Here is a 55,887-nt window from a genome sequence, read left to right as displayed (position 1 = left end):
CTTGGTCACCTTGCGGTGCAGCATGATCGTCTCGGTGATCTGCCGGCCGATCTTTTGGATCGGACCGAGCGAGGACATCGGCTCCTGAAAGATCATCGCGATGTCCTGGCCGCGGATCTCGCGCAGCTGACGCGAACCGGGCCGCGCCGTGGCGAGATCGACGCTCCCGCCATGGGCATTGCGATAGAGGATCGAGCCCTCGACGATCCGCCCCGGCGCATCGACGATGCGCAGGATCGAGCGCGCCATGATCGACTTGCCGCAGCCCGACTCTCCAAGGATGCAGAGCGTGCGGTTGGCATGGATGTCGAGATCGACGCCGTCGACCGCCTTGACCACACCGTCATCGGTGAAGAAGTGGGTCTGCAGGTCGCGGATCTGGATCAGCGGGTCAGTGGGCATGGGGGTCTGCGGCATCACGAAGTCCGTCTCCCAGGAAGTTGAGGGCCAGCACCGCCACGACGATCACCGATCCCGGGGCAATCAGCAGCCAGGGGGCCTGAATGATTGTGCGAATGTTCTGAGCTTCCTTCAGCAGCGTGCCCCAGGACACGATCGGCGGCTGAAGGCCGATGCCGAGGAACGACAGAGAGGTCTCGGCGAGGATCATCAGCGGCACGGCCAATGTCAGCGAGGCGATGATATGGCTGGCAAAGCTCGGTACCATGTGCAGGCGGATCACCTGCCAGTCCGACAGACCGTCGAGCCGGGCCGCGGTGATGAAATCCTCACCCCGCAGCGACAGGAACTTGCCGCGCACTTCGCGGGCGAGACTGGTCCAGCCGATCATCGAGACGATCATGGTCACCACGAAGTAGGTCCGCAGCGGCGGCCAGTCGAGCGGGATGGCGGCGGCCAGCCCCATCCACAGCGGGATGGTCGGGATCGAGCGCAGGAACTCGATCAGCCGCTGGATCGCATTGTCCACCCAGCCGCCGTAGTAGCCCGAGAGCCCACCCAGCGAGACGCCGATCACCAGCGACAGCGCCACGCCGACCAGGCCGATGGACATGGAAATCCGCGTGCCCATGACGATCCGGCTGAAGATATCGCGGCCGAGCCGGTCGGCCCCCCAGAAATACACCCGGTCCTTCGGGTTCACCGGGCCAAAGAAATGCCGGTTGGTCGGGATCAGCCCCAGCAGGTGATAGTCGAAGCCCTTGACGAAGAAGCCCAGCGGAATGACCTTTTCCGGGTCCTCGACAAAGGTGCGGCGGCGGTCGACCGGGTCGAGCGTCAGCTTCAGCCCCTTGGCATGCAGCAGGACCTGCCGGCTGCCGTCCTCGGTCTCGTTGAAGAGATGCACGCTCATCGGCGGCGCAAAGGGCGCCCGGCGGTTGGTTTCCTGGATGTCGGTGGTGGCGAGGAACTCGCCAAAGAGCGCCATGGCATAGATGAAGCCCACCACCCAGAGGCTCAGGTAAGCCACCCGGTGACGGCGGAACTTGCGCCACATCAGCGCCCAAGGGCCCAGCAGCACGGGCATGGTGTCAGGCTCTGCGGCAGGCGGCGCCACGGCGGACAGGTCGGTTGTCTGATCGGTCATTGGTATCTGATCCTCGGGTCGATCCAGGCCAGCAGCAGGTCGGATATCAGGGTGCCCAGCACGGTCAGCAGGCTGACGATCAGGATGAGCGAGCCCGCCAGGTACATGTCCTGCACCAGAAGCGCGCGCAGCAGCATCGGGCCTGTGGTTGGCAGGTTCATCACGACCGCCACGATGATCTCTCCCGAGACCAACGTCGGCAGGATCCACCCGATGGTGGAGATGAAGGGGTTGAGCGCAACACGCACCGGGTAACGCAGCAGCAGCTGGAATTCGGACATGCCCTTGGCGCGGGCGGTGACGACGTAGGGCCGGTAAAGCTCGTCCAGCAGGTTGGCGCGCATGATGCGGATCAGCGCGGCGGCGCCCGAGGTGCCCACCACGAAGATCGGCATCCAGATGTGTTGCAGCAGGTCGACCAGCTTCTCCCAGCTCCAGGGCTGGTCGAGGTACTCGGGGCTGACAAGCCCGCCGACCGACTGGCCGAAGTACTTGAAGGCCACGTACATCATTACCAGCGCCAGCAGGAAGTTCGGCACGGCAAGGCCGATGAAGCCGAAGAACGTCGCGGCGTAGTCGCCGAAGGAATACTTGCGCACCGCCGAGTAGATGCCGATCGGCAGAGCCACCGCCCAGATGAACAGGAGCGTCAGCAGCGAGATCGCAAAGGTCCAGCCAAGCCGGTCCCAGATCAGATCGCCCACCGGCAGGTTCTTTTCGAACGAGAGGCCGAAGTCGCCGTGAAAGACGATGCCGGAAATCCATTTCCAGTATTGCACGAAGAAGGGCTGGCCGAGACCATAGCGTTCGCGGAGCGCCTCCATGGTGCCGGCGTCGAGACCGCCACTGTCGGAAAGTTCCGCCGCCAGGGTGTCGAGGTAGTCACCGGGGGGCAGCTGGATGATGAGGAAGGTGACGACCGACACCAACACGACGGTCGGAATCATGTAGAGCAGCCGTCTGTAGACAAAGCCGAGCATTGCATAACTTTCTGTCGAAGATTGGGGGGATCGCCCTGCGGCGATCCCACGGGGGCCGGCCCGAAGCGGGAGGAGGCTTCAGGCCGGCCGTGCGGCACCCCTATGGCAGGGATTTGCCGCCTTCGTAGAACATCTGGCTGACGTAGGGCGACGGGTACCAGAGCTGCCCCGAGATCGGCAGCGGATCGGGCACGTTCTTCACGTTGTTGCGCGCCACGCCGAAGGCCGGATCGCTCTGCACCAGGCCCACGGTCAGGAAGGCCTCCTTGGACAGGTCGAGCAGCTTCTCCATCTCGGACTTGCGCGTCTCGGAAGTGGGGGCCGCCTTGACCATGTCGTACTGGGTGAAGAGCGCCTTGATGCTTTCCGGCGGCTCGATGCCGGTGGCAGGATCGACGCCCCACTTGGCCCATTCAGGCGCCCAGTAGACCGCAGTGCCGAAGGGCAGATAGCATTCGGGCGAGGTATAGGCGTCGGACTGGCCGCCGGCGCAGTTCCAGATATAGGCGTCATGCTGCGCCGAGGAAGCCAGCTCCTGCAGCCGCGCCCGGTCGCTCATGCGGATCTGGAAATCCAGCCCCACGTCGGCGGCATAGATCGCCACCAGCTCCATCACGTCGGGGAACTGCGCGCCAAAGACATCGGCCACCATGAAGACCAGCGAGAAGCGCTTGCCATCGGGGCCGAGGCGGAAGCCCTCGTCGTCCTTTTCCGGCAGCACCTTGTCGAGGTATTCGTTCGCGAGGTCGGGATCGAATTCGGTGAACTGCGTCGCCATTTCCTCGTCATAGAGCGGCGAGACCGGCTGCGGCGCGGTCTGCGCGGCGCGGCCCGAGCCGAGGTAGATCAGGTCGATGATCTCCTGCCGGTTGACCGCATGGCTCAGACCGATGCGGAAGTCCTTGTTGTTGACCACCTCGTTCTTGACCGGATCGGGGTTGTTGAGGTTCAGCATCAGGATCGCGCCGTTCGACGGCAGGTCATTGGTGTCGAAGAAGCGGTATTTGCCGCGCTCGGCGTTGTCGGTCAGGATCGCCCGGTTTGCGGGCCGTCCCAGGTGGCGGTTCATGTAGTCGATCTCGCCGTTGAACGCCTTGAGCAGGATGGTCTCGGGGTCTTCGACCTGGTCCCAGGTGATGGCGTCGAAATAGGGCAGCTGGTTGCCCTCGGCATCGACCTTCCAGAAGTAGGGGTTGCGCTCGGCCACCAGCCGGTCGGCGGCGCCATAGGCGTTCTTCAGCTTCCAGGGGTGCAGCGTCGGCCGGTCCGGGTTCTGCCAGAAGGCCGGCGTATGCATGTGCCCGGCCTTCAGCGTGAAGAGCGAGATCCAGTCGGTGGCCGCCGGTTCCGCCGCGACCAGCGCCTCGATGCCGTCGGGGTTGTAGTCGGCGTGGAACTGCGTGAGGTAATGCTTGGGATAGTTCACCGGGTAGTAGCCGAACCCATAGGCCATGTTCGGGATGAACAGCCCGTTGGGCGAGGCGAACTTGAACTCGACGGTGGTCTCGTCAAGCTTGGTGACGGTGACCGGACCTTCGGGGCCGACGTAGATCGGGTGTTTCGACGGCGTCAGGCGCGGGTCGGAAAAGACCTCGTACCAGAACATGATGTCATCGGCGGTAAACGGCGCGCCGTCAGACCATTTCATGCCCTCGCGCAGCTTGAAGGTAAAGGTGGTGGCATCGTCCGAGACCTCCCAGCTCTCGGCGATGTTGGGCTTGATCTCGGTCCAGTCGACGCTCCAGCGCACCAGGTTCTCGTGACCGATCACCCGCACGATATTGTGCTGGTCACCGCCGCCGAGGATGGCACGACGCAGGGTGCCGCCATATTCGCCGATCTCGGACACCGTCTCGAAGACCAACGGGTTGGCCGGCAGACGTGCCTCCAGCGGTGGCAGGGTGCCGTCGGCGACCAGCGGGTCGAACATCGGCGCCTGGTCATAGCCGTTGGCGAGTGTGGCGGTGGCTGACAGGGCCATCAGCCCCAGCGCCGCGGCGCCTCCCATCAGTGTCTGTCGTGTCTGTCTCATGTGACCCATGGTCTCCTCCTCTGGGTTCGTTCTGTCACCAGTTGGTGACGGATCCGTCAGGCTTGGTCAGATGCGGGCATTCCACATGCTCGGGCTGGCTGGCCCGGATCGCCTGTTCGTTCACTTCCACGCCCAGCCCCGGCGCGTCGGGCACGCGGTAGACCGGCCCTTCGAGCTCGACCTGGACCGGGAAAAGCGCCTTGTCGTGGAAACCGAGGCTCTCGACCGGCGATTGCCGGGTCTCCAGCCACGAGAAATTCGGCACCGCCGCCGACATGTGCACGCTGGCGGCGGTGCAGATCGGCCCCAGCGGGTTGTGCGGCATCAGGTCAACATAATGACGCTCGCTCCAGCCGGCGATCTTCATCGCCTCGGTAAAGCCGCCGATGTTGCAGATATCGAGCCGCATGTACTGGGTGAGCCCCTGTTCGATGAAGGGCGCGGCCTGCCATTTCGAGGCAAACTCCTCGCCCACGGCAAAGGGGATGTTGGTCATCTGGCGGAGCATGGCATAGGCCTCGGGGCTTTCCGAGCGGATCGGCTCCTCGAGGAAATCCAGCGTGCCCGGCGGCAGCATGTTACAGAAGCTGGCGATCTCGGCCGGGGAATAGCGGTGATGCAGGTCGATGCCGAGGCAGAGGTCGCGGCCAAAGGCCTCGCGCAGGGCAACCAACGTCTCGACCGTGCGGCCCAGAGAGGCGCGCGGGTCGAAGACCGAGTTGCCGTCGAAGCCGTCGGGATAGATCCGCACGCAGTCCCAGCCGGCATCGACAAGGGTCTGCGTGTCGGCCAGCGACTGCTCGATCGAGGACGACAGGAAACTGGCGAAGGTTGGCACCACGTCACGCTGCTTTCCGCCCAGAAGCTGGTGGACCGGCACGCCGAGGCGTTTGCCCAACAGGTCGTAGAGCGCGATGTCGATGGCCGAGATCGCGGCGGTCAGCACCCGCCCGCCTTCGAAATACTGGCTGCGATAGGCCTGTTGCCAGATCCGGCCGATCTGGCGCGAGTCCCGGCCGACCAGGAAGCCGGCGAAATCGTTGATCACCGCGGTGACTGCGGCTTCCCGCGAGGACAGGCCGGATTCACCCCAGCCGACCAGCCCGTCGCCGGTCTCGACCCTGACGAGCAGCTGGTTGCGGCCACCGACCCGCGCCGGGATGGCCTCGATCGCTGCAATCGCCACGTCGGGCGACACGCGCCGCAGCGGCTGGACATCTGCCGGGCTGGCCATTGCGCTGGATGGGTTTGCGGGCACGTCGGCACCTCCAAATAGAATCGTCTTTCATTTACGGTACATGAAATTACCGGATCGTACATTATTTTATTGGAGTAATGTTTGATTTATGAAGCTTCCCAGCGGGAGCGCCCAGCTAACCAGCTGATTTCAATCGAAGTATCTATGAGTCACAAAAATCGCCGGCGCACAGCGCCCCGCACCGAGAACAGAGCCGAACCGCCGGAAGCCATCGCCCCCCGTCATTCCATCTGCCGGAAAGTTCCGCCCTCAGGGCACGCCAAGAGCCCCCGCGCCGCGCGCAGGGTCCAAGGTCATTCCGTCGGATCAGTTCTTGCGCTGTCGCGAGGACCGGGTCAGCTCGATCCGCAGCTGGTCGACCACATGGCGGCCGGCGTCACCGATATGCTGGTTCAGCACCTTGATCGCCCGGCCCACGTCCTGCGCCTTGATCGCGTCGATCAGCGCGCGGTGTTCGCGCAGGATCGCCTCTTGCCGGCCGATGGCAATCGGGATGCGGCTGCTGATCGAGCCGAGGATCTCGCGGTGCTGCTTCCAGACGCCAAAGGCCACCCGGTTGTAATGCCGCTCGTACATCGTCTCGTGGAAGGCGTGGTTGAGGTCGGTGTGGCGCGCCTTGTCCTCGAAGTTCAGCGCTTCGATCTCGTCCTGGATGCGCTCCAGCTCGGCGATGTCCTCGGCGCTGGCAGTCTCGACAAAGAGCTTCAGCAGATACGGCTCGAGCTGATAGCCCACCTCGGCCACGTCGCGCACGAACTCGGTGTCGATCGGGCGGACCCGCGCGCCCTGGTTCGGGGTGAACAGCACCAGCCCCTCGCCGCGCAGCTGCTGCAGCGCCTCGCGCACCGGATTGGTCGAGGTCTTGTGACGTTTCGCCAGCTCGGAAATCTTCAGCCGGGCATTGGCCTCGAGCGCGCCGGACAGGATGTCGTGGCGGATCGCGTCATAGATCGACGAAGACGAGGAGTCGGCAGGCTCCTTGTCGGCGGCAAGGGAGATGGGGCCATGTGTGCTCATAGTTACAAATTCACCCATGCGTTGCAGTCGTCAAGACTTTTCGCCAATTCATCCATGATGTACATCATATCATACATTATTTCCAGAGGAGATCGATATGGATTCGCCCCGTTGCGTTGATGCCGCCAAAGCCGGCTGTGGTGAAGGGCTGTTGTGGGATCCTGGTCGCGGGCGGCTGTGGTGGGTCGATATCTCCGGCGAGGCGCTGCATGGCCATGACCCGGTGACGGGCGCGGCCAGCCGCACCGCCCTGCCCTGTCTGATCAGCGCTCTGGCGCTGGACCGCGACGGCCAGCTGTTGATCGCCACGGCGCGGGGTCTTGGCATCGTGACGCCGGAGACCGGCGAGATCAAGGTCCTGCATGACCCCGAGCCCGAGATCGCCGGCAACCGGCTCAACGACATGATCGCAGCACCGGACGGCGCGCTCTGGGTCGGCACCATGTCCGAGGGCGCCAAGGGCCCGACCGGCGCGCTCTATCGCTATGACCGCGAGGGGCCGCAGGTGATGATGCGCGGCACCACGATCTCCAATGGCCTCGCCTGGAGCCCAGACGGCAGCCGGCTCTACTTCATCGACAGCGTACCGGGCGTGCTGCATCTGCGCGAACACGGCACCTGGCGCGCGCTGCGCCACTTTGACGAGAGCACCGGCAAGCCGGACGGTCTGACGGTCGATGCCGAAGGCACGCTCTGGGTGGCGATCTGCGATCGCGGCCGGGTGCTGGGGATGTCGCCGGAGGGCGAAGTCGTGGCGCAGATCGACCTGCCCTGCGAGATCGTCACCAATTGCTGCTTCGGCGGCGCGGACCTCAAAACGCTCTACATCACCACCGGCACCTTCAGCATGACCGAAGCGGAAAAGGCCGCCAACCCGCTGGCCGGCGGCCTTTTTGCCGTCGAGATGGAGGTGCCGGGCCTGCCGCCCTACGCCGCCGAGCTGTAGCTTAAACGGCCCCCGGCGCTTGCAACGTCGGGGGCCTTTACTTCAGCGGATACGCTGGCCGCTCGCAGCGTCGAACAGCAGCGCCGAAGCGGGATCAAAGCCCACCGCCAAGCGGCCGCCCTCGCTGGGCCGCGACTTTCCGCGCATCTCGACGATCACCGGGTGGTCGTCCTCTTCGCTTGAGGAATAGGCGTAGGACACGCCGCCGAGGTTCTCGATCACGTCGATGGTCAGCTCGGCGCGAATGCTGCCTTCGGGCTCGAAATGCTCGGGCCGAAGGCCGAGTTTCACCGCGGTCCCCATCACCGGCGCATCCGCCAGCGCCACCGGCACCTCGACATTGCCCAGCCGCGGCAGGGTCACCACCGCGCCCCCGGCCTCGACCCGGGTCACCGTGCCGGAAAAGAAGTTCATCCGCGGCGAGCCGATGAAACCGGCGACAAAGAGGTTGTCGGGGTCCTCGTAGAGCGTCACCGGTGCGCCGGCCTGCTCGATCCGGCCATCGCGCAGAACCACGATCTTGTCGGCCATGGTCATGGCTTCCACCTGGTCATGGGTAACGTAGACCATGGTGGCGCCCAACTGCTTGTGCAGCTTGGCAATCTCGACCCGCATCTCGACGCGCAGCTCGGCGTCGAGGTTCGACAGCGGCTCGTCGAACAGGAAGACATCCGGCTGGCGCACGATGGCACGGCCGATGGCGACGCGCTGGCGCTGACCGCCAGAGAGCGCCTTGGGCTTGCGGTCCATGTAATCCTGCAGCTTGAGGATCTGCGCCGCGGCATCGACCTTGCGGGTGATCTCGGCCTTGTCGGTGCCGCCGATCTTGAGGCCGAAGCTCATGTTCTCGCGCACGGTCATATGCGGATAGAGCGCGTAGGTCTGGAACACCATGGCAACGCCGCGCTTGGCCGGGTCGGCATGGGTCACGTCGCGGCCGCCGATGGTCATCCGCCCGTCCGACGTTTCCTCCAGCCCGGCAATCATCCGCAGAAGCGTGGACTTGCCGCAGCCGGACGGTCCCACGAAGACGCAGAAATCGCCGTCGTCGACCTGCAAATCCACGCCATGGATGACCTGTGTCGCGCCGTAGCGCTTGATCGCATTGTTGAGCGCCAGTTCGGCCATCTCACGTCCTCCTCATATCAAAAACATCCAGGAGCGCCGACATCCCCCGGTCGGCCATCACCTCGGATCCGTTCATCGCAGACCCGGCATCAGACAGCAGGAACACCGCCAGCGCGCCGATCTCGTCGACCGTGGTGACCGTGCCCTCGGGGTTGTAGGCCTGCACCCGCGCCGCGATGGCCGGGTCCTGCATTGCGGTGTCGACGATCTCGGTGCGCACCAGCGCCGGGCAGATTGCGTTGACGCGAACGCCGTAACGCCCCAGCGACCAGGCCATCGCGCGGGTCATCGCGGCAATGGCGGCCTTGGTCGCGGCATAGGCCTCGTGACCGGGGTTGGTGGCCCGGGCGTGGACCGAGGACAGATTGACGATGGCGCCCTGCCCGGCCTCTTTCATGATCCGCCCCGCCGCCTGGCAGCCTACCAGCACCGAGCGTTGGTTGACGGTCCAGAGCGTCTCCATCTGATCGCGGGTCATCTCGAGGAACGGCACCTTGATGGTGACGCCGGCATTGTTGACCATGCCGTCGAGCCGACCTGCACGCTGATGCGCCGCGGCAATCGCCGCCTCGAAACCGTCAAGGTCGGTGACATCGACCTGCTTGAGCCGCGCGCCGATCTCTTCGAGCTTGTCCGCGCCGTCGGTCTTCCAGTCAAAGCCGGTCACCTCGGCCCCGGCGGCGCGGCAGGCCCGGGCAATGCCCAGCCCGATGCCTGCGCCTGCGCCGGTGACGATGATATGCTTGCCGTCCAGCTTCATTTCACCGCCCCCGCCGTGGCCCCGGCCATGATCTTGCGTTGGAAGACCGCGAACATCAGGAGCAGCGGCAACGATCCCAGAACGGCGGCCGGGAACAGCTTGGTCGGGTCTATGCCGGTGTTGCCGACGAACTTGTAGACCGCGATCATTACCGTCAGCTTGTCCTTGTCGGTCAGAAGCAGCAGCGGATAGATGAAGTCGTTCCACACCATGATCATGACAAACAGTGACAGCGTGGCGGTCACCGGTGCCAGCAGCGGCCGGATCACGTGCCAGAAGATCTGCCAGTTGTTGCAATTGTCCAGCCGCGCGGCCTCTTCCAGCTCGATCGGGATCGCCGCGATGAAGCTGGTGTAGAAGAACACCGCCAGCGGCAGTTTCAGCGCCGCAAAGGCCAGGACAATGCCAAGGTAGCTGTCGAGCAGGCCGAGATCGCGGAAGATCACGTAGATCGGAGTGATGGTGACGAAGTTCGGCGTCGCCAGCCCCAGCGCCATGACCATGACGATCACCCGGCTCACCCGGTTCTGCAGCCGCGCCAGCGGATAGGCCGCCATGGCGCCTGCAAAGACCACCACGACGATCACCGAGATGGTAATGCCCATCGAGTTCAGCACCGAGCGGACATAGCCCATCGACGACAGCGCCGCCATGTAGTTGCCCCAGTAGAGACTGTCGGGCAGGCCCAGCGGATCCTGCGCGATCTCGGTCGGGGTCTTGAAGGACATCATCACCATGTAGACCAGCGGCAGCAGCATGATGGCGACCAGCGCCAGCACGATGCCATGCACCAGGATCGACTTGCCGCGGCGGCGGATCAGGTCCCAGTCGGGGCTGGCGGCGGTGCGGGGCGTGGCGGTGTCGGAGAGGCTCATCATGTGGACTCCCGGTCGCGAAGGACCTTGTTCTGGATAAAGGCAACCCCCAGCACGATCACCAGCATCACGATCGACAGCGCGCTGGCAAAGCCGAACTTGTACTGGCCAAACAGGTTGTCGATGATGTCGATGGACAGCAGGCGCGTGGCGCCGTCGGGCCCGCCCTTGGTCAGGATGAAGGGCAGCTCGAAGGTCTTGAGCGTGCCGATGGTGGTCAGCATGACCGAAACGGTGATCGACGGGCCCAGGAGCGGCAGTTCGAGATAGCGGAAGCGCTGCCAGGAGGTGGCGCCTTCCAGCCGCCCGGCCTCGCCGATTTCCTCGGGGATGCCGGCGAACCCGGCAAGGAAGATGGCGCAGGTGAACCCGGTGAACATCCAGATCTGGGTGAAGGCCACGGAATAAAGCGCGATCGAGGGATCGCCCAGCCAGTTCTGCTCCCATGCGCCAAGACCCATATCGCGCAGGGCCACGTTGATGCCGCCGTTGAGCGGCGAATAGAGGAATTGCCAGATATAGCCGACGACGACAAAGGACATCATCGCGGGGGTATAAAGCGCGGCGCGGCTGAAATTGCGGATCAGCGGCAGCCGGTGCAGCATCGCGGCAAAGAACAGCCCCGTCACCGTCAGCGCCGAGACCACGATCACCGTGTACCACAGCGTCAGCCAGATTTCCTGCAGGTAACGGTCACGGGTAAAGATGCGCTCGTAGTTGCGCCAGCCGACGTCCTTGGCCTCGCCGATGCCTGCGAAATTGGTCAGGCTCATGTTCCAGGTCAGGATGATCGGATGGATGAAGAACAACCCGATCACCAGCAGCGCCGGCACCGTGAACCAGTAAAGTGAAAGTCTCGCGCGCATGGTCTCCCCCGTCGAGTGTGGCTGCATGGCAGGGCCCGGCGCATCAGGCGCCGGGCCGCGCGGGTTTACATGTTGTCTTCCACCGTATCATCCCAACGCTGCAGCGTGTCCTCGTTGGGCTTGTCGATGTTGAGCAGGAAGCCGGTAATGCTGTCTTCCCATTCCGATTGCAGGGCCTTCGGGAACTCCAGCGTCGAGAACGGCCAGAGGATCAGGCTGCCCGCCTCGCGCGCCTGGGTATAGGGTGCTGCCAGGTCCGGCATGGTCGAGACACCGCCGGTATAGGGGCTGTAGGCGCCTTCGGCCTTGAGGAAGATGTTGAGGTTCTCTTCTTCGGCGAAGAAGTCGACCCATTTGCGCGCGGCCTCGGCATGTTCCGCATCCCGTGGGATCGCCCAGCCGGGACCGACCAGATCGAGCGCCAGGCCCTTGTCGGTATAGCGCGAGGGCATCGGCGCGAACTGGAAGTTCAGATCGGCGACGGCGGAGAAATTGCCGATATTCCAGGCGCCCTGCGGCAGGATCGCGACATTGCCCGACCGGAACTCCTGCGGCGCGGTGGCCCAGGGGTCGAGGCCGGCCTGAAGCTCGGGATCGAAGCACTCTGCCGCCACAAGATCGCGCACGCCATCGAGCGCGGCGTTGAAGTTCTCGTCGTCCACGAAGCTGCGGTCGCCCGAGCCATACTCCGCCGGGGACACGCCGTTCGGATCGATGCCATTTGCCCCGACAAAGAGCATTGCCGGGAAGCCGCCGGCAAAGATCATCGGCGCGATGCCCTCGGCCGAGAGCGCCTGGCAGGCGGCCTTCAGTTCGTCGAGGGTGACCGGCGCCTTGTCGATCCCGGCCTTGGCCAGCAGGTCCATGTTGACGAAGTTACCCATGCCGATGACTTCCAGCGGGAAGACCCGGATTTCGCCTTCGGTGGTCATCACCTCGCGCACCGCAGGCACCATCTTGTCATACCAGGCGCTGTCGGTGCCCAGATCGCTCAGGAACCCGGCGCCGCCCCAGAGATCGACCAGCGAGCTGTCGACCATGGTGACGTCGGGCGGATTGCCGCCTTGCAGGCGCGGCGGGATCACCTTGTCGACGTCCTTGCGCGCCACATAGGTCAGGTCCACGTCGATGTCGGGGTTCGCGGCTTCGAATTTCTCGATCAGCTCGGGCAGACCGGCTGGCTCGGCTTCATTGCCTTTCCAGGCCACGACGTCGAGCACGGTCTGTGCCCCGGCGGTCGAAGCCAGAAGAATGGCGGTAGCGGTGACTACAGGCAGGTTTCGAATCATTTTCAGGATGCTCCTCTCTTCCCTCAAAAATCGTACATTATTCTTTTCTTATTGTACATCCTGTATCTGCCCGGCATAGTTTACCGGAGACCGACATCCACGATTCCGAACAGTGAAAGGGGCTCCGAATGCGCCAGAAACCCAATATCATCCTGATTTCGACCGATCAGCAGCGCGGCGACTGTATCGGCCCCGAGGGCCGTGGCGTGCGTACGCCGCATATCGACAGCATCGGCGCCAATGGCGTGCGCTTCTCGAAATGCGTCAGCCCCCATCCGATGTGCCAGCCGGCGCGCGCCTCGATCCTGACCGGCAAGCTGCCCTACAGCCACGGCGTGCGCGACAATGGGCGCGATCTCGACGAGACCCTGGCCGAGGCGGGTCTGGGCGGCACCTTCAGCCGCGCCGGCTATGATACCCATTTCATCGGCAAGGCGCATCTGTCGAGCCAGCAGACCTTCGAGCCGACCGGCCGCCCGGAATGTTACAAGAGCGCCAAGGACTTCGCGCCGGATTGGTCGGGCGCCTACATGGGCTTTGACAACGTGCAGATGATGCTGCGCCCCCACCACCACACACAGTGGTACGCGCCGCCGGAAGCGCTGCATTACGAGTACTGGCTCGACCAGGACGGTAAGGGACAGGCGCGCTGGGACAAGGCCAAGGAGCGACTGTCGCCCGACACCGCGCATTTCCAGGCATGGCGCTCGGGGCTCGACGCCGAGTGGCATTCCTCGCCCTGGATCGGCGACCGCGCGGTCGAGATGATCGAGGCCAAGGGTGACAAACCGCTGATGGCCTGGGTCTCCTTCCCCGACCCGCATCCGCCGTTCCTGTCGCCGGAACCCTGGTGCGACATGTATGCCCCCGACGAGGTGACCATCGCGCCGCACCCGGAGCTCGACCTCGACAACCGGCCCTGGTGGCACAAGGCTTTCGTCGAGGACCGCGCCAAGCCGATCAAGCAGGGATCGGAGCACAATGCCGGTGGTATCGACTGGGGCCAGAAGGGCGAGCTGACCGAGGCGGCGCTGCGCGACATCACCCGGATCTACTTTGGCATGATCTCTTCCGTCGACCAGCAGGTCGGTCGCATCCTCGAGGCGCTGCGCGCCAAGGGCGAGCTGGAGAACACCTATGTGATCTTCATTTCGGATCACGGCGAATGGCTGGGCGACCATGGCCTGCTTCTCAAGGGCCCGATGCTCTATGATGGTCTGCTGCGGGTGCCCTGCCTGATCCAGGGGCCGGAGGTACCGGCGGGCCGGGTGATCGACGATCCCGTGGGTACGGTCGACGTGCTGGCCACCGCCGCCGACATGGCGGGGCTTGCCGCGCCAGAGGGCCATGGCCGGTCGTGGCGGGGGCTTTGGGACGGCAGCGAAAGCCGCGATTTCGCGCTGTCGGAATACGAGGTGGACAGCCTGCGCTCGGCCGTCGACATGGACCTGGTGACGGTTCGCAGCGCGCGCTACCGGATGTCGACCGACCTGCGCACCGACACAGGCGAGCTCTATGATCTGCAGGAGGACCCGGACGAAATGGTCAACCTCTTCGACGATCCCGGTTACCACAGCATCCGCAAGGAGCATTCCGAGATGATCCGCTCGCGGCCCGACGACATGATCCCGGTGTCGCCGCGGGTCGGCTGGCACTGAAAACGGAACAGGCCGCCGTGTTGCGCGGCGGCCTGTATTCTTAAGCATGTGACGCGGGGCGGTCAGCTGACGCTCTCGATGCAAGTCGGCCAGAGGGCCGCCGCCGCCGCAGCCAGCCCGGCACGCACCGCCTCATCGGCGTCGAGCCGGCGGACGGTGCAGCCGGCGATTTCCAGCGCTCGGGTGTAGCGGTCAGCCAAGAGGCCCGAGGCGATCAGGGTGACCGCCTCCTCGCCAACCGGCGCCCCGGCGATTTCCTGACCGATCAGCAGGCCCGAGAGCCGCGCGCCCACGTCGGCCGCCTCGATCAGCTCCAGCAACGGACCGGCCCGCAGGTGGAAGAGCTGGCGCAATACCGTCTCGGGCTGCGCCAGGGCGGCGCGAACACCGGCCGCGAAGGCGCCCTCGTCGAACTCCGTACCGACAAAACCCGACAGGGTGGACTGCCGCGACAGCAGGGCAAAGGCCTCGCCGGTCATCGCCGTCTCGAAGCGGGTGAGCACGCCCTGCGTGACCTGCGCCCATTTCGAATGGGTCCCCGGCATGCAGATCGTGCCCTCGACACCACAGCGCAGCGCCGCGCCCAGAAGCATGGTCTCTTCGCCGCGCATCACGTCGGGGCGCTCTGCGTCGCGCCGCGCCACACCGGGCAGGATGCGGATGTCGCGGGCCACACCCGGCACCCGGATCGCCGCCCCGGCAAGGTCACCCAGCGGCAACGGCAGGTCGAGGTAACGCGCCTCGTGCCAGCCGGTGCGCGCGCCGGCCATGCCGCAAATCAGCACCGGCACCTCCGGCCCGACGCCAAGCGCCGCCAGATGCGCCTCGAGCACCGGGCCGTACTCTGCCGGGGTCAGCGTCGACATGCCCTGCCCGCCCTTGCGTTCGCCCAGGAGCTGACCCTCGTTGCCGATCGCCCAGAGACGAAAGCTCGAAGTGCCCCAGTCGACACCGATGTAGCGGATCATCCGGCTCAGCCCTCGATCTCGTAGGCCTTGATGAACTCGCGGTCCGGCTCCACCCCCAGCCCCGGTCCAGTGGGAATGGCGATCAGCCCGTCGTTGCGCTTGACCTGCCCCTGGATGTCCAGCGGCTCGGCCAGAAGATTGTCGCGGAAGCGGTTCTCGGTGGTGTCGAACTCGAGCCAGGGCTCGCGCGGGAACAGCCCGCCGGGCATCGGCGGCATGGCGGCCAGCAGCTGAAGGTTGGTGGCCACCGCGATGGCCGAGCCCCAGACGTGGTTGAAGACCGGGGTGAAATGCGCATGGCAGAGCGCCAGCACCCGCAGGTATTCGGTGATCCCGCCCAAGGCGCAGACCTCTGGCTGGGCGATATCGAGGCCCCGGCTCTCCAGCAGCGCCCGCCAGCCCCAGCGGTTGAACTCGGCCTCGCCGCCGGAGATGTTGACCTTGAGCCCGGCGCGCAGCTCGCGGTAGCCGTCAAGGTCCTCTGGCGCGATCGGTTCCTCGAACCAGTATGCGCCCAGTTCGTCGAGCGCGCGGCCGACGTAGAAGGCATCCGAGGTGTTGTAGGCGTGGTTGGCGTCAGCCATGAAGTCGAAGTCGTCGCCCACGCCCCGCCGCACCGCCTCGGCCAGCTTGACGTCATCCTTCGCCCCAAGGCCGATCTTCATTTTGGTGGCGGCGAAGCCCATGTCGCGGATCGCCGCTGCCTCATCGACAAAGCGCGCCACGTGGTCCTCGACGCTCTCGCGCTTGAGCATCATGCCGTAACCATAGGACCCGACGTGGCTGCGATGCGCGCCGCCGATCAGCTTGTGGATCGGCTGGCCGGTAACCTTGCCGGCGATGTCCCAGAGCGCGATGTCGACGCCCGAGAGCGATTGCAGCGGCATGCCCTTCTGGCCGTGATCGCGCAGCAGGTTGTAGACCTTGTGCCAGATCACGTCGCGGTTCATGGCGTCCATGCCCAGCACCAGCGGCTGGATCACCTTTTCCACGACGGCCTTGTTGGCAAGCGCCACATTGCCCGGCCCGAAACATTCGCCCCATCCGGTGATCCCCTGATCGGTCTCGACCTCGACGATATGGGCGGTACGTTTCGAGTAGTATTGCTGCGAATAACCCAGCTCCTCGGGCATGTCGCATTGCAGCACGTGGCTGGTGATCTTGGTGATCTTCAGCGTGCTGGTGATCGGTTCGAGTTTCATGAAATCCTCCATCAGGTCAGCCCCCGGCTGATGCGCTTGACCACGAGATAGTCGTTTAGGGCCAGGCGAGAGCAGTCATGCCCGATGCCGGATTGCCCGAGGCCGCCATGCGGCAGGTAGATGTCGTATTTGACGCCGTTGATCTGCACCTCGCCGTAGCGCAGGCGCTTGGCCACCGCCTCGGCCAGCCCCAGATCGGCGGAGAAGATATAGGAGGCAAGCCCGCCCTCTTCGCCATCATTGGCACGGTCGAGCACGGTCTCGCGGTCGTCGAAGGGGATCAGGCTGACGACGGGGCCAAAGATCTCGTTTTGGTAAATCTGCATCTCGGGCGTGACACCATCGAGCACCGTGGGGGCCATGAAGTGCCCCTTGGTCAGCCCCTCCGGCCGTTCGCCGCCGGCGAGCAGCGTTGCGCCCCTCTCGACCGCGTCGTCGATCAGCCCCTTGACCCGCGTCCAGGCCTGGCCGTCGATCATCGGGCCGGTCAGGATATCGGCGCTCTTGTCGAACCCCACCTTGGCCGCCTTGGCCCGCGCCACCACCTTCTCGCGGAAGGCGTCGTAAACGTCGCGCTCGACAAAGACCCGGTTGGGGGTCACGCAGATCTGCCCGGCGTTGTTGAACTTGACCGTGCTGACGATATCCGCCGCCAGGTCGAGATCGGCGTCGCGGTAGACCAGGACCGGCGCATTGCCGCCCAGCTCCATCGAGAACTTCTTGATCGAGGTGGCGCCGACCTTCATCAGATGCTTGCCGGTGTTGGTCGAGCCGATCAGCGTGATCAGGTTGGGGATGGTCGAGGCCGCCAGCGCGTCCGAGGGATCATAGCCGTCGGTGGTCAGGATGTTGACCACGCCCGCCGGCAGGCCGATCTGCGCACACAATTCGCCCACAGCATAGGCCGAGACCGGCGTTGCCGCCGAGGGCCGCAGGATGATCGGGCAGCCCGCCGCCATCGCCGGGGCGATCTTGTAGGCGAGGTTCAGAAGCGGGAAGTTCCACGCCAGATAGGCCACCGCAACGCCCACCGGCTCATAGACGATCCGGTGTTCATGTGTTCCGTCGAGATCGCGCAATGTCTCGTCATGGACGCGCTGGATCTCCTCGGCATAGAATTTCAGCGACCGTTCCAGCAGGTCGAAATCCTCCTGCGTGCCGCCCCAAGGCTTGCCCATCTCCTGATGGATGCAGTCGCGCAGCATCTCTTCGTTGGCAATCACCGCGTCGCGCAGCTTGAGCATCCAGCGCTGGCGCTCGGCCACCGGCGTCGCGGCCCAGCCGGGGGCCGCGGCCTTGGCCGCGCTCAGGGCCTTTTCGACATCCTCGAGCCCGGCGGCGGCGACGGTGGCCACGCAATCCTCGGTCGCCGGGTTGATGACGTCGAGGCTGGCCTGCCCCTCCACCAGAGCGCCGCCGATATACATCTTCTTGTGCAGGACCATGTTTCTATGCAGCACCCCGTGCCTCCGCAGGTAAAAGTACATTAATATTATGTTTAACATTTGCCGAGGCGAGAGTCGAGACCCAAGCCGCGCCCCGGCCGCTGTCACCTGTTCAGCTTGCCCTTCATCTCGGAGAGCAGCGCATCACTGCCCCGCGCCAAAAGCCCGGTGTCGGTGCCACAGGCCACGAAGGTGAAGCCCTCGCCCAGCAACTCGGCCGCCAGCGTGGTGTCGGAGACCAGCGTGCCCACCGGCATGCCCTTGGCCATCAACCGTCGCGCCACCGGGCGGATCTTCTCCCAGACCTCGCGCGCCGTGGGCTGGCCCAGCATCCCCATGTCGGCGGCAATATCCGCCGGTCCAAAGAAGATGCCGGTCACGCCCTCGACTTCGGCAATCGCCTCGGCGCGCTCCAGAGCGGCTTGGGTCTCAATCTGCAGAAGCACCGCCGTTTCGTCTTCGATCCGCGCGGTGTAATCCTTGATCCGGCCGAATTTCGTTGCCCGGGTCGAGCCCGAAACGCCGCGGATGCCATGCGGCGGATAGCGGGTGGCGGCGACGGCGGCGCGGGCCTCCTCGACCGTCTGGATCATCGGAAACAGCAGCCCCGGCGCGCCAAGATCAAGCAGTCGCTTGACCGCCACCGCGTCGTTCCACTCCACCCGCACGATCGGCACGGTGTCATAGGCGGCAAAGGCCTGCAGCTGGCCCAGCACGCTGGCATAGTCGTTGTGGCTGTGCTCCATGTCGATCAGCGCCCAGTCGAAACCGGCGGGTGCCACAACCTCCGCGGCGAAATTGCTGCAGAGCGTGACCCAGAGCCCGACCTGCCGATTGCCGGAGGCCAGGGCGCGGGTAAAGGGGTTCTCGGAGAGGTTCATCGGCGAGTCATCTTTCTGCTGTCAGTGAGGGTCATCGGGAGAAGGAGTGGAATACCGGGGCGGCTGCGGCGCCGGCGGGCTTGGATTGTGCCGGCCCTGCGCTTACACAGGGGGCGATCTTCACTGCCGGGTACCGCGCGAGTTTCATGGAACAACAGACCTTCGTCACCGACGCCGAGAGCGCCTACGCCACGCTGCGGCAGGCCATTGTCACCGGCGCCCTGAAGCCTGACCGGAAGCTCAAGATCGCCGAGCTGCGCAGCGAGTTCGGCTTTGGCGCCGCGCCGCTGCGTGAGGCCCTGTCGCGGCTGATCGGCGAGCGGGCGGTGGTGCAGCAGTCGAACCGCGGCTTCTACGTGCGCAGCGCCACGGCGGCCGAGGTCGAGGATCTGGGCCGGGTGCGCATCCTGCTGGAGACCGAAGCCCTGCGCGACAGTCTGGCCCGCGGCGATGACGCCTGGGAGGCGCAACTGGTCGCCGCCTATCACTCCCTGCGGCTTGCCGAAGATCGTGCCACCAGTGCGCAGGAGATCGAGACCCGAAACCGGGCGTTCCACGATGCGCTGGTCTCGGCGGCGACTTCGGACTGGCTCTTGGACCTGCGCGGGCAGATCTATGCCCATCACGAGCGCTATCGTCACCTGTCGCGCAGCCTCGGGCCCAGCGGCCGCGATACGCCAGCCGAACACGCGGCGATCTACGAGGCGGCGATTGCGCGGGACGTCGAGGCAACCTGTGCGCTGACGGCCCAGCATATCGAGCTGACGACGGTGACGGCCGTGAAGGCCATGCAGGGGTGAAAGTGTTCCCGCTTGCCTTGCGCCAGGCGCGTTGACAGCGGCCGCAGGCCGCCGCGCATTATGCCAGAGGCATGCCTTCGGCAAGATGCTCCTCCAAAACTCAAGGGTCGCAGAGCACGCCACCGTCTGATCACCGCCACGCGCGTTAACAGCGGCTGCAAGCCGCCGCGCATCATGCCGGAGGCATGCCTGCGGCATGACGGGCCGCCCCTCGGCACTGCGATTTGGCTGACACCAGCGCGTCGATCTGATCTTCTCCGGATCTGGCGAGGATAAAGCGCTGCCGAACCAGACGGGGATCGCCGCACCGCGGCCCGACGATGCGCGGCTCTCCCCGACGATTGGCTGCAGGACCGGCGCGCGAACATGGACCAAAGCCCTTTCCACGTCATGCCATTGGCCTGCCTTGAGGCCACCCGCCCCGAGGCCCGCCAATGCGCTTGTGCGTGGGGCAAGGTCAGGCATAGCTCGTCGCCCCGTCGGGCTTGGTCATCAGCGGCCGTGACCAATGGGTGTATTCGTCAGTCTGCAGCGCCTCCTCGATGATCTCGACCCCCCAGCCGGGCCGATCCGGGCGCAGTTCGAGGTAGCCGTCGACCGGGATGTAGGGATCGGCGATCCAGGGCACATCGCGGTGCACCTTGTACTCGAGGATCTTGAAGTTCGTGCAGACGGCCGAAAAATGCACATTGTGAGCGGTCGCCAGCGGCCCCATCGGATTGTGCGGCGCCACCGGCACTGAATGGGCATCCGCGACCTCGGCGATCCGCCGCATCTCGGTCAGCCCGCCGACCACGGCGATGTCCGGTTGCACGATGTCCGCCCCGCCGGCATTCAGCAGTGCGAGGAACTGGTGCCGGTTGTAAAGCGCCTCGCCGGTGGCCAGCGGGATGTTCATCTTGGCCTTCATCTGCTCCCAGGCGGGCATGTGCTCGGGCCGCAGCGGCTCTTCGAGGAAATAGGGATCGTAAGGCTCGATGGCACGCGCCAAACGCACCGCGTCGATCCCCTCCATCAGCACCGAATGGGCGTCAAAGGCGATCTCGAAATGCGAGGGCAGCCCCTCACGCAGCCCCCGGAAATAGTCCGCCGTCGCCTCGCAGACCGCGCCCCAGCGATGCTCGAAAGGGTGCTTGCGATATGGCGACAGCTTGAAGGCGGTGAAGCCGAACTCCTCGTGCAGGTCCGAGAGCACCTCGACGCCATTGTCAGGCGCGCCGATGGCGGTGCAATAGACCCGCACCCGGTCGCGCATGTGACCGCCCAGCATCTGGTAGACCGGCACGCCAAGCGCCTTGGCCGCGATGTCCCAGAGCGCGTGGTCAACGGCAGAAAACGCCGCCAGCCCCAGCGCGCCCGGCGGGAAGCGCGCGACATGCATCAGCTTTTCGTGCAGATAGGTCACCCGCCGCGGATCCTCGCCCAGCAGATGCGTGGCGAAATAGTCGAGGATCGGCGCCACGGCGCGCTCCGGCCCATGAGCATAGGTCTCGCCCCAGCCGGTGAGGCCGGCGTCGGTCTTGACGGCGACAAGCACCCGGGGGCGGTCGTCGACGCGCTGCATGTAGGTCTTGATTTCGGTGATTTTCATTGTTTCGACGCCGGATTGAGATGTTGCTGGTGGTCGTGTTGTTCATGCGCCGGGCGGCCATCGATGTAGCTGCCCACCGGTAGCTGGTAGCCACCAAAGGCCAGGGCATCGCCTTCGGAGGTCATCCAGTCGAACAGCCGCGCCTTGAGCCGCGCCTTCTCGGCCGCCATCGCGGGATCGGTTGCGCGGTTCACCCGCTCCTGCGGGTCGGCCTCGAGGTCGTAGAGCTCTTCGATGTCATGCGGGCTCCAGGCATATTTGTAGCGCTTCTCGCGGATGCCGCGGAACTTGAACTGCCGGCCCTGATAGGCGTCGTAGCCATAGACCGCGTGGTCGTCATCGGTGGCGTCATAGCTGCGCGCGGCCTCATCGGGGGTGAGGATGCCCGCCGCTTCGCTCTCGGCCAGCAGCGTCGGAAAGAGGTCGCGGAAGTTGACGAAACCCTCGTTCACCGCGGCCTCGGCCTGACCGGCCTGCCGGATCAGCATCGGAATGCGCATCACCTCTTCGTAGAAGAACGGCCCCTTGTCGAACCAGCCATGCGCGCCCAGCATCTCGCCGTGATCGGCGGTGAAGGCGAGGCTGGTGTCATCGTCCAGCCCCAGATCGCTCACCTTGCGGCGGAACTGGCCAAAGAGATCGTCGATGAAGGAGCAGAAGCCGAAGTAGTGCTGCGCGGTGCGCCGCCAGTCCTGCTGGTCGAGCCCGCGGGTGTCCTGGCACGGCCAGTACGGCGCACCCTGGGCCTGCGGCTTGCCCGCTTCGGTGAACTGCGGGATGAAATTGTCGGGCATGTAGTCGGCGGGCAGATCGTCATACATCGCCACCCAGTCGGCGGGCACGTGATGCGGGAAATGCGGCCCGGGAAGCGAGACGATCAGGCAGAAGGGCTTGCCCGTTGCCGAGAGGCTCTCGAGCGTCTCGATGCCCTTCCTCACCCGCTTTTCGTCCATGTGGGTGCCCTTGGTGATCGTGCCGTAGAAGGGCGTCTTGCGCGGCGTGGCAAATTCCAGATCGTCTGCCGGGATCAATGCCTCGCTGCCGCCATCGCTCAGCGGTGCGTCGATGCCCCTCTCATGCAGCGTCCCGGCGCCGAGGTGCCATTTGCCGATGAACGAAACCTCGTAGCCCGCCGCCTGCAACCGCTCCATGTAGGTCGGATGGCTCGGGTGCAGCTTGCCGTGCGGATAGAAGGACGAGCCCTGGACATTGTCCATCGTGCCGGTCTGATGCGGCCATTTGCCGGTAAAGAGCGAGCCCCGCGCCGGGGTGCAGAGTGGCACCGAGGTGAAGGCGTTGACGTGGTTGGTGGCCTCCTGCCGGAAGGCCTGAAGGTTGGGCAGCTTGCAGGGATGGCCCGGCTGGTTGAGCGTGTCCCAGCGCCATTGGTCGGTGATGAAGAGGATGATGTTCCTGGCGGTCATTCGGATGCTTTCAAATTGAAGTCTCAGGGGGTCGGGCGCGGGCGTTCGATCCACCAGATGGCAAGGCCCGCGCCGACGATCAGGGTGGTGCCGAGGACAAAACCGGCGCTCATCGGGTCGTTGAAGAACACGACCCCCCAGAGCGCGGCGGTGATCACCTGGCTGTAGAGAAAGGGTGACAGGATCGAGGCCGGCGCGGCCTGCATTCCCATCTGGATGGCGACATGCGCCAGCGTTCCGGTCAGGCCGAGACCTGCGAGGATGACCATGTCGGTGGGCGTGACGGCGGTCCAGAAGATCAGCTGCGCCGGCAGCAGGGCCGCGAAGCAGAGGACCGGCATCAGCGCCATCGCCGGCGCGGCCTCGTCCGGGGCCGAGAGCCTGCGGGTCATCAGCACGTAGCCCGCCGAGCCGAAGGCCGAGAGCAGCGGCAGAAGCCAGACCAAAGTCGGCCCGCCTGCCCCGCCCGCACCCGGCCCGATCACCACCAGCACGCCGCAGAATCCGAGGCAGAGCGCAGTGATCCGGCGCCAGCCGATGCGCTCGCCCAGGAACAGGACCGAGAGCAGCGTCACCACGAGCGGGCTGAGGAACTGGATCACGGTGGCCTGCGACAGCGGGATATGGGCGATGGCCACGAACATCGACAGCGAGGCGATAAGCAGGAGCCCGGCCCGCACAAGGTGCAGCGGCAGATGCCGGGTGCGATAGACCTGACGTCGGCCCAGCGCCCGCAACAGGATGGCGACGAAGATCGCGTGCCAGAAATACCGGACAAAGGCGATCTGGATCGGCGAATGCCGGGCGGTCATCTCCTTGATGGCGGCGTCCTGCGTCGCAAGGATGACGCCGGCCAAGGCCACCAGCCCGATGCCCGCGAGCATCGAGCGTGACGCGGGGGCGGCCGCAACCGCCCCCGCCGATGTCTGTTGCGCGCCGCTCAATTGACGATGGCCGCGCGCGCGGTGCCGAGCCGCAGGCTGGTCTCGGGATCGAACAGATGCACCGGCCCCTGCGGCAACACATGCAGCACGTCACCATAGCGCCCGCTGATCCGCTCACGCATCAGGCAGGTGACCGGCTTGTCGCCGATCTGGCCCACCACCTGCGTCTCGGCGCCGGTGGGCTCGGTCACGTTGACCTGCACCGCAAGGCCCCGCTCGGCCAGCTCAAAAGTGTCGGGACGGATGCCGGCGATCACCGGGCGGCCGGTCTCGAAGCCCTCGGTGCCCGCGAGCGCCAGCACCGTGCCATCGGCAAAGCGCACGCCACCGTCGCAGAATTGCGCCTCGAGCAGGTTCATCGAGGGCGAGCCGATGAAGGCCGCGACAAACAGATTGGCCGGTTCATCGTATAGGTCGAGCGGCGTGCCGACCTGCTCGATCCGGCCCTCGCTCATCACCACGATCTTGTCGGCCATGGTCATCGCTTCGATCTGGTCGTGGGTCACGTAGACCGCCGTGGTGCCCAGCCGCTGGTGCAGCGACTTGATCTCGGCCCGCATCGACACGCGCAGCTTGGCGTCGAGGTTGCTGAGCGGCTCGTCGAACAGGAACACCTTGGGATTGCGCACGATGGCGCGACCCATGGCGACCCGCTGGCGCTGGCCACCGGACAGCTCGCGCGGGTAGCGGTCAAGGTAAGGCTCGAGATTGAGGATGCGCGCGGCGTCCTCGACCTTGACCTTGATCTCGTCCTTCGACGCGCCGGCCAGCTGCATCGAGAAGGACATGTTGTCGGCCACCTTCATGTGCGGATAAAGCGCGTAGTTCTGAAACACCATCGCGATGTCGCGGGCCTTGGGTTGCAAGCCGTTCACGACCTTGCCGCCGATCTCGATGGTGCCGCCGGTGATGTCCTCGAGCCCGGCGATCATCCGCAGAAGCGTGGTCTTGCCGCAGCCCGAGGGGCCGACGAGGGCCACGAATTCGCCGTCGTCGATATCGACGTCGATGCCCTTGATCGCGCGCACCGCGCCGTAGTTCTTGATGACCTGGTTGATGGTTACATGTGCCATTTTGGTTCTCCTTGTCGGGCGGGCCTCAGCCCTTGACCGACCCCATTGTCATCCCGCGGATGAAGTGTTTCTGGAAAGCGAGGAAGACGGCCAGCGTCGGGATGGCGGCCACCACCGCGCCCGATGCGACCATGTTCCAGGCGATCTCGTATTCGCCCTCGAAGGACAGGATGCCGACGGTCACGGGCTTCTTGCCCGCGCCTTGGGTCAGCACGAGGCCCCAGAGCAGGTCGTTCCAGATCCAGGTGAATTCCAGCACCACCAGCGCCGAGAGCGCCGGCCGCGCCACCGGCACGTAGATGCGCCGGAAGATCGTCCATTCGCTGGCCCCGTCGATGCGGCCGGCTTCGCGCAACTCGCCCGGCACCGTGTTGAAGAAGTTGGTCATGATCAGCACGGCAAAGGGAATCTGGCGCATGATGTGGACGATGATCTGGGCGGCAAAGGTGTCGTGCAGGCCCAGGTCGGACATCAGCCGGAACACCGGGATCAGCTGGGTGTGGATCGGCACGAAGCTGAGCGAGACGATCACGAGGAACATCCAGATCCGCCCCTGAAACCGCATCCGGCTGAGCGCATAGCCCGCCATCATCGACACCAGCAGCGTGCCCGCCACCGACGGCAGCGTGATGATCACCGAGGCCTTGAGGTACGGCAGCATCTCGATGAAGGCGCGGCCCAGGTTGCCCCATTCGTAGGTCGCAGGCAGCGCCCAGGCGCCGTTCTGCGTGATGTCGGGGATGGTGCGGACTGCGGTCAGCAGCGTGCCCAGCACCGGCAGGAAGAACACCAGCGCCAGCAGCAGCAAAAGCCCGATCTGCCCGCCGCGCATGAAAGGCTCTTCGAGCCGTTCACGCAGGGTACCGCGGTTGATGAGCTCCTGCGGCGCGGCAGAAATTTGTGTCGTCATGTCTGTCATCGCCTCAGCTCCAGTCTCGTTCTTGGGCCTTGGCCATGCGGCGCACGTAGGGCACCACCATGGTTGCCGTCATCAGGGTGACGATCACGCCGATCGCGGCGCCGTAGCCGAACTTGTAGTTCCAGAAGGTCTCCATATACATCCGGTAGCCCACCACCTCGGACGAGCCGAACGGGCCGCCTTCGGTCATGGTCAGCACGATCTCGGTCGCCAAGAGCGCATGGATCAGCGCGGAGGACACCGCGATGGTGCTTGCCGGTTTCAGGAGAGGCAGGGTGATGCGGAAGAAGATCTGCCGCCGCGTGCCGCCGTCGACTTTCGCCGCCTCGATCAGCTCGGTCGGGATCGCCGAGAGACCGGCGAGAAACACCACCGTGGCGAATGCCGTCTGCCGCCAGGCTGCCGCCGCGATCACCGAATAGGTCGCCGCATCCGGGCCCAGCCATTCGACGATCAGGCTTTCGAGACCCAGCCCGATCAATAACTGGTCCAGAAGGCCCACATCAGGCTCGTAAATCCAGCCCCAGACGATGCCGACAATCGCAAACGACAGCGCCAAGGGCAGAAAGAACACCGTCTTGATCAGGCTCGCGCCCCAGAAGGTCTGCTTGACCAAGAGCGCAATGGTGATGGCCAGCGAATTGGGCACGATCAGAAAGGCGATCACCCAGATGCCGGTGTGTTTCAGCGCGTTCAGGAAGTATTCATCCTGCATCAGCGCGACGTAGTTCTGCAGCCCGATGAATTTCCCCGGCTCGGCGACGCCGACCTGGTCGGTCAGGCTGATCGCGAAGGTCTGGAAAATCGGATAGGCGCCGAAGATGCCGTAGATCGCGATCGCGGGCATCAGGAATAGCCAGGGCGTAAGCCGGGCGTTCATGGCAGTGTCCTCCTCTTGGATGCGACCGGGCGGAGAGAGACCGCCCGGCCGCTCTGCCTCAGCTGTCGCCGAAGACGTCGTTGCGGCGGCCTTCCAGCAGCTCCAGCACCTTCATGTACTGGTCGGGATAGGCGAGGAAGCGGGGCAGCTCGCGCTTGGCCACCTCGGTCACGCCGGGATGGGTGGCAAGTTCGAGGTTCTGGTGGAACGGTGCGTCCAGCATGTCCTGGAACTTGACGATTGTGGGCTGGAACGAGGCCGGTTCGTAGATTTCGACCGGCACGTCCTTGTTGGCCGCCATCCGCTGCGCCTGTTTCGCAAACAGCTCCTGCGGGCCACGCTCGGACACGCATTTCAGCATCGCCAGAGCGTTCTCGGTATTCTCGCCTGCGCCGCTGGCGGCCCAGCCTTCGACCGCGCCTTCGACGGCCAGTTCGATGCCCTCGGTGATCGGCGGAAAGTCGAAGACGTCGAAATCGGTGCCCGGCTCAAGACCGGCGGTGATGAAGTTGCCGACGGTCCAGGTGCCCATCAGCTCCATCGCGCCTTCGCCGTTGACGAACTTGGTGGCCATCTCCTGCCAGCCCAGCGACGAGGTGCGGTCGTTGAAATAGCCCGCTTCCAGCAGCTCTTTCCACATCTCCATTGCCTGGATGACGCGCGGGTCGAGGTAGCTCTCGGTGCCGGCCATCAGCCCGCTGCGGAACTCGGACCCTGCCACGCGCAGCACCATGTAGTCGAACCACAACAGCGGCTCCCAGCCGGATTTCGAGCCGAGCAGGAAGGGCGTGACCCCGGCCTCCTTCAGCTTGGCCGCGACCGCGATGAACTCGTCCCAGGTTTGCGGCGGCTCGATGCCATGTTCGGCAAAGACGCGCTTGTTGTACCAGAAGACGTTGGGCTGAAAGGTGGTCGGGATGGTGTAGACATTGCCGTCCGGCTCGGTGCTCGTCGCCTGAACGCCCGCCGGGTAGTTATCCTTGATCTCCTCCCAGATGTCGTTCATCGCGCGGATCTTGCCGGTGGCGGCCTGAAACTGCGACCGGCCGCCGGCCCAATAGGCATAGATGTCGGGCGGGGTCGAGCTCGAGAGCTGCACCGGAAGCTGCACCTCGTATTGCTTGGGCGGCGAGAAGTTCTCGATGATCTCGATGTCGAGCCGCTCGGCGCAGGCGTTCCACATCGCCATGCGCGGCACCCGCATCGGCTCGGCGGCGGAACGGTGGAACAGGTGCACCACGCCTTCGGCCGCGGCCGGCGCGGCGGTCAGGGTCAGCGCGCCGAGTGCCAAGGGCAGGCTCAGGCAGGTGGCTGCCACGCTCTGTTTCAATCTCTTCATCTTTCTCTCCTCCTAAGATCGATAAACTTTGTCGTTGGTATTGCGTTTTGTCGATAAAGCTAAACATAATATGTTTATGCATCGTCCGTCAACCCGGATCGAATTGCAAGCCTTTCGGCCCTGCCCCGCGCGCGCGGCAGCGCCGGAAACCCCCGACCAGATGATGAAAAACCCATTGGAGACCAAAGACATGGATGGAAAACCCGTGACCCCGATCAGCGCGCATGCGCCGCTGCGCCGACCTGCCGACAGGCACGTGCGCTGGACCGGCGGCTTTTGGGCCGAGAAGCAGGATCTGATCAGAACCGAGTCGATCCACAGCGTGCTCGACGCCATGGAAGACCCTGAGAACGCTGCCTACTTCGGCAACTTCCGCGCAGTCGCAGCGGGCAAAGGCAGCTTCCATGGCCGCTACTGGAGCGATGGCGACTGCTACAAGGCGCTGGAATCGATCCTGCTGCTGACCGACGTCGCCCCTGATGACGCGCTGACCCAGAGGCTCGGCGATTACATCGAGATCATCGCCGCCGCGCAGGAGGCCGACGGCTATCTCAACACCCAGATCACCCTGACCGACCTTGGCCGCTGGACCGACATCGAGCACCACGAAATGTACAACCTCGGCCATCTCTTCACCACGGCCTGCCTGCATCACCAGGTGACCGGCACCCGCCGCCTGCTGGAGATTGCCCTGCGCGCCGCCGACAACCTTTACGACACTTTCATCACCCGCGACCCCGACCTTGCGCGTTTCGGCTTCAACCCCTCGCAGATCATGGGGCTGGTGGAGCTCTTCCGCGAGACCGGTGAGGCGGGCTACCTCGACCTCGCCCGCATCTTTGTCGAGAACCGCGGTTTGCACCCCGACCTGCCCGGCAACAACGGCGACCAGAGCCAAGCGCGGGTGCCCCTGCTGGAAGAAACCGAGGCGGTGGGCCATGCGGTGACCGGGCCGTACCTCTGGGCCGGGGCCGCGGACATCGTGATGGAAACCGACGAGGCACCGCTGTTGGCGGCGATCACCCGGATCTGGGAGGATTCCACCTACCGCAAGATGTACATCACCGGCGGCATCGGCGCGCTGCACAAGGGCACGGCAGAGCGCAGCCACCCCCGCTATGAGCAGATCGCCGAGGCCTACGGGCGGCCGTTCCAGCTGCCCTCCGACACCGCCTACAACGAAACCTGCGCCAATATCGCCAACGCGATGTGGTCCTGGCGGATGCTGCAACTGACCGGGGACGCGCGTTATGCCGACGTGATCGAACAGGTGATGTACAACACCGGTCTGTCGGGCGTGTCACTTTCGGGGACGCATTTCACCTATTCCAACCCGCTGCGCTTCAACGGTGAGACGCATTTCATCGGCAACAACGACTCGCCCCGACGCTGGACCCGCTGGACATGCTACTGCTGCCCGCCGCAGGTCACCCGCACCATCGCCGGGCTGCACCGCTGGGCCTATTCGACGGGCGAGGATGCGGTCTGGGTGCATCTCTACGGCACCAATACGCTGGAGACCCAGCTGGGGGCCGGCCGGATCGCCCTGCGGCAGGTGTCTGACTTCCCGTGGTCCGGAGTCGTGCGTTTGCATGTCGACGAGGCGCCCGAGGACGAGACCACGCTGCATCTGCGCATCCCCGGCTGGAGCGCCGAGACCACGCTATACGTCAATGGCGAGGCGGTCGAAGTGACCGGCCAGGGCCCGCGCTACCTGGCCCTGAAACGCCAGTGGGCCACCGGCGACGAGATCGAGCTGACGTTGGACATCCGCCCGCGGGTGTTGGCTGCACGGCCGGAGGTCGAGGAGGTGCGCAATCAGGTGGCGGTGATGGCCGGTCCGGTGGTCTATTGCCTCGAAGGCGCCGACCTGCCCGAGGGCGTGACGATCAACGATGTCGCCCTGCCCGCCGATGCGGCGTTGGAGCCTGTCGCCGGTGAAGGGCTCTTTGCTGGTCTGACCCTGCTGCGCACTGACCTGCCCCGGCGCGCAAAATGGCAGAGCGAGGCACTTTACGCCCCGGTCACGGTGCAGGATCTCGGCACGGTCCCGGCGACCTTGATCCCCTACTTCGCCTGGAACAACCGCGACGATAACACCATGGCGGTCTGGTTGCCGCTGAAAGGCTGAACGAGAAAAGGGATACCGCAGTGATGCGGTATCCCATCGGCATTGAGGCACCGGCGCAGGGCCGGTGCGCGCGCGGTCTCAGACCGCGGCCACCTCGAACTCCGCATGCGTGGTTTTGAAAGTCAGGTATTCATTGATCGCCATCTGTCCGCCCTCGATACCGACGCCGGAATGTTTCACCCCGCTGAACGGCGCCTCGTAGTGCGACAGCAGGAAATTGTTGATCCCGACCATGCCCGACTGCAGCTCCCGCGACAGCCGCCTCGCCACCACTTCCGACCGGGTGAAGGCATAAGCCGCCAGCCCGTATTGCGTGCTGTTGGCTCGTGCGATGGCGTCACCGAGATCGGCATAGGTGGTCAGCGAAGCCACCGGGCCGAAGGGTTCCTCTGACATGATCACGGCATCGTCGGTGACGTTCTCCAGCACGGTCGGCGCAAAGAAGAACCCCTTGTTCTGCTCGCGCGCCCGTCCGCCGCCCAGCCGCAGGGTCGCGCCCTTGTTGACCGCGTCCGTCACCAACCGCTCAAGTTTATCGAGTTGCGCGGGGCTGGCCATCGGGCCCATGGTGGTCTCTGGCGACATCGGGTCGCCCATGCGCACCGCCTCGGCCTCGGCCATGAAGACATCGGTGAACTCGCCCGCCACGTCTTCATGCAGGAAGAACCGGCTGGGCGAGCCGCAGATCTGGCCGGTGTTCATGAACTTGAACTTGGCCGCCAGTTTCGCCGCCGCCGGCACGTCGGCATCGGGGCAGATGATCAGCGGCGCATGGCCGCCGAGCTCCATCGAGACGCGTTTCACCGTCTGCGCCGATTGCGCCATCAGAATCCGCCCGACCCGGGTCGAGCCTGTGAAGGAGATCTTGCGCACCGCTTCCGCCGCCATCAGCGCCGGCGAGACGCCCTCGGGGTGGCCCTGCAGAATTTGCACCACGCCTTTGGGAAGACCCGCCGCCTGGCAGCATTCGCCAAGCAGCGTGCCCACCAGCGGCGTCTGTTCCGAGGGCCGCAGGATCACCACGCAGCCCGCCGCCAGCGCCGGTGCCAGCTTGCGCGCCGGCAGACCCAGCGGGAAGTTCCACGGGCTGAAGGCCGCGACGATGCCCACCGGCTCTGGCGTGATGCTGAGATGACCGCCAAAGCGCGAGGTGATGGTCTGGCCGAACAGGCGCTCGGCCTCGCCCGCCATCCAGACGAATTGCTCGGCGGCAGAGTCCGCCTCGCCCACGGCCATGGAATGCACCCGGCCCATCTCGGTCGCGATGGCGCGGCCGAATTCATCGCGCCGCTTGACGATTTCCTCGGCGATGCGCCGCAGGTATTGCGCGCGCTTCCAGCCGGGCAGCGCCGACAATTCGGCGAAACCGGCCTCGGCATGAACGAGCGCCTGCGCCACATGGTCGGGGCTGCAGTTGGGCACCTCGTAGAGGGTCTCTTCGGTCGCCGGGTTGACCACGGCCATCGGCGGCAGGTCAGAGGCGGTGCCCCAGTCATCGCCGATCAGGTACTTGGGTTGGGTTGCGGGCATGGGTTGCTCCTGGAATTCAAGAAAAGCTGAGGGACACGGTGCCGAGCGGGCCGAAATCGGCCTCCAGCCGGTCTCCGGGTTCGGCCCAGACCGGGCGGGTGAAGGAGCCCGAAAGCACCATGTGACCGGCCTCCAGCCCGCCACCGTAGGTCGCAAGCTTGTTGCCCAGCCAGGCCACGGCATTGGCCGGGTGATCCATGACGCCGGCGGCGATGCCGGTCTCTTCGATCTCGCCATTGCGGCGGAACAGCGCTCCGGCCCAACGCCAGTCGATCTCGTCCGGCCGAAAGCGCTGCGCGCCGAGGATCAGCCCGGCGGCGGCGCCATTGTCGGCCACGGTGTCGAAGATGCGGCGCGGCTCGGTGACACGGGCGTCGATGATCTCGATCGAGGGCACGACGGTTTCGGTCGCCTCCAGCACATCCTCCAGAGTCAGGCCCGGCCCCTGCAAGGGCGATTTCAGGATGAAGGTCAGTTCCGGTTCGACGCGCGGGACGCAGAAATCGGCGTGCCTAACCGTCGCCCCGTCCTCGATCAGCATGCTGGCAAAGACATGCCCGTAGTCCGGCTCGTCGATCTTTGACGCCGCGCGCATTGCCTTCGAGGTCAGCCCGACCTTGTGGCCGATCAGCCGGTCGCCTGCCTTGGCCCGCGTATCCGCCACTTCGCGGCTGATGGCATAGGCGTCCTCGATCTCGATCTGCGGATAGGTGGCGGACAGGCGCTGGGCCTGCACCCGGGTCTGTTCGGCCTGAAACAGCGCGCGGGCGGCCTCTGACCTCTGGTCTTGCGATAGCATCGGTAATCTCCTCTTTTGTCGACATTCCTATCGCATCCGCAAACATAATATCAATAACTTTTTGACTTTGGCCGCGCAGCGCCCGAAAATTCCCGACATTGATTTCCCGCACAAAGGTCATATGATTACTGAAAGAATGGAGAATATCGTGCCAGCCTCAGACCAGGACGTCCTGATCCCCACATCGAACACCCTCTCGCGCTCGCTCTCGGGCCAGATCTCGCGCAAGCTGGGCGAACGCATCCTGGATGGACAGCTTCAGCCTGGCCAGCTTCTGCCCGACGAAAACGCGCTCTGCGAAGAGTTCGGCGTCAGCCGCACTGCCGTTCGGGAAGCGGTCAAGATGCTGGTGGCAAAGGGACTTCTCGAGGTGCGTCAACGGATCGGCACACGGGTGCAGGACGTCGGACACTGGCAGATGCTCGACCGCGACGTGCTGATGTGGCACCAGTCGCTGACCATCGAAGACGAACGGCTGATCAGCCTGATGGAGCTGCGGCAATCGATCGAACCCGACGCCGCCTTCTACGCCGCCAGCCGGCGCAACGAGGCCCAGCTCAAGGCGATCCTCGACGCGGTCGACCAGATGGAAACCCATGCCGGCGAAAACAGCGAATACGTCCTGGCCGACGCGCGCTTCCACATCGCGGTGCTGCGCGCCACCAACAATCGCTACCTCGAAGCATTGGAGAACGCGATCTTCGCGGGGCTGATGCTGTCGATTCGGCTGACCAACCCCGAAGAGAAGATGAACCGCGCCTCGGTGCCCCTGCACCGCGCCATCGCCGAGGCGATCGAGTCGCAGGATGCCCAGGCCGCCAGTGACGGCATGAAGGCACATCTCGCCGATGCAGCGGCGCGGCTGTCGCAGGTGGTCAAGCTCGATTCCTGAAATCGATTTGAAGCCACCAAGCAAGGGTCAGGCCTGCGCCACCTGCGGCGATTTCAGCGGCTCGGCCGCCTGGATCGCCTGTACCATCTTCTGCAACAGCGTCGCCCGCAGCCGCGTGACGGACGTGCCCCCGCCTCGGCATCAATCACTCGCATGTCTCGGACAAACTCAGTAGTCCGACACCAGCAGATGATCAGGCGCGACGTCTTCCGCGATCTTGGAAAACCGCCCGATGGGCTCGCGGAATACGTTGTCGGTCCGGTCGTCGTTGACCGTCGAGACCTCGCCCACGAGGCAATCCTGTCCCTCGGCCCAGAACGCATGCCAGACGCCGGGCATCAGGGTGACGCTCTCGCCAGGCCGCAAGGCAATGCGCCCGCCGGCCTCGACCGTGCGCATGACGCCGTCACAGGGCACGGTGACCGGGGCGGTTTCGTCGATCCCGCCGGCAGCATCGGGGGCGAACAATTCGATCACCAGATCGCCGCCGCCGCGGTTGATGATGTCCTCGGCCTTGAGATCGTGGCGATGCATCGGCGAGAGCTGGTTGCGCCGGGTGATCATGATCTTCTCGGCATAGAGCATGCCGCGTCCGGTCTTCAGGTCAGCGGGGGTGCCGTTGCGGGTGGTGAAGAGGAACAGGCCCATCTCGTCGAACCGACCGTCGCCGTAGTCGGTGATGTCCCAGCCCAGCCCGCGTTCGCGGATCAGTGCGGCGCCTGGCGCGCGCATCTCGTCCGGCGACCAATAGGCGAAGGGCGGCAGGATGTGGCCGAAGCTGCGGATGAAAGCATCGCCTTCGGCCAGGATGGAATTGATGTCAGAGCGTTTCATGCGGTTTTCCATTGATGCGGAGCGTGGTCCTGGCCAGCTCCTGACAGGCCTCTGGCGGGGCGCCGTCGATCCGTTTGAGCAGCAGGTCGGCCAGCTTGCGCCCGGCCTCCTGCCGCGAGAAATGCGAGGCATAGACCTTGGTGGCGACATATTCGGCGATATTGGTGCCTGAGCGCAGGGCAAAGCCCACTTGAGCCACGTCGGGTCCCAGTCTGTCGCGCACCCCGGCGCGGGCGCCGAGAAAGGTCAGCTCGTTGACGCAGACAAAAGCATCGGCCCCCGCGTCGAGCAGCCGGCCGGCGGCCTTGCGCGCGCGGTTGGCGTCGAGCATGTCGTGATGGCGCAGCGCCGGGTCAGGGTCGATCCCATGCTCGCGCAGCGCCGTTTCATAGCCGCGCACCCGCTGGCGCACGTAACTGTAGCGCAGGTCGCCATCGATCATCGCCACCCGGCGATGCCCGTCCCGCAGCAGCGCGTCGGTGCTCTGCCAGGCGGCAAATTCGTTGTCGATGTCGAACCAGGGATGCGGTGACAGAAGCTCGGTGCGGCCGAAGGTGACAAAGGGAAACTCCGCCTCCAGCAGGAACTTGACCCGGTCATCCTGCAATTCGGTGTGATCGAGGATCAGGCCGTCGGCATTGCGCCCCCGAACCACCTCGCGAACTTGGTCCAAGGCCAGGTCCCCCATCGCCACAGGCACCGCCCGCACCGAGTAATCGGTGCCGGCAAAGCGCTTGTGAATGCCCTGCAACAGGCCGACAGAGCCGGAATCGCCGATCTCCTCTTCCTCGGTAAAACTGAGAAAGGCCATGGCGACCAAGGTCTTGCCGGTGCGCAGCTTGGCGCCTTCGAGGTTGCGGACGTAACCCAGCCGGTCGGCGGTCTCGCGCACCTTGGCGACCATGTCGGCCCCGACCTTGTGGCCGTCCTTGAGCGCGCGGGCGACGGTTGTTACCGACACGCCAAGCTCTGCCGCAATGGTCTTCATCGTCACGCTGTCACCGCCGGGGCCGGTCTGGGCCATGGGTCTCATCCTTTCAGGGCACGCGCCTCGGGCGTCCGGTCGGGCAGGTGCGAGCGCCGCTGTCGCACGGCGGTCAGCACCCGGGGCCGTCCGGGCAGCAGGGTGAGGCAGTTGTCGGACCATACCGTATCGCCGCCCAGATCCCATGTCACCCAGAGCGCCGGGCGATCGGTGGACAAGGTCACCTGCGGCGTGCCGTCGGGTGCAGTGCCCGGCTCGGCAGTGATCTGCGGCGTGCCTATGTCATAGGCCTTGGGCCGCTGCGGCAGGTATTCGTTCTGGCCCTTGTGGCGGCTGCTGCTGTCCGACCAGTCGAAGTGCAGGAAGGCCTCTTCGGCCAGCGTCCCCGGTGCGAGACGCGCGATTTCGACGGAGCGGTCCGGAGGACAGGCGGCCTGCCACGTGCCGATCTCGGCAATCTCGCCCTCAAAGCGGACCGAGCGGCCCTGAACCGTCAGATCGACCTCTGCCCCGGTATCGTTCACCGCCCAGAGCACGATCTCGCCGGTCGCAGCGTCGGGCTGCGCGGTCACCATCACCGGCGCATAGAACCGCCGCGCCAGGTATTGCGTCGCCTTCCAGCCGCCGCCGTATTCAAGGCTCGCCCAGCTGGCCACAGGCCAGGTGTCGTTGAGCTGCCAGTAGAGCGTGCCCATGCAGCGCGGCTTGTTCGACCGCCAGAACTCGATGGCGGTCTTCATCGCCAGCCCCTGCCCGATCTGGCTGAGCCAGCACATCTCGTCGAAGCTCTCGGGGAAACGGAAGTAGCGGCCCATGGTCTCGACGATGCGGCTGTTGCCGCCGCGGTTGCGCTGGTGGACGTCCATCACCCTGGACGAGACGTTGCGGTCATGCGCCTCTGTGAAGCTCTCGATCAGACGGGTCGAGGGGAAGGACTGGAAACCGAACTCCGAGCAGAAGCGCGGCTGCACGGTCCGATAATGCTCGAAGTCCTTGGCCGAGTGCCAGACGTCCCAGAAATGCATGTCGCCCGAGGTGTCGTCGTGCCAGCCGTCGCCGAAGTTGAGCGGCCCGACGCTGGGCGACGAGGGCCACCAGGGAATGCCCGGCGCCTCGTCGGCGATGGCCTCTTCCAGCGCGTGGTTGAGCCGGTCGTAGAGCGCGAGATAGCGGTCGCGGTCGGCCTTGGCCTCGTCGAACCAGCCCAGCGCGCCGACCAGCTCGTTGTCGCCGCACCAGAGCGCAAGGCAGGGATGGGCGGACAGACGTCGGATCTGCTGGCGGGCCTCATGGCGCACGCCGTCGAGCCAGGCGCGGTCCTGCGCCGGGTAGAGATTGCAGGCGAACATGAAGTCCTGCCAGATCAGCAGGCCTTTTTCCGAGCATATCGCGTAGAACCAGTCCGGCTCGTAGGTGCCGCCGCCCCAGATACGCAGCATGTTCATGTTGGCCTCGAGGGCGCTGTCGAGCAGGTCTTCCACGGCCTCGGGTGTCGCGCGCTGCGGGAGAGCGTCGGCGGGGATCCAGTTGGCCCCGCGCATGAAGACCTCCTGGCCGTTGACGCGGAAAGCGAAACGATGGCCGATCTCGTCGGCGTCGGTGAGCAGCTCGATCTCGCGCAACCCGATGCGCAGGGCGCGGCGCTGCCCGGCGATTTCGACGGTCAGGTCGTACATCTCCTGCGCGCCGTGGCCTGCGGGCCACCAAAGGCGCGGGCGGTCGATCTCGGCCGAGAGCAGCACCCGGCCCTCGCCCGGCCAGAGCTGCGCTTCGGTGGTCACGGCCTGGCCGTCGATCACCAGCCGCGCCTCGGTTTCGACCGGCCTGGCGGAATCGACCAGCAGCTCGACCTCGAGACGCACGCGGCCGCCCTCATGGAACTGGCGCACCATCACGTCGTCCAGCCGCAGCGGATCGGTCCGCTGCAGGCGCACGCCGCCGTAGATCCCCAGCGGGCTGAGCGCGATGTTCCAGTCCCAGCCGGCGTCGCACTGCGGTTTGCGCAGGAAATTGTAATGCGGCACGCGGTTGTTCCAGTAGATATGCGGGATCGGGAAGGGCGCCTCTTCGGCCCGTCTCCGGGCCTCCTCGGAATTGGACAGCAGGCGGATTTCCAGCCGGTTGCGGCCCTCCTTCAGCGCCCGGGTTACGTCGAGATCATGGCGCAGGAAGCGGTTGCCCGGCCGGCCGATCTCCTGCCCGTTGAGGCTGACCACGGCGTGGCAGTCGACCGCGTCGAGCGTGAGGGTGTGGCGGCCGTCGACAGGCCCATGATCGAACTCGCGGGCGACCAGCCACTGGCTTTCATGCACCCAGTCGCTTTGCACCTCGTTGTCGCGCCAATAGGGGTCTTCGATCCGTCCGGCCGCCAGCAGCGCAGAATGCACGTCGAAGGGCAGCGCGACGTCGAGCGTCTCGTCAGCGGCACCAACGCGGCTCAGCTGCCAGCCGGTGTCGAGGTCGAGCACCGGGGCCTGGGGTTTGGTCTGAATGTTCATTGCGGGTCGTCCTCCAGATCGCGCCAAGGCAGCGCCGCGTCCCGCCGGGCCAGGTCGGCCATGAGCGGATGATCGGGCTGCGCGGACGCAAGGTTTTGATATTGAAAGGGATCATTGGTGTTGTCGAAGAGGGTGGCGGGTGTCTCTGCCAGATGTCGGGGCGCCTCGAACCGGGCGTAAATCGTCGCCTCGGGGCTGCGCAGACCGGCGCCGTTGCCGGTCTCGAAGAACGCCGTGCGGCCGTCGCCCCGGCCGCCACCGGCCTCTGCCATGAGCGAGGTGCCGTGCATGTGCTCCGGCGCCCCCTGCCCCACCGCCGCCAGAAAGCTGGGTGCGAGATCGACCAGCGACGCGACAGAGCCCGCCACGCGATGCCCGGCCACCACCCCCGGTCCGGTCATCACCAGCGGGATGCAGATGCTTTCGTCGTTCTCGGTGCCCTTCTGCACGAGGCCATGGCTGCCGAGGTTCTCGCCGTGATCGGCGGTGAAGACAATCAGCGTGTCCTCTTCCAGCCCGGCCGCGGCCACGGCATTCAGGATGCGGCCCACCGCCCGGTCCATCCAGGTCACCGCGCCGAAATACTCGGCCGCAAGCGCCCGCAGGTCATAGCCCTTTGGCAATTCCAAGGTGTGCGGCAGGCGGTGTGAATAGTAGCGGAAATCCCAGCGGTAGACCCTGTACCAGTAGTCCTTGTCCTCGATCGCCGCCTCGTCGGTGTTTTCGCGCAGGGTCAGGCTGTCGGGATCGTAGAGCTTCAGGAATTCCTCTGGCACATCCGCCACCGGGCAATGCGGCGGCGAGATGTTGTAGTAGAGGAAGAACGGCTGGTCCTCGCGGGCGCGACCGGTCAGAAAGGTCTCGGCCTCGCCCGCCTCGAAATCGACGCTGTAGCCCGGCGCGCAGAACTCCGGCCCGCCGTTGCGGGTGTAGGTCTGGGCGCTGTGGGCGTGGTGGACGCGTGGGATAAGGTAGTCGTCAAAGCCGATGTCGTCGGGCCAGGAATGGATGTGCCACTTGCCAATGGCGGCCGTATGGTAGCCGGCGTCGCGCAAGAGCTCCGGCAAGGTCGGGTCCCTCAGATGCGGGCGTCCGGGATAGGGATATTCCGGCATGGTGAAATCGCCGGGGCGGCCGCCGTGGCTGACGTTGGTCTTGCCGCCCGTCGCAGTGCGGTTCATCTGGCCCGACATCATGATCGAGCGCGCCGGCATGCAGACCGGGAAGTTGCTGATCGCCGTCTCCCAGACCGCGCCGCGCGCGGCGAGGCGGTCGATATTGGGCGTGGCCACTTCCGTGCCGCCGTAACAGCCCAGCTCGTAAGGGCGCAGTTGGTCCGAGGTGATGAGGATGATATTGGGCTTATTGGTCATCACAGGTGTACCCCGGTCTCGGCATCGAACAGATGCGCGTTGGAGAAGTCCCAGGTGATCGCCTGCTGGCTCCCCGGCTCGAAATGGTGCAGGCCCGGCACGCGCAGCCGCAGGCGTTGGCCTTCGAAGGACAACTCGACGGAAGTTTCAGACCCCATCGGCTCGCACATCTCGACGGCGTGGCCCTTGGTCACGATCCCGGCCTCGCTGGCGCCGACCGAGATGAACTCGGGCCGCACGCCCAGAACGGCACGGCGCTCGCCGGTGATTGGCTGGCGCGCAACGCTTGCCGGCAAGGGCAGCACCGTGTCGCCGATCCGCGCGGCATAGCCGCCGGTCGCGGGCGTCACCGCCACGTCGAGCGCGTTGATCTCGGGCGTGCCGATGAAGCGCGCGGCAAAGAGCGTGTCGGGCTGGGTGTAAAGCGCGTCAGGCGAGCCCAGCTGTTCGATCTTGCCGCCGTTCAACAGCACGATCTTGTCAGCCAGCGTCATGGCTTCGATCTGGTCATGGGTGACATAGGCAATGGTCGCGCCCAGCACCTTGTGGATGCGCTTGATCTCGGTGCGCATCTCACCGCGCAGCTTGGCGTCGAGGTTGGACAGCGGTTCGTCGAACAGGAACAGGTCCGGGTGCCGCACCATGGCGCGACCGATGGCGACGCGCTGGCGTTGACCGCCGGAAAGTTGGCCGGGCTTGCGCTCGAGGTAATCGCCCAGCTTGAGGATCTGCGCCACACGGTCGACCTCGGCCCGGATCTCGGCGCGCGGGGTTTTGCGGATCTTCATGCCGAAGGCGATGTTGTCGTAGACCGACATATGCGGGTAGAGCGCGTAGGACTGGAACACCATGGCGATGTTGCGGTCCTTGGGGTCGAGATGCGACACGTCGCGCCCGCCGATCTCGATCGCGCCTTCATGCTCGAGCTCCAGCCCCGAGATCAGCCGCAGCAAGGTAGACTTGCCACAGCCCGACTCGCCCAGCAGGACAAGGAATTCGCCTTTCTCGATGCTCAGGTCGATGTCGCGCAGCACACGCACGGCGCCGAAAGATTTGCCGACGTTCTGCAGGTTCAGTCCGGTCATTGGAGGATCTCCCTCTGGCTGGGCATCGCAGAGGCAAGGGCGCCTGCGAGCAGGGTGTTGATGAAAAGACAGGGGGCCGAGAGGCCGAAGTAGAGGGCCACCAGCGGCTGATGCGAGGCAACCCACGCCACGAAAGGCAGGGCCAGCACCGGGATCAGGTGGCTCATCGGCGCCTGCGAAAAGCCGATGCGGGCATTGGCGAGGGCGTCGGTGGCGCTGCCGCTCAACCGCGAGATGGCGTAGACCGCAGCCAGCGCGTATCCGGCGGCGATCCAGGCCAGCGGAAGGAGTACGATCAGAGCCAGCATGGGCAGGACAAGCGCCAGTGTGAGGCTGCCCAGCACCACCAGCGCCAGCGGCCACACCGCCAGGTTGGCGGTGGCGAACTCGGCCCGGTATTCGCGCCACATGCCGCGGGCCAGCTGACCGGCAGTCAAGGTATTCATACGCGCCGTGGCCCAGAGCGTGGCCGCCAGCGCCGGGGCGAGCCCCAGGAGGCCGCCGCCCAGCAGGGTCAGGCCCAGGGCCGTCAGGTTGATCGCCGCCAGTTGCCAGACGCGGGTGGTGAGGGTGAAGATGAAAGGTCCCATGATCTCAGCCCTTCACCGCGCCGCGCATCATGCCCGAGACGATCTGGCGTTGCAGCACCAGGAAGACCACCAGCGTCGGCGTGATGACGATGACGATGCCCGCCATCAGGATCGCCTCGGTGGCCGAGGACATCATGTCGGACGCCTTGAACAGCAGCATCGAGACCGTCGATTGCTCGACCCGCGGGGTGTAGAGGTAGGGCAGGATGAAGTCGTTGTAGATGTGGATCGTCCGCAGGATCACCACGGTCGAGATTGCGGGCGTCATCAGCGGCAGGATGACCTTCCAGTAGATCTGGAAGTAGCTTGCCCCCTCGATCCGCGCGCTCTCGTCGATCTCGCGGCTGATCGCGCCGAGGAAGGTGATGAAGATGTAGAGCGAGACGATATCGGCGCCGGAATAGAGCACGATCAGCGCCCATTTCGAATTCACCAGCCCCAGCCCCAGCATCACCTGGTAGAGCGAGACCTGCGTGGTGATTGCCGGCACCGCCATCACGATGACATAGGCCAGCAGGATCGCGCGGCGGCCGGGAAAGCGGAACCGATCGATGACATAGGCCGCCATTGTGCCGATCATCGTGATGATGATCAGCGAGGTCACCGTGACGAAGATCGTGTTCCAGAAGGCGATGCCGACCGGCTGACGTTCGATGAAATCGACGTAGTTCTGAAAATTGGTGAAATCCACCGGCAGATCGGTCTTCTCGCCGCGCATCATCTCGAGCGGGGTCTTGAACGAGGTGAAGAAGGCGATCAGCAGCGGCGCCACCACCAGCGCCGAGGCAAGGGTCAGCATGGTATAGTGGAAGCAGGTCCAGATCAGCTTGCCCGGCGCGCTGCGGCGACGGCGGGTGATGCGGGTGGCGGGAAGATCGGCAGCAGCACTCATGCCCGGGCTCCTTTGTCGAAGAGGGTGCGCTGGATCACCATGACCAGCATGACGAAGACCAGGAGGATCACGGCCATGGCCGCGGCCAGGCCGACACGGCGGAACTCGAAGGCTTCTTCAAGCGTGGCCATGATGAAGGTCTTGGTGCCATTGGCACCGCCGGTGATCAGGAACGGCACCTCGAACACCTCGAGCGAGCCGACGGTGGCGAGGATCAGTTGCAGGCCGAGAATGGGCGCGATGGTCGGCAGGGTGATGTAGAGGAACTGCTGGAACTCGCTGGCGCCTTCGATGCGCGCGGCCTCGTATTGATCGGTCGGCACCGCCTGCAGCGCGCCGTAGGTGATCAGCAGCTGGAAGCCGAGGTAACGCCAGATCGAGGCGAAGACGAGCGACCACTTGACGATCTCCGGGTCCTGCACCCATTCGCGGGTATAGGCGCCGAGCCCCACCAGATGCAGCACCGCATCCAGCCCGCCGTCGATCTGCAGGAAGTCGCGGAACACGATCGACACTGCCACGGCGTTCAGCACGAAGGGCATGAACAGCAGCATGCGAAAGAGGTTCGACCCCGGCATCTTGCGGTTCAGGATCACCGCGAAATAGGTGGCGAGCGACAGTTGCAGCACCGAACCTGCGAAGTAATAGGCCGAGTTGATCAGCGGCTTGAGCAGCTCCTGGTCTTCGATCAGCAGGGTGCGGTAGTTCTGCAGCCCGACAAAGGTCTTGTCGGCGGAAAGGCCGTTCCAGTCGGTCAGCGAAAACCAGACAAGCTGGATCGCGGGCCAGATCGAGAACAGCACCAGCAGGGTCAGCGGCGCGATCAGGAAGGTGACGATCACCAGACGGCGCTGCGCATGGGCGGTCAGCGTGGGCATGAGCGGGCTCCTTCGGCGCGCGGGCGCGCCGTTCGGGGACAGGCTGGAAAGGCGGTGAAGGGGCCGGACCGCCCGTGGGAGGTCGGACGATCCGGCAGGAGGGTCACTCGGCGATGGCGCGGGACCAGCGGTCGTTGACGGTGGTGATCGCGGCGTCGAAATCCTCGGCCAACACCAGGTCGCGGATATAGGTGCCTGACATGAAGTCGAGCCGCGCGTCGGCCATCGCCTGCTTGAATTCCGACGAGGGCGTGCCGGCCTCGATCACCCTGGGATCAAGCGAGAACAGCGCCTTGAGCTGCGGCATCTCGGGCGCGATGCGCGGATCGCCTGGAATGAAGCCTGCCGAGTTCGCGACATCGGTCTCGGTCAGCAGGAACTCGATCCAGGCCTTGGCGGTGTCCGGATTTTCCGACTTGGCCGAAACGCCAAGTGCCCAGTCGGGCCAGAGCAGGACGGCGGGATCGCCGCTGTCATCCACCGGCAGGGGGAACATGCCGAGATCGCCGCTGACGTCCTCGATCTCCAGCGCCTCGCCGGCGACGATGGTCTGCGGGATCGACCAGTTGGCGAGGAACCACATCGCGGCCTCGCCGGCCGCGAGCATCATCTTGCTCTCGTCCCAGTTGTTGGCGGTATAGTCGCGTTCGGTGCAGCCCGCCTCGAACAGCTCGCGCACGAAGCGCATCGCCTCGCCATAGGGTTTGCCCGCGGCAAAAGGTGCCGGATCGGTCACCGCTGCGTCATAATAGCTGCCGTCACCGGCAAAGAGCAGCGCGGCCTTGTCCCATTGCTGCATCGGCCAGCCGGCGCCCATGTTGATCTGGAACGGCACGATGCCCTCGGCCTTGAGCTTGTCGCAGGCCGCGAAGAGCTCGGTCCGGGTTGTCGGGATGCCCTCGATGCCGGCCCGTTCGAAGGCGGCCTTGTTGTAGACGACCGCCTCGGCATTGGCGCCGTAGACGTAACCATAGATCTTGCCGTCCACCTCGTAGCGATCGACGAAGCTGTGCGTCTCGGCCAGACTCATGTCGTTGAGCGGCAGGTAGAATTCGGCGTATTCCGAGGGCGGCAGGTTGTCCATCACGTTCAACACGTCACCGTAATCGCCGGAAGCGATGCGGGTCGGCATCTCCTTGCGGAAGTTGGCGACATGCAGGATCTCGACTTCGGTGCCGGGGTATTTCGTCTCGAATTCGCTCGACCACCGCTCCCAGTCGCCGCTGTCCACGAATTGGCCGAAATGCGTGTAGAAGGTGATCTTGCCGGACACGTCACCAGCATGGGTTATCGTTGCACCAGACGCCAGCAGCGCAGCAGCTGCCAGTGAAGTGGTTGTAAAACTATTCAGGTTCATCGGGGTCCTCCTCCCAGTCCTCACGGAAAAGAATCGCAAGGGTTATCGATAAACCTATCGCTATCACTTGCCCTTATTGTCGGTCAAGAAAAAGGTTCATCGATAAACCTTCAGGGTTGGACCCGCGCTGTCGGCCAAAGAGATCGGTGTTCTCAAGCGTTTCGACAACCAGTGCGACATCGCAATGATCGAGCATCGGGCTTTGTTGACTGGGAGCCCGGCGCAAGTGATCCTGCGCTGGCACATTCAGTCGGGTCATTCGGTGATCCCGCGGTCGACGAATCCGGACCATCTGGCGAACAATCTCGACTTGATGGATGTCGAACTGTCCGAGAGGGAAATGGCCGCCATCGCCGCTCTGGAAACCGGCGAGCGCTGCGGCCCGGACCCGATCGCCTTCGAGGCTGCCTGAGGCCCTTGGCCCACGGCACGGGGATCCATGCCGTGGGCCTGACCTTCAGCGGATGAACTGATCGACGTAATCCGCGCCCAGACCCACAGCCTCGTAGTGCTTCCGGCACATGCCGATCTTGGTAAAGACGTCCTCGTAGCCCATGGTCTTGCCCCAGGGGTCGACATAGAGCATCACGCCGTTGACCTGAAAATAGGTGATCATCTCGTCAACGTCCTCGGGCACGATCAGCGTATGTGTCTCGCCCGGCGGTTCGTAGACATAACCGCCCTCGCGCGCCTCCCAGTCATGTTCAAGGTAGTGCCAGCGCCCCTTGAGAACCCAGCCATGCACCGGCTGGGGGTGCCGGTGGCGCGACAGCACGCCTGATTTGCGCACCCGCAGCAGGTTCATCCAGTAGCCTTGCGAACGATTGAGGCAGAGCGGTCGGAACGACACGCTCTCGGTCTGCGGCACCCAGATGCGCTCGTCCTCGGCCATGGCGTCGGGGATGACGATTTCCTCCTGCGCGTCCTTGGGGAACGGCAGCTGATAGGGCATTCTGGGGTCGGTTTCTTCGGTCGTCACGGGCATGTCTGCCTCCTTTCACATTGCGGAATATCCGCCATCCACCGGATAGACGGCGCCGGTCACGAAACTGGCTTCATCCGACAGCAGCCAGGCCGCCAGATTGCCGACCTCGGCGGTCTTGCCCCATCGGTCCAGCGGGGTCCGGCCGAGAATCGGCGCGTTGCGCGCCGGGTCGGCGCGCAGGGCTTCGGTCATCTCGGTGGCGATCCAGCCCGGTGCCACGGCATTCACCCGGATGCCCTCCGATGCCCATTTCCCCGCCAGGGCCTTGGTCAGCTGCGCCACGCCGCCCTTGGAGGCCGAATAGGCCGGGACCAGAGGTCCGCCGAAGTAGCTGAGCATCGAGGCGGTGTTGACGATGGCTCCGCCGGATTTCGCCAGATGCGGCTCGGCCGCCAGGCAGCAGCGCATCGTCCCGGTCAGGTTGATGTCGATCACCCGCTCGAAGGTCTCTATCTCGTATTCGGTGCCACGCATGAGGATACCGGCGCAATTGACCAATCCGTCGAGTTGCGTCAGACCGGCGAAAAGCGCATTCACGGCCGCTGTGTCGCGAACGTCCAGCACCGCGGCCTCGACCCCGGGCGTGTCGTTGCGGAAGTCCGTGACCTCCGCCTGCGATACTCCGGTGGCCAGCACCTGCCAGCCCTTGTCCCGCAGGACCGAGACGACCCCCGCGCCGATACCGCGCGTGCCGCCGATTACCACGGCCTGTTTCATCACGCGGCCTCCTCTGACAGGAATGCGATGACGGCTTCCTTGCGCGGCATCGGGGTGACGGCGCCGAACCCCAGCGTCGTGAGCGCGGCCGCCGCATTGGCGTATCGCGCGGCGGCGAAGGGGTCGTCTCCGGCAACGGTCCGCGCGAGAAACGCGCCGTCAAAAGTGTCGCCCGCGGCATTGGCATCGACCGCAGCGACCTTGCGTCCCGCAATCCGTTCTCGCCTCTCCCGCGTTGCGACAAGCGATCCCTCGGCGCCGAGGGTCAGCGCCACGATCTCGGCCCCGAGGTCGAGATAGAAGCTCGCAATGTCATCGCGATCGGTCAGACCGGTCAGCTGACGGGCGTCGTCGAGCCCGGGCAGGACGATATCGCTCTGCGCAGCGGCCGCGTGGGTCACGGCACGGGCACGGTCCAGCGGCCAGAGCTTCAGGCGCAGATTGGTGTCGTAGGACACCTTGCCGCCCGCCGCCCTGACGACGCGGATCGCCTCGAACACCGCGTCGGCCGCAGTGTCAGAAATTGCCTGGCTGATGGCCGAGACGTGGAGAATCTTCGTCCGCTGCAGCGCGGCCGCCGACAGATCGTCGGGGCCCATGCGGCTCGCGGCCGATCCGGCGCGCAGGTAGCTGAACTGATGGCCCTCCGGCCCGTGTGTCACGAAGTAGACGCCAGTGTGGGCGTCGTCGACCTGCCGGACCAGAGATGTGTCGATGCCTTCGCCTTGCCAGAGATCGAGGAAGGATTTGCCGAAGGCATCATTGCCCAGGTGGGTGAGCATGCCGACCCTGGCACCTTGACGGGCCGCGGCCACTGCCGCATTCGAAGTATCGCCGCCATGGCCAGGCAGGTAAGTGCCGTCGGGCTGCTGGTTGAACTCCAGCATCGGTTCGCCGAGGCACAGGATGTCGGGCGTCATGTGCATGTCTCTTTCTGTATGGAAGGAGCCGCGCCGGAGCCGGCGCGGCCAGGTCAGGGCACGGCGTCAGATGCGGCCGTATTTCGCCAGCCCGTCGCGCAACGAGCCGCTGGCGATGATCAGCTTGGCCTGCTCGGCTTCGCGTTCGTCGATCTCCTGCGCCATCTCCAGCACCGCTTCGGCGTGGTCACGCGGCACGACGACAACGCCGTCCACGTCACCCACGACGATGTCACCGGGGCGCACGATGACATTGCCCATCGAGATCTCGGTATTGGCCGACAGGGTCTTGATCCGGCCCAGCGTGGTGCCCGGCGACACCTCGCGCGAATAGACCGGGAAGTCGTAGTCGCGTTTGATCTCGACGAGATCACGCACGCCGCCGTCAAGCACCGCTGCCTCGTGCTTGTTGGCCACGGCGCCCGCTGTCATCAACCCGCCCCAGAGCGCCACGTCGGTGGTGCCATTGGTCGAGATCACGATGATCGAGCCTTCCTCGGCCTCGTCGATGGCGTCCAGCGCGTGCTGCGGCGGCAGGAATTCGTCGGTCGGGCCTTCGAGGATGGTGACGGCCGGGCCGACGATTTTCCTGTCGTTGATGCGCGGCTTGATCGACGACGGCAGAAAGCCGCCGCGCCCGGCGATCTTGTCGACCGCATCCGCGACCGAGGCGGTTGCAACCTGGCGGAAGCCGGCGACGAGTTCTTTGGTATCCATGAGAGTGATCCTTGTTCTGTGTTTCTGGATTTCGGGAGGCAGTCGCAACCGCCGGTGTGTCTATCTGTTGACCCAGTTGAGGGGGGCCTCACCCTTCAGCACGCGGCTGACTTCCTCGGCAGCCTTGGCCTGCAACAGCCTGACCGTGCGCTCCGAGTACCAGGCGGCGTGATCGGTCAGGATGGTGTTCGGCGCCTCCAAAAGCGGATTGTCCGGACGCACCGGCTCCTGCTCGAAGACGTCGAGGCCAGCGCCGAATATGCGGCCCTGGATGAGGGCTGCGGCCAGCGCCGCCTCATCAACCAGCCCCCCGCGTGAGACGTTCACGACGATGGCGTCGGGCTTCATCAACGCGATGCGGTCGGCGTCGAGGATGTGGCGGGTCTCCGGCGTCAACGGCGCATGCAGGCTGATCACGTCGGCGCTGCGGCACAGGGTGTCGAGATCGGTGGAAAGAAGGCCCTCTTCCTGCGCGATTGCCTCATCGAGGTAGGGGTCGAAGACCATGACGCGCCCGAACCCAAGCGCGCGGAACTTGCGCGCTGCCTGAAGTCCGATCTTGCCGCAGCCGATCAGCCCCAGCACCGCATCCTCGCGGCCGGGAACCGGAGCCGCCTGACCGATCCCCCACTGGCGCGCCCGCACCTCGCCATCGCGCGAGACCAGCCGCCGTTGCACCGCCAGGTACAGTGCCACCGCGTGTTCGCTGACCTCGCGGTCTGCGCCGTAGTCGGGCACATTGGTGACGTAGATGCCGCGCGCCCTGGCGTGATCGAGATCGACATTGTCGTATCCGACGCCGTAGCGCACGATGATCTTCAGGTTCGGGCAGGCGTCGATCTCGGCCGCCCCGACCTTGCGCTCGCGCACCAGCAAGGCGACCGGATCAAGCGCTCGCAGGGCCGGGACCGCCGGCTCATCCGCGCCAACGGGCGTGACGCACACATCGTGATCGGCAAGCACTTCGCGTTCCGTTTCATAGGCCGCATAGCCCGGCTCGAAAACGACCACGTTGGCGGTCATGACATGACAGTCCCGACCCATGGCTCAGTTCGCCCGATAGGCTTCGATGGCCGCGTCAAGCCGGTCCGGCCATTCCGCGCCGATGTCATCGACGACATGGGCCCGCACCGCCGGCTGCGCCGCTGCGCGGAACGCTGCCTTCTGCTCGGGGTTGACCGGCACGACCTCCATGCCTTTCCCGGACAGGATGGCACCGGCGTTGGCGTCCTGCGCCGCAGTCATGCCGCGGTGGATCACCTTGGCGGTCTCGACGCATTGCGTGACGGCGGTCTGCTCGTCAGCGGTCAGCGACTGATAGAATATGTCGGACATCAGGTAGGCGTGCCAGCTGAACACGTGACCATCGAGCGAGACGTACTTCTGGTGCTGATAGAGCGAGGCATTGACGATGTTGGTCACACCGTTCTCCTGACCGTCGACGACGCCCTGCTGCAGCGCGCCCGGCAGTTCCGGCCAGGACACCGGCGTGGCCGAGGCGCCGAGGCTTTCGACCAGCGTGACCCAGACCGGCGCCGTCATGACGCGCATCTTGAGGCCCTCCATGTCCTTGGGCTCTGCCACCGGACGCACGTTGTTGGTGAAGTTGCGGACGCCGTTGTCGGCCACGCCAAAGCTGCGGATGCCGGTCTTGGCCAGCATGTCTTCGGCCATCGCGTCGCCGAACTCGCCATCCATGACCGACCAGGCCATCGCATGGTCGTCAAAAAGATACGGGATCGCCAGCACCGAGAACGGCTTGTAGACCGCCGAAATCGGCCCATCATGAATTGCCGCCATCTGGACGGTGCCCAGTTGCAGGCCTTCGATGATTTCCGAGCCGCCGCCAAGCTGCGAGGCCGGGAAGATCTGAACGTCGATCCCGCCCGATGTCTTGCCTTCGACGCAGGATTCAAAGGCCAGAGCGGCGGCATGCTTCGGCGAACTGAGGTCTGCCGCCTGGAAATGTGCGTACTTCAGCTCCTTGGCGCTGACGGCGCCGGCGGAGAGTGCGATGACGGCGGCTGCGGTCATCAGATGCGACATGGAATTCATGAGGTTCCTCCCTTTCATGTCAGTTTGCAAACCCAAAGAAGTTGGGGACGAAGGTGCTTACTTCCGGCACGAGAATGACGAGAAGAAGCACCACGAGCTCGGCCAGCAGAAGCGGCAGCACCGCCTTTGACAGGGACTCGATCTTCAGCTGCCCGACCGTGGCGATCACGAAGAGCACCGGGCCGACCGGGGGCGTGATCATGCCGATGGTCAGGTTCAGAACCAGCATCATGCCGAATTGCAGCGGGTCGATCCCGGCGGAATAGGCAATGGGCCCGAGAATCGGTGTCAGGATGATCAGCGCCGGCAGCGTGTCGATGAAGAAGCCGCAGATCAGCGCGAACCCGGCCAGGATGAACAGGATGCCGATGCGGTTCTCGGTGATGCCGGTGATCATCTCGGCCAGCGATTGCGGGATCTGCAGGTAGGTCAGAAGCCAGGCAAAGATCGACGCCATCGCCACGATCAGGAACACGGACGAAGTGATGACCGCAGCCCTGACAAAGGCCTGGTAGATCGAGCGGAGCGAAAAAGCGCGCAGGATGAAGCCGAGGATCAGGGCATAGGCCGAGGCTACTGCACCGGCTTCCGTCGGGGTGAAGATGCCGAACAGGATGCCGCCCAGGATGATCGCCGGCATGATCAGAGCGGGCAGCGCGGCAAGCGTCGTCCGGCGCAGCTCGGCGCGGTCGGCCCGGTGTTCGCGGCCGCGATAGCCGTGCCGTGTCGAGACGATGTGGTTGGCCACCGCAAGCGACAGGCCCAGCAGCAGCCCCGGCAGGATTCCTGCCAAAAACAGGCCGGCAACGGTGACACCGGTGGTCGAGATCGCAAAGATCACGGCCAGGATCGACGGCGGGATGATCGGCCCGATGGTCGCCGTCGCGGCGGAAAGCGCGCCGGCATAGTTCTTCTCGTAGCCCGCCTCGCGCATCATCCGCATGACGATGGCCGAGGGCCCTGCCGCATCGGCCAATGCCGAGCCGCTGATCCCGGCAAAGAGCATCGAGACCAGGATGTTCACATGCCCCAGCCCGCCGCGCACATGGCCCACCAGAGCATTGGCAAAGCGCAGGAGCGCATTGGTCAGCCCGCAGGCCGTCATCAGCTCCGACGCCAGGATGAAGAAGGGCACGGCCATCAGCGGAAAGCTGTCGATCCCGGCAAACAGGCGTTGGGTTGCGATCAGCGGGTTCAGCCCGCCGTGCAGCAGGATCGCCGACAGCCCGGCAATTCCCATGGTGAAGGCAACCGGCACGCTGAGCAGCAGGGTCGCGAAGAACAGCAGGATCAGGGTCTTGGCCATGGTCACACCTGCCGATCCGAGGGCGTGTCCTCGGCATGAAATTCGAACTCCTGCACAACGAAGCGGCGCGCAAAGAGCGCCAGATGAACGAGGAAGATCGCGCAGCCCAGCGGGATGGCCATGTAGGGGATCCCGCGGGAGATACCGGTCGACATGGTTTCCTTGTCCCAGCCGAAGGCCACGAACTTGAGCCCGAGCCAGAGCAGGACGGCCATGAAGGCGAACATCACCGCGACAATGATCCAGCGCAGCGCAATGCGGGCCCCTGCGGGCAGGTGATCCGGCAGCGCGGTAATCGCCACCAGCCGACCTTCGCGCAGCGCCAGCCCTGCGCCGCAGAAGGCGCCGAGGATCATCATGTGACGAGCCGCCTCTTCGATCCAGGCCAGCGAAACCCCGAACCCGTATCGCCCCACCACGTTGGCAAAGACGATCAGAAAGACCCCCGCCAGCAGACCGGCCACCAGGGCCCGGTTGGCTGCGGTGAATATGGTTTCAAACATTCTCAACAGGACCTCCATCCCTTGCCCGACAGAAACTGGCATACAGTATGCTACCTCGTCAAGTGGTAACACATTGTATGCCAGTTCGGGCGGTGATAAGCTGGGACAAAGGAGACGCCCGTGGTATTGTTGAACCGACCCAAGTCATTGACCGAACTGGTAACTTCGGACCTTCGCGACCGTATCGTCGGCGGAGAGTTCGAGCTCGGCGGTCAACTCTCAGAAGCCCGAATCGCCAAGGATCTTGGCGTGAGCCGCACACCGGTGCGCGAAGCGATCAATCGTCTCGAGATGGAGGGGCTGTTGATCGTGGAGCCGCAGCGCGGTTCATTCGTCTTCAATCTCGAGCCAGAGGAGCTCGCCAAATTGTGCGATGCCAGAACCTGCCTCGAGACGGCGGCCCTGCGGCAGGCCATCCTCTCCGATCCGGAGGCCCTGGCGGCCGCGCTCGAGGCCAGCATCGACAAGATGACTGCGGCGCGCGAGGACGGCAACGACGCGGCCTATCTTGCCGAGGACACGGTCTTTCACCAAAGCTTCTTCGACCATGCCGACAATCGCTTCCTGAACGACGCCTTTCAGACCATCGCCCTGAAGATGGCGGCGCTCAGAAACCGCCTTGGTCGGCACAACGACCACATGGAGAAATCCTATCAGGAGCACATCCTGATCACCAAGGCCGCGAGGGACCGCGACGTCGAAACCGCCCTGTCGCTTCTCGCCTGTCACATAGACCGCAAGGAAGGTTCCTACTGGAATGCGGCGACGGAGAAGCCAGCCGGACACGGACGCAAACCAAGCGCCCCTCCCCCGGGTGCGACCTGACTGTCCCGACAGGTCGAGTGTCTGCACGGCCGAAAAGGTGGTTCGGCAAGGTCAAAGACAGGGCCGGTCAGCAGCTGATAGGTACTTGGAATAAAATCGGAAAAAACGAGGCCGTCTGGTGCAAAAGCCCCTCGGTAGTTTGCCTTTGCGACGTCTTTCCTGACACACGGCAGCACGACGGATGACGGAGGCAAGGCCAACGCCCCTGTCCTTGACCCCGATAGGCGCCGCGGTTCAGGGAGAGCTCACACAAACTCCTCAAACCATCGGGCAAACGCCAGTTGCTCAGGCTGTGTCAGGTGCAGACTGTGCTTGGTGCGCCTCCAGAGGACGTCTTGCGCGGTTTCGGCCCATTCGGACTGGCGCAGGTAAAGGGCTTCGGCTTCATAAAGCGCGCCGCCGAAATGCCGGCCGAGGTCCTCGACTGACCGTGCCTCGCCGAGCAGGCGCCGCATTCGCGTCCCGTAGAGCCGTGCGTAGTGGAGCAGGAGGGTGCGCGGCAGCCAAGGGTACTCGGCCTTGACCTGATTGACGAACATTTCGAAATCCGCGCCTTCCATGTTCCCGCCGGGCAGCGGGGCGGCACCGGTCCAGTCGCCGCCGAGATGTGGAAACCAAGGCCTCAGTTGGTGAAGTGCCCTTTGCGACAGCTCGCGGAACGTCGTGATCTTTCCGCCGAAGACGTTGAGCAGCGGGATGCCGTCCTTTTCATCCAGATCGAGTACATAGTCGCGCGTCACCGCAGACGGGTTGCCTTTTCCGTCGTCGAAAAGCGCCCGGACCCCGGCATAGGCCCTCTGCACGTCTTCGCGCGACAGCTGCTCCTTGAAATACCTATTCACCGCATCCAGCAAATAGGCGATCTCGGCCTCATCCGGCTGAACCTGATCGGCCGGGCCATCGTGGGCAATGTCCGTGGTGCCGATCAAGGCCTTGTCGCCCTCATAGGGGTTGATGAAGATAACGCGTTTGTCGTGGTTCTGAACAAGGTAGGCATGTTCGCCGCGCCAGAACTTGGGCACGATGACATGGCTTCCTCTGACCATTCGCACATTGCGGCGACTGGACGAAGCCGCCACATCCGTGATGATGTCGCTGACCCAGGGCCCGGTCGCATTGACAAGGGCGCGCGCCTCAAATTCCCGAACCGCGCCGGACCCGGAGTGGCGCGTGGTGACCCGCCATCCTCCGGTTTCCCGTCGCGCGGCGATGCAAGGCGCGCGTGTCAAGACGAGGGCCCCGCGTTCCGCAGCGTCCATTGCGTTGAGCACCACAAGCCTGGAGTCGTCGACCCAGCAGTCGGAGTATTCAAACGCCTTGCAGAATGTGTCTCGGATCGCCTGGCCTTCGGGGGCCCGCCGCAGATCCAGCCTGCGTGTGCCCGGCAGCCTGGCCCGGCCCCCCAGATGGTCGTAGAGGAACAACCCCAGCCGCACGAGCCAGGCCGGGCGGTCCTGACCGGAATGCGGCAGGACAAAGCGCATCGGCCAGATGATGTGAGGCGCGTTGCGCATCAGGGTCTCGCGCTCGATCAGCGCCTTGCGGACCAGCGAGAACTCGAAATACTCCAGATACCTCAGACCGCCATGCACCAGCTTGCCCGATCGGGACGAGGTGCCTTCGGCAAGATCGTCCTTTTCGCACAGCACGACGCTCAGACCCCGACCTGCAGCATCCCGGGCAATGCCCGCGCCATTGATGCCCCCGCCGATAACGAAAAGATCGACCTTTCGCGTTTCCGCCATGTTCCGCCGCCTCGTTTTTCTGGAAAACCTGGTGCCGGGTCTGGAAGAGCCGGCGCCGGGAAATGCGTGTCACGTCGTCAGTGCTGATCCTGGAGCCCGTAGCCGCCGAAGGCCTGATGTGTCTCGGCAATGTCCTCTTCACTCAGCAGCACCGGCCCGCCGATGGCGAGCGACAGGTAGTATTGCTGGGCAATGGCCTCCAGCTCGACGGCACGCCAGAGCGCTTTGCGCAAATCCGAGCCAAGCGCCAGCGCGCCATGGTTGGCCATCAAACAGGCGGTCCGGTCCTTCATCGCCTCCTTGACGAGTTCGGAGAGCTCTTCGGACCCGAACCGCGCGTAGCCAGCACATCGGACGTCATCGCCTCCGAAAGCCGCGATCATGTAGTGGCAGCGCGGTATCGATTTGCGGGCAATGGCAAGCGCGGTGCAATAGGTCGGATGACCGTGGACGACCGCATTCACGTCGGACCGCGACTGCAACATGTCGAGGTGAAACCGCCATTCGGTCGAGGGTTTGAGCGGGCCGGACCAAGTGCCATCGTTCCGGTCAAGCGGCATTTCGACGATCATCTCGGGCGTCAGGTCTTCATAGGGTGTCGCCGAGGGCGAGATCAGCATCTTGTCGCCGCAGCGCACCGACACGTTTCCGGACGTGCCCTGAGTCAGGCCCAGGGATGCGAGGCTCTGGCAGGCATCGACGAGCGATTGGCGGAGGGTGGTCTGAATATCTTTCATGGGATCTCTCAACAGGGGTTCAGGGGAGGTTCGCCGTCCAGCCAGCGCCGCACTTCAACCGCCGCCTTGCTTGCTGCAACGCGCACGGTTCGCAGGGAGGCTCCGGCGATGTGGGGGGTCAGGGTGACGTTGGGCATGGTGAGCAGCGGAGAATCCGCAGGCACCGGTTCGACCGGAAAGGTCTCGAGCATGGCGCCACGCAAATGCCCGCTCTGCAGTGCCGCGATCAAGGCATCGTAATCCACCAGCGGGCCGCGCGCGGTGTTGATCAGGGTGCTGCCCGGTTTCATCGCGGCAAAGGCCGCGGCATTCATCATTCCGGTGGTTTCCTCGGTCACGCGCGGATGCAGTGACACGATGTCGGCCTCGGCCAGCAGCCTTTCGTGCGAGACCATCTCGACACCCGCCTGCAGGTCCTCGACCGCCAATTGCACGTAAGGGTCGGACACCAGGATCCGGCATCCGAAGGCTCTCAGGAGCGACACGACGCGCTTGCCGATCTGGCCGTACCCGACGATCCCGACAGTCATGTCGCACAGCTCGTCGCCGGTGACATCCGCCCGGTACAGATCGGTCCGGTAGTCCCCTGCCCTCAGCGCCTCATGGCCTCGGGCCAGGTTGCGTACCTCTGCGATGATGCCCCCGATGGTGAATTCCGCCACCGCGCTGGCGTTGCGGCCGGGCGTGTTGACCACGGTGATGCCGCGCGCCCGCGCCGCCGTCATGTCGATGTTGACCGGGCCACCGCGGCTGACCGCCACAAGTTTCAGGCCGGGCAGCGCTTGCATCATCTCGGCCGACAGCGGCGCGTGATGCAGGACCGCCACGTTCGCCGTGCCGATATGCGCCACCACTTCGTCGGGGTCGCCCTGAAACTCCTGAATACCCTGGATGCGCGAGCCGCCGTAGCCCTGTTCCAGGGGCGCATCGGGCCAATCGTAGTCCATCCGGCGCACCGACACCTTGTCGCCGCACACCGCGAGGATCTGCTCCTCGAAGGTCTTGGACAACATGAATCTGTCACCGATGATCGCAACGTCAGTGGTCATGAGATTTCTTCCCTTGTCTTCGCCTGGGCGTGCCAGAGCGGTTGCATGGCTGTTCGCCCCGCCTGAAAGGCCGGAAAAAGGCTGTCGTAGGTTCCTGTCAGATCCGGGTCGGGCAGGACGGCATCTCGAAGAAGCGGCGTGACCCAGACCTCACTGGCCTGGCCCAAGCTGGAGAAGACCCCAGATTGCACCGCGGCGATCATGGCCGCTCCGGCTGCACCGGTCTCTTCCTGCGCGACTGCCCGGACCGGGCGGTTCAGGACAGAGGCCAGGATGTGCACAAGCTGGGTCGATCGCGCCGCACCGCCGGCGACCCGGATTTCGCCCGGGATGTCGCCCATCGCCGAATAACAATCGCGCGCAGCCAGGGCCAAGCCTTCGTAAACCCCGCGTACCATCTCGCCCCAGCCGACAGCGCGGTCGAGCCCGGTATAGCTGGCCCGTGCGTCGGGTTCGGAAAAGGGCCCTCGCTCACCGGTGGTGGCGATATAGGGGTGATAGGTCGCTGCGCCGGGCCGCGCCCCGGCCACCAGATCCTCAAAGCCTGCAAGAATATCGGATGGGCTTGGCGCCAGTCCGGCAGTCGCCATAACTTCGCTGGCAATCCCGGCAATCCAGTCGATATTGATCGCCGCCGCCATATTCGTCTGCACCTGCCCAAAG

Annotated in this window: 52 protein-coding genes (2 of these 52 cut by a window edge); 7 read left to right on the top strand and 45 right to left on the bottom strand. The window is 65.0% G+C overall.

The genetic code is table 11. The features are described 5' to 3' along the window. The 6 genes from ACN0SE_RS02385 to ACN0SE_RS02360 all read right to left on the bottom strand — a co-directional run. Positions 1-417, bottom strand: partial view of an ABC transporter ATP-binding protein gene (locus ACN0SE_RS02385; protein ID WP_417522873.1) — the beginning only. It extends 609 nt beyond the left edge of the window; the window shows 417 of its 1,026 coding nt (coding positions 1-417); the start codon lies at positions 415-417; the stop codon falls past the left edge of the window. Further along, positions 392-1,546 carry an ABC transporter permease gene (locus tag ACN0SE_RS02380; protein WP_417522872.1) on the bottom strand — a complete coding sequence of 385 codons (1,155 nt, stop codon included), beginning with the start codon at positions 1,544-1,546 and terminating at the stop codon, positions 392-394. The genes ACN0SE_RS02385 and ACN0SE_RS02380 overlap by 26 nt, the downstream gene beginning before the upstream one ends. Further along, complete coding sequence (locus ACN0SE_RS02375; protein ID WP_417522871.1) at positions 1,543-2,526, bottom strand: ABC transporter permease; 984 nt, start codon at positions 2,524-2,526, stop codon at positions 1,543-1,545. Before ACN0SE_RS02375 ends, ACN0SE_RS02380 begins: the two co-directional genes overlap by 4 nt. Positions 2,527-2,626: 100 nt before the next feature. Then, positions 2,627-4,558, bottom strand: a complete 1,932-nt coding sequence (locus ACN0SE_RS02370; RefSeq protein ID WP_417522870.1) for an ABC transporter substrate-binding protein — start codon at positions 4,556-4,558, stop codon at positions 2,627-2,629. A gap of 34 nt (positions 4,559-4,592) precedes the next feature. Then, complete coding sequence (locus ACN0SE_RS02365) at positions 4,593-5,792, bottom strand: mandelate racemase/muconate lactonizing enzyme family protein (RefSeq protein ID WP_417522869.1); 1,200 nt, start codon at positions 5,790-5,792, stop codon at positions 4,593-4,595. Positions 5,793-6,122: 330 nt separating this feature from the next. Further along, positions 6,123-6,833: a GntR family transcriptional regulator gene (locus tag ACN0SE_RS02360; protein ID WP_417522868.1), complete on the bottom strand. Its 711-nt coding sequence runs from the start codon at positions 6,831-6,833 to the stop codon at positions 6,123-6,125. Positions 6,834-6,930: 97 nt separating this feature from the next. Here ACN0SE_RS02360 and ACN0SE_RS02355 point away from each other — a divergent pair, with 97 nt between their 5' ends. Next, positions 6,931-7,779, top strand: coding sequence for an SMP-30/gluconolactonase/LRE family protein (locus tag ACN0SE_RS02355; RefSeq protein ID WP_417522867.1), 849 nt, complete (start codon positions 6,931-6,933; stop codon positions 7,777-7,779). Positions 7,780-7,821: 42 nt separating this feature from the next. Here ACN0SE_RS02355 and ACN0SE_RS02350 read toward each other — a convergent pair whose 3' ends face one another. From ACN0SE_RS02350 to ACN0SE_RS02330, 5 genes are all read right to left on the bottom strand, one after another. Next, positions 7,822-8,907, bottom strand: coding sequence for an ABC transporter ATP-binding protein (locus tag ACN0SE_RS02350; protein WP_417522866.1), 1,086 nt, complete (start codon positions 8,905-8,907; stop codon positions 7,822-7,824). A gap of 1 nt (position 8,908) precedes the next feature. Further along, a complete protein-coding gene (locus ACN0SE_RS02345; protein WP_417522865.1) occupies positions 8,909-9,667 on the bottom strand; it encodes an SDR family NAD(P)-dependent oxidoreductase in 759 nt (252 codons plus the stop codon). After that, positions 9,664-10,542, bottom strand: a complete 879-nt coding sequence (locus ACN0SE_RS02340; protein ID WP_417522864.1) for a carbohydrate ABC transporter permease — start codon at positions 10,540-10,542, stop codon at positions 9,664-9,666. The genes ACN0SE_RS02345 and ACN0SE_RS02340 overlap by 4 nt, the downstream gene beginning before the upstream one ends. Further along, a complete protein-coding gene (locus ACN0SE_RS02335; protein ID WP_417522863.1) occupies positions 10,542-11,408 on the bottom strand; it encodes a carbohydrate ABC transporter permease in 867 nt (288 codons plus the stop codon). The genes ACN0SE_RS02340 and ACN0SE_RS02335 overlap by 1 nt, the downstream gene beginning before the upstream one ends. Before the next feature lie 65 nt (positions 11,409-11,473). Continuing rightward, positions 11,474-12,697 carry an ABC transporter substrate-binding protein gene (locus ACN0SE_RS02330; protein WP_417522862.1) on the bottom strand — a complete coding sequence of 408 codons (1,224 nt, stop codon included), beginning with the start codon at positions 12,695-12,697 and terminating at the stop codon, positions 11,474-11,476. 128 nt (positions 12,698-12,825) lie between these two features. On the opposite strand from ACN0SE_RS02330, the gene ACN0SE_RS02325 reads away from it, so the two are divergent. Continuing rightward, positions 12,826-14,355, top strand: coding sequence for a sulfatase (locus ACN0SE_RS02325; protein WP_417522861.1), 1,530 nt, complete (start codon positions 12,826-12,828; stop codon positions 14,353-14,355). 62 nt (positions 14,356-14,417) lie between these two features. Here the strand turns inward: ACN0SE_RS02325 and ACN0SE_RS02320 are convergent, their stop codons facing one another. From ACN0SE_RS02320 to ACN0SE_RS02305, 4 genes are all read right to left on the bottom strand, one after another. Next, positions 14,418-15,323 carry a 2-dehydro-3-deoxygalactonokinase gene (locus ACN0SE_RS02320; protein WP_417522860.1) on the bottom strand — a complete coding sequence of 302 codons (906 nt, stop codon included), beginning with the start codon at positions 15,321-15,323 and terminating at the stop codon, positions 14,418-14,420. A gap of 5 nt (positions 15,324-15,328) precedes the next feature. After that, a complete protein-coding gene (locus tag ACN0SE_RS02315) occupies positions 15,329-16,498 on the bottom strand; it encodes a mandelate racemase/muconate lactonizing enzyme family protein (RefSeq protein WP_417522883.1) in 1,170 nt (389 codons plus the stop codon). A gap of 38 nt (positions 16,499-16,536) precedes the next feature. Continuing rightward, on the bottom strand, positions 16,537-17,985 hold the full coding sequence (locus tag ACN0SE_RS02310) for an aldehyde dehydrogenase family protein (protein WP_417522859.1): 1,449 nt from the start codon (positions 17,983-17,985) through the stop codon (positions 16,537-16,539). A gap of 89 nt (positions 17,986-18,074) precedes the next feature. Beyond that, positions 18,075-18,851, bottom strand: a complete 777-nt coding sequence (locus tag ACN0SE_RS02305) for an HpcH/HpaI aldolase family protein (RefSeq protein ID WP_417522858.1) — start codon at positions 18,849-18,851, stop codon at positions 18,075-18,077. A gap of 146 nt (positions 18,852-18,997) precedes the next feature. On the opposite strand from ACN0SE_RS02305, the gene ACN0SE_RS02300 reads away from it, so the two are divergent. After that, complete coding sequence (locus ACN0SE_RS02300) at positions 18,998-19,651, top strand: GntR family transcriptional regulator (protein ID WP_417522857.1); 654 nt, start codon at positions 18,998-19,000, stop codon at positions 19,649-19,651. A gap of 457 nt (positions 19,652-20,108) precedes the next feature. Here ACN0SE_RS02300 and ACN0SE_RS02295 read toward each other — a convergent pair whose 3' ends face one another. Genes ACN0SE_RS02295 through ACN0SE_RS02265 form a run of 7 tightly spaced genes read right to left on the bottom strand, consistent with a single transcriptional unit; the run spans position 20,109 to position 27,821 of the window. Further along, entirely contained in the window at positions 20,109-21,242 is a 1,134-nt protein-coding gene (locus tag ACN0SE_RS02295) for a mandelate racemase/muconate lactonizing enzyme family protein (protein WP_417522856.1), read from the bottom strand. Then, positions 21,239-22,666, bottom strand: a complete 1,428-nt coding sequence (locus ACN0SE_RS02290; protein ID WP_417522855.1) for a sulfatase-like hydrolase/transferase — start codon at positions 22,664-22,666, stop codon at positions 21,239-21,241. The genes ACN0SE_RS02295 and ACN0SE_RS02290 overlap by 4 nt, the downstream gene beginning before the upstream one ends. Positions 22,667-22,689: 23 nt before the next feature. After that, complete coding sequence (locus ACN0SE_RS02285) at positions 22,690-23,550, bottom strand: DMT family transporter (protein WP_417522854.1); 861 nt, start codon at positions 23,548-23,550, stop codon at positions 22,690-22,692. 56 nt (positions 23,551-23,606) lie between these two features. Continuing rightward, on the bottom strand, positions 23,607-24,683 hold the full coding sequence (locus tag ACN0SE_RS02280) for an ABC transporter ATP-binding protein (RefSeq protein ID WP_417522853.1): 1,077 nt from the start codon (positions 24,681-24,683) through the stop codon (positions 23,607-23,609). A gap of 25 nt (positions 24,684-24,708) precedes the next feature. Continuing rightward, complete coding sequence (locus tag ACN0SE_RS02275; protein WP_417522852.1) at positions 24,709-25,593, bottom strand: carbohydrate ABC transporter permease; 885 nt, start codon at positions 25,591-25,593, stop codon at positions 24,709-24,711. 13 nt (positions 25,594-25,606) lie between these two features. Then, positions 25,607-26,482 carry a carbohydrate ABC transporter permease gene (locus tag ACN0SE_RS02270; protein ID WP_417522851.1) on the bottom strand — a complete coding sequence of 292 codons (876 nt, stop codon included), beginning with the start codon at positions 26,480-26,482 and terminating at the stop codon, positions 25,607-25,609. A gap of 58 nt (positions 26,483-26,540) precedes the next feature. Then, on the bottom strand, positions 26,541-27,821 hold the full coding sequence (locus tag ACN0SE_RS02265) for an ABC transporter substrate-binding protein (RefSeq protein ID WP_417522850.1): 1,281 nt from the start codon (positions 27,819-27,821) through the stop codon (positions 26,541-26,543). Positions 27,822-28,011: 190 nt separating this feature from the next. Here ACN0SE_RS02265 and ACN0SE_RS02260 point away from each other — a divergent pair, with 190 nt between their 5' ends. Beyond that, positions 28,012-29,952 (top strand): glycoside hydrolase family 127 protein, encoded by a 1,941-nt coding sequence (locus tag ACN0SE_RS02260; protein WP_417522849.1) that lies wholly within the window; start codon positions 28,012-28,014, stop codon positions 29,950-29,952. A gap of 78 nt (positions 29,953-30,030) precedes the next feature. Here ACN0SE_RS02260 and ACN0SE_RS02255 read toward each other — a convergent pair whose 3' ends face one another. Together ACN0SE_RS02255 and ACN0SE_RS02250 are read right to left on the bottom strand one after the other, a co-directional pair. After that, complete coding sequence (locus ACN0SE_RS02255; protein ID WP_417522848.1) at positions 30,031-31,482, bottom strand: NAD-dependent succinate-semialdehyde dehydrogenase; 1,452 nt, start codon at positions 31,480-31,482, stop codon at positions 30,031-30,033. Positions 31,483-31,498: 16 nt separating this feature from the next. Further along, positions 31,499-32,281 carry a fumarylacetoacetate hydrolase family protein gene (locus ACN0SE_RS02250; protein ID WP_417522847.1) on the bottom strand — a complete coding sequence of 261 codons (783 nt, stop codon included), beginning with the start codon at positions 32,279-32,281 and terminating at the stop codon, positions 31,499-31,501. Positions 32,282-32,429: 148 nt separating this feature from the next. Here ACN0SE_RS02250 and ACN0SE_RS02245 point away from each other — a divergent pair, with 148 nt between their 5' ends. Continuing rightward, positions 32,430-33,173, top strand: a complete 744-nt coding sequence (locus ACN0SE_RS02245) for a FadR/GntR family transcriptional regulator (protein ID WP_417522846.1) — start codon at positions 32,430-32,432, stop codon at positions 33,171-33,173. 168 nt (positions 33,174-33,341) lie between these two features. Here the strand turns inward: ACN0SE_RS02245 and ACN0SE_RS02240 are convergent, their stop codons facing one another. From ACN0SE_RS02240 to ACN0SE_RS02200, 9 genes are all read right to left on the bottom strand, one after another. After that, the gene (locus ACN0SE_RS02240; protein ID WP_417522845.1) at positions 33,342-34,007 is read right to left on the bottom strand and encodes a D-lyxose/D-mannose family sugar isomerase; all 666 of its coding nucleotides are present in this window, start codon (positions 34,005-34,007) and stop codon (positions 33,342-33,344) included. Continuing rightward, the gene (locus ACN0SE_RS02235) at positions 33,994-35,031 is read right to left on the bottom strand and encodes a LacI family DNA-binding transcriptional regulator (protein ID WP_417522844.1); all 1,038 of its coding nucleotides are present in this window, start codon (positions 35,029-35,031) and stop codon (positions 33,994-33,996) included. The genes ACN0SE_RS02240 and ACN0SE_RS02235 overlap by 14 nt, the downstream gene beginning before the upstream one ends. Positions 35,032-35,036: 5 nt before the next feature. Next, positions 35,037-37,490: a glycosyl hydrolase 2 galactose-binding domain-containing protein gene (locus ACN0SE_RS02230; RefSeq protein ID WP_417522843.1), complete on the bottom strand. Its 2,454-nt coding sequence runs from the start codon at positions 37,488-37,490 to the stop codon at positions 35,037-35,039. Next, positions 37,487-38,863, bottom strand: coding sequence for a sulfatase-like hydrolase/transferase (locus ACN0SE_RS02225; protein WP_417522842.1), 1,377 nt, complete (start codon positions 38,861-38,863; stop codon positions 37,487-37,489). The genes ACN0SE_RS02230 and ACN0SE_RS02225 overlap by 4 nt, the downstream gene beginning before the upstream one ends. Next, positions 38,863-39,948 (bottom strand): ABC transporter ATP-binding protein, encoded by a 1,086-nt coding sequence (locus tag ACN0SE_RS02220; protein ID WP_417522841.1) that lies wholly within the window; start codon positions 39,946-39,948, stop codon positions 38,863-38,865. The genes ACN0SE_RS02225 and ACN0SE_RS02220 overlap by 1 nt, the downstream gene beginning before the upstream one ends. Next, a complete protein-coding gene (locus ACN0SE_RS02215) occupies positions 39,945-40,538 on the bottom strand; it encodes a DUF624 domain-containing protein (protein WP_417522840.1) in 594 nt (197 codons plus the stop codon). Before ACN0SE_RS02215 ends, ACN0SE_RS02220 begins: the two co-directional genes overlap by 4 nt. 4 nt (positions 40,539-40,542) lie before the next feature. Then, entirely contained in the window at positions 40,543-41,430 is an 888-nt protein-coding gene (locus ACN0SE_RS02210; RefSeq protein WP_417522839.1) for a carbohydrate ABC transporter permease, read from the bottom strand. Next, positions 41,427-42,308, bottom strand: a complete 882-nt coding sequence (locus ACN0SE_RS02205; protein ID WP_417522838.1) for a carbohydrate ABC transporter permease — start codon at positions 42,306-42,308, stop codon at positions 41,427-41,429. Before ACN0SE_RS02205 ends, ACN0SE_RS02210 begins: the two co-directional genes overlap by 4 nt. A 103-nt stretch (positions 42,309-42,411) precedes the next feature. Continuing rightward, positions 42,412-43,665, bottom strand: a complete 1,254-nt coding sequence (locus ACN0SE_RS02200; RefSeq protein ID WP_417522837.1) for an ABC transporter substrate-binding protein — start codon at positions 43,663-43,665, stop codon at positions 42,412-42,414. A 184-nt stretch (positions 43,666-43,849) separates the two neighbouring features. Between ACN0SE_RS02200 and ACN0SE_RS02195 the strand changes: the two genes are divergently transcribed. Then, positions 43,850-44,077 (top strand): aldo/keto reductase, encoded by a 228-nt coding sequence (locus tag ACN0SE_RS02195; RefSeq protein ID WP_417522836.1) that lies wholly within the window; start codon positions 43,850-43,852, stop codon positions 44,075-44,077. Between the two features lie 45 nt (positions 44,078-44,122). Here ACN0SE_RS02195 and ACN0SE_RS02190 read toward each other — a convergent pair whose 3' ends face one another. The 8 genes from ACN0SE_RS02190 to ACN0SE_RS02155 form a co-directional block, all read right to left on the bottom strand. Then, a complete protein-coding gene (locus ACN0SE_RS02190) occupies positions 44,123-44,650 on the bottom strand; it encodes a 2,4'-dihydroxyacetophenone dioxygenase family protein (RefSeq protein WP_417522835.1) in 528 nt (175 codons plus the stop codon). A 12-nt stretch (positions 44,651-44,662) separates the two neighbouring features. Further along, positions 44,663-45,367 (bottom strand): SDR family NAD(P)-dependent oxidoreductase, encoded by a 705-nt coding sequence (locus ACN0SE_RS02185; RefSeq protein ID WP_417522834.1) that lies wholly within the window; start codon positions 45,365-45,367, stop codon positions 44,663-44,665. Beyond that, positions 45,367-46,287: a sugar kinase gene (locus ACN0SE_RS02180; RefSeq protein WP_417522833.1), complete on the bottom strand. Its 921-nt coding sequence runs from the start codon at positions 46,285-46,287 to the stop codon at positions 45,367-45,369. The genes ACN0SE_RS02185 and ACN0SE_RS02180 overlap by 1 nt, the downstream gene beginning before the upstream one ends. 66 nt (positions 46,288-46,353) lie before the next feature. After that, positions 46,354-47,004 (bottom strand): RraA family protein, encoded by a 651-nt coding sequence (locus tag ACN0SE_RS02175; RefSeq protein WP_417522832.1) that lies wholly within the window; start codon positions 47,002-47,004, stop codon positions 46,354-46,356. A 60-nt stretch (positions 47,005-47,064) separates the two neighbouring features. After that, positions 47,065-48,027 (bottom strand): C-terminal binding protein, encoded by a 963-nt coding sequence (locus ACN0SE_RS02170; RefSeq protein WP_417522831.1) that lies wholly within the window; start codon positions 48,025-48,027, stop codon positions 47,065-47,067. 24 nt (positions 48,028-48,051) lie between these two features. Beyond that, positions 48,052-49,050, bottom strand: a complete 999-nt coding sequence (locus tag ACN0SE_RS02165; RefSeq protein WP_417522830.1) for a DctP family TRAP transporter solute-binding subunit — start codon at positions 49,048-49,050, stop codon at positions 48,052-48,054. 28 nt (positions 49,051-49,078) lie between these two features. Beyond that, positions 49,079-50,365, bottom strand: a complete 1,287-nt coding sequence (locus tag ACN0SE_RS02160) for a TRAP transporter large permease (protein ID WP_417522829.1) — start codon at positions 50,363-50,365, stop codon at positions 49,079-49,081. Positions 50,366-50,367: 2 nt separating this feature from the next. Further along, positions 50,368-50,868, bottom strand: coding sequence for a TRAP transporter small permease (locus ACN0SE_RS02155; protein ID WP_417522828.1), 501 nt, complete (start codon positions 50,866-50,868; stop codon positions 50,368-50,370). Between the two features lie 120 nt (positions 50,869-50,988). On the opposite strand from ACN0SE_RS02155, the gene ACN0SE_RS02150 reads away from it, so the two are divergent. Next, a complete protein-coding gene (locus ACN0SE_RS02150) occupies positions 50,989-51,693 on the top strand; it encodes a GntR family transcriptional regulator (RefSeq protein WP_417522827.1) in 705 nt (234 codons plus the stop codon). 245 nt (positions 51,694-51,938) lie between these two features. Here ACN0SE_RS02150 and ACN0SE_RS02145 read toward each other — a convergent pair whose 3' ends face one another. From ACN0SE_RS02145 to ACN0SE_RS02130, 4 genes are all read right to left on the bottom strand, one after another. Next, the gene (locus ACN0SE_RS02145) at positions 51,939-53,438 is read right to left on the bottom strand and encodes a glycerol-3-phosphate dehydrogenase (protein ID WP_417522826.1); all 1,500 of its coding nucleotides are present in this window, start codon (positions 53,436-53,438) and stop codon (positions 51,939-51,941) included. 77 nt (positions 53,439-53,515) lie between these two features. Then, positions 53,516-54,175, bottom strand: coding sequence for a class II aldolase/adducin family protein (locus ACN0SE_RS02140; RefSeq protein WP_417522825.1), 660 nt, complete (start codon positions 54,173-54,175; stop codon positions 53,516-53,518). A gap of 8 nt (positions 54,176-54,183) precedes the next feature. Continuing rightward, entirely contained in the window at positions 54,184-55,224 is a 1,041-nt protein-coding gene (locus tag ACN0SE_RS02135; RefSeq protein ID WP_417522824.1) for a 2-hydroxyacid dehydrogenase, read from the bottom strand. Further along, positions 55,221-55,887 carry the 3' end of an FGGY family carbohydrate kinase gene (locus tag ACN0SE_RS02130; RefSeq protein WP_417522823.1) on the bottom strand. It continues 893 nt past the right edge of the window, so the window shows 667 of its 1,560 coding nt (coding positions 894-1,560); the start codon falls outside the window, past its right edge — the gene reads right to left on this strand; its stop codon occupies positions 55,221-55,223. The genes ACN0SE_RS02135 and ACN0SE_RS02130 overlap by 4 nt, the downstream gene beginning before the upstream one ends.

The organism is Marinovum sp. (genome assembly GCF_048263515.1).
In the GTDB taxonomy this organism is placed as follows: Bacteria; Pseudomonadota; Alphaproteobacteria; order Rhodobacterales; family Rhodobacteraceae; genus Marinovum.
Note: the sequence above shows the minus strand (reverse complement) of the source record. Positions and strands in the feature narration are given on the sequence as shown.

What these genes read in the sequence shown, in the direction of transcription:
- ACN0SE_RS02145 (WP_417522826.1), bottom strand. Translation starts at nt 53,438, where the DNA reads ATGGCGGAAACGCGAAAGGTCGATCTTTTCGTTATCGGCGGGGGCATC.
- ACN0SE_RS02265 (WP_417522850.1), bottom strand. Translation starts at nt 27,821, where the DNA reads ATGAAGAGATTGAAACAGAGCGTGGCAGCCACCTGCCTGAGCCTGCCC.
- ACN0SE_RS02255 (WP_417522848.1), bottom strand. Translation starts at nt 31,482, where the DNA reads ATGCCCGCAACCCAACCCAAGTACCTGATCGGCGATGACTGGGGCACC.
- ACN0SE_RS02165 (WP_417522830.1), bottom strand. Translation starts at nt 49,050, where the DNA reads ATGTCGCATCTGATGACCGCAGCCGCCGTCATCGCACTCTCCGCCGGC.
- ACN0SE_RS02230 (WP_417522843.1), bottom strand. Translation starts at nt 37,490, where the DNA reads ATGAACATTCAGACCAAACCCCAGGCCCCGGTGCTCGACCTCGACACC.
- ACN0SE_RS02185 (WP_417522834.1), bottom strand. Translation starts at nt 45,367, where the DNA reads ATGAAACAGGCCGTGGTAATCGGCGGCACGCGCGGTATCGGCGCGGGG.
- ACN0SE_RS02340 (WP_417522864.1), bottom strand. Translation starts at nt 10,542, where the DNA reads ATGAGCCTCTCCGACACCGCCACGCCCCGCACCGCCGCCAGCCCCGAC.
- ACN0SE_RS02295 (WP_417522856.1), bottom strand. Translation starts at nt 21,242, where the DNA reads ATGAAAATCACCGAAATCAAGACCTACATGCAGCGCGTCGACGACCGC.
- ACN0SE_RS02200 (WP_417522837.1), bottom strand. Translation starts at nt 43,665, where the DNA reads ATGAACCTGAATAGTTTTACAACCACTTCACTGGCAGCTGCTGCGCTG.
- ACN0SE_RS02320 (WP_417522860.1), bottom strand. Translation starts at nt 15,323, where the DNA reads ATGATCCGCTACATCGGTGTCGACTGGGGCACTTCGAGCTTTCGTCTC.
- ACN0SE_RS02345 (WP_417522865.1), bottom strand. Translation starts at nt 9,667, where the DNA reads ATGAAGCTGGACGGCAAGCATATCATCGTCACCGGCGCAGGCGCAGGC.
- ACN0SE_RS02300 (WP_417522857.1), top strand. Translation starts at nt 18,998, where the DNA reads ATGGAACAACAGACCTTCGTCACCGACGCCGAGAGCGCCTACGCCACG.
- ACN0SE_RS02195 (WP_417522836.1), top strand. Translation starts at nt 43,850, where the DNA reads ATGATCGAGCATCGGGCTTTGTTGACTGGGAGCCCGGCGCAAGTGATC.
- ACN0SE_RS02350 (WP_417522866.1), bottom strand. Translation starts at nt 8,907, where the DNA reads ATGGCCGAACTGGCGCTCAACAATGCGATCAAGCGCTACGGCGCGACA.
- ACN0SE_RS02365 (WP_417522869.1), bottom strand. Translation starts at nt 5,792, where the DNA reads ATGGCCAGCCCGGCAGATGTCCAGCCGCTGCGGCGCGTGTCGCCCGAC.
- ACN0SE_RS02335 (WP_417522863.1), bottom strand. Translation starts at nt 11,408, where the DNA reads ATGCGCGCGAGACTTTCACTTTACTGGTTCACGGTGCCGGCGCTGCTG.
- ACN0SE_RS02380 (WP_417522872.1), bottom strand. Translation starts at nt 1,546, where the DNA reads ATGACCGATCAGACAACCGACCTGTCCGCCGTGGCGCCGCCTGCCGCA.
- ACN0SE_RS02330 (WP_417522862.1), bottom strand. Translation starts at nt 12,697, where the DNA reads ATGATTCGAAACCTGCCTGTAGTCACCGCTACCGCCATTCTTCTGGCT.
- ACN0SE_RS02235 (WP_417522844.1), bottom strand. Translation starts at nt 35,031, where the DNA reads ATGGCCCAGACCGGCCCCGGCGGTGACAGCGTGACGATGAAGACCATT.
- ACN0SE_RS02180 (WP_417522833.1), bottom strand. Translation starts at nt 46,287, where the DNA reads ATGACGCCCGACATCCTGTGCCTCGGCGAACCGATGCTGGAGTTCAAC.
- ACN0SE_RS02370 (WP_417522870.1), bottom strand. Translation starts at nt 4,558, where the DNA reads ATGAGACAGACACGACAGACACTGATGGGAGGCGCCGCGGCGCTGGGG.
- ACN0SE_RS02170 (WP_417522831.1), bottom strand. Translation starts at nt 48,027, where the DNA reads ATGACCGCCAACGTGGTCGTTTTCGAGCCGGGCTATGCGGCCTATGAA.
- ACN0SE_RS02135 (WP_417522824.1), bottom strand. Translation starts at nt 55,224, where the DNA reads ATGACCACTGACGTTGCGATCATCGGTGACAGATTCATGTTGTCCAAG.
- ACN0SE_RS02250 (WP_417522847.1), bottom strand. Translation starts at nt 32,281, where the DNA reads ATGCTATCGCAAGACCAGAGGTCAGAGGCCGCCCGCGCGCTGTTTCAG.
- ACN0SE_RS02290 (WP_417522855.1), bottom strand. Translation starts at nt 22,666, where the DNA reads ATGACCGCCAGGAACATCATCCTCTTCATCACCGACCAATGGCGCTGG.
- ACN0SE_RS02285 (WP_417522854.1), bottom strand. Translation starts at nt 23,550, where the DNA reads ATGCTCGCGGGCATCGGGCTGGTGGCCTTGGCCGGCGTCATCCTTGCG.
- ACN0SE_RS02260 (WP_417522849.1), top strand. Translation starts at nt 28,012, where the DNA reads ATGGATGGAAAACCCGTGACCCCGATCAGCGCGCATGCGCCGCTGCGC.
- ACN0SE_RS02280 (WP_417522853.1), bottom strand. Translation starts at nt 24,683, where the DNA reads ATGGCACATGTAACCATCAACCAGGTCATCAAGAACTACGGCGCGGTG.
- ACN0SE_RS02220 (WP_417522841.1), bottom strand. Translation starts at nt 39,948, where the DNA reads ATGACCGGACTGAACCTGCAGAACGTCGGCAAATCTTTCGGCGCCGTG.
- ACN0SE_RS02325 (WP_417522861.1), top strand. Translation starts at nt 12,826, where the DNA reads ATGCGCCAGAAACCCAATATCATCCTGATTTCGACCGATCAGCAGCGC.
- ACN0SE_RS02210 (WP_417522839.1), bottom strand. Translation starts at nt 41,430, where the DNA reads ATGAGTGCTGCTGCCGATCTTCCCGCCACCCGCATCACCCGCCGTCGC.
- ACN0SE_RS02270 (WP_417522851.1), bottom strand. Translation starts at nt 26,482, where the DNA reads ATGAACGCCCGGCTTACGCCCTGGCTATTCCTGATGCCCGCGATCGCG.
- ACN0SE_RS02305 (WP_417522858.1), bottom strand. Translation starts at nt 18,851, where the DNA reads ATGAACCTCTCCGAGAACCCCTTTACCCGCGCCCTGGCCTCCGGCAAT.
- ACN0SE_RS02160 (WP_417522829.1), bottom strand. Translation starts at nt 50,365, where the DNA reads ATGGCCAAGACCCTGATCCTGCTGTTCTTCGCGACCCTGCTGCTCAGC.
- ACN0SE_RS02215 (WP_417522840.1), bottom strand. Translation starts at nt 40,538, where the DNA reads ATGGGACCTTTCATCTTCACCCTCACCACCCGCGTCTGGCAACTGGCG.
- ACN0SE_RS02225 (WP_417522842.1), bottom strand. Translation starts at nt 38,863, where the DNA reads ATGACCAATAAGCCCAATATCATCCTCATCACCTCGGACCAACTGCGC.
- ACN0SE_RS02175 (WP_417522832.1), bottom strand. Translation starts at nt 47,004, where the DNA reads ATGGATACCAAAGAACTCGTCGCCGGCTTCCGCCAGGTTGCAACCGCC.
- ACN0SE_RS02205 (WP_417522838.1), bottom strand. Translation starts at nt 42,308, where the DNA reads ATGCCCACGCTGACCGCCCATGCGCAGCGCCGTCTGGTGATCGTCACC.
- ACN0SE_RS02140 (WP_417522825.1), bottom strand. Translation starts at nt 54,175, where the DNA reads ATGAAAGATATTCAGACCACCCTCCGCCAATCGCTCGTCGATGCCTGC.
- ACN0SE_RS02190 (WP_417522835.1), bottom strand. Translation starts at nt 44,650, where the DNA reads ATGCCCGTGACGACCGAAGAAACCGACCCCAGAATGCCCTATCAGCTG.
- ACN0SE_RS02155 (WP_417522828.1), bottom strand. Translation starts at nt 50,868, where the DNA reads ATGTTTGAAACCATATTCACCGCAGCCAACCGGGCCCTGGTGGCCGGT.
- ACN0SE_RS02275 (WP_417522852.1), bottom strand. Translation starts at nt 25,593, where the DNA reads ATGACGACACAAATTTCTGCCGCGCCGCAGGAGCTCATCAACCGCGGT.
- ACN0SE_RS02240 (WP_417522845.1), bottom strand. Translation starts at nt 34,007, where the DNA reads ATGAAACGCTCTGACATCAATTCCATCCTGGCCGAAGGCGATGCTTTC.
- ACN0SE_RS02355 (WP_417522867.1), top strand. Translation starts at nt 6,931, where the DNA reads ATGGATTCGCCCCGTTGCGTTGATGCCGCCAAAGCCGGCTGTGGTGAA.
- ACN0SE_RS02375 (WP_417522871.1), bottom strand. Translation starts at nt 2,526, where the DNA reads ATGCTCGGCTTTGTCTACAGACGGCTGCTCTACATGATTCCGACCGTC.
- ACN0SE_RS02360 (WP_417522868.1), bottom strand. Translation starts at nt 6,833, where the DNA reads ATGAGCACACATGGCCCCATCTCCCTTGCCGCCGACAAGGAGCCTGCC.